Genomic DNA, 55,800 nt, shown 5'->3' with positions numbered 1-55,800 from the left:
ACGAAGAGCAACGGCAGGCCATCGCAATGGCCTGCCGGGTCCTGGCCGGCCGCGGCCTCGCCGACGGAATCCTCGGCCACATCAGTGCGCGAACGGGGGAGAACGAGCTCTTGGTCCGTTGCAGGGGTCCCAAGGAGCGTGGCCTCGCGCACACCGAAGCCAACGACATCCGGCTGGTCGACCTCGACGGCAATCCCGCCGCCGAAGGCGAGCTCGACAGCGGCTACACGGTCCCCAACGAGCTGCCTCTGCACACCGAGCTGCTGCGGCGGCGCCCGGATATCAACTCCGTTGTGCATGCCCACCCCCCGCAGGTCGTGGCCGCCGACTTGGCAGGGCTCGCCATCCGGCCGATCGTCGGGGCGTTCGACATCCCGGGCACCCGCCTGGCGGCAGACGGAATACCCGTCTACCCCAGAGGAGTGCTCGTGCGAAACCGCGAGCTCGCAGCGGAAATGCTCGACGCCATGGGCGATCGGCCCGTGGTGCTGCTGCGCGGACACGGCCTCACCAGCGCGGCGCCGACGATGGAGCAGGCGGTCCTCCAAGCCATCAGCGTAAACACCTTGGCAGGCCTGTCGCTTCAGATCACAGCAGCCGGAGGGCAGCTGCACGACCTTCCCGGTCCCGACATGGCGGAGCTGCCAGATCTCGGAGGGCCGTTCAACATCGCGACCGCCTGGCGACACGAGCTCGCCCGGCTGAGCGTCAGCCCATGAAGCCGGCCAGCGCGGCAGTGCCGACAGTCCCGCCGACGCTGGGTACGATACAAGGCATGCGATCGACAGAGACAGAAGACGGATCCAAATACGGTCCGCCGCCGCAATACCCCATCGAGTCTGTTGATAACGCCCTGCGGCTGCTCCTGCTGTTCGAAACCCAGCCCAGCATCAGGCTGACCGATGCCAGCACTTACTTGGGCGTGGCGTCGTCGACGGCGCACCGGCTTATGGGCATGCTTCTCTACCGTGGCTTCGTTCGGCAGAACCCGGCGACCCGGGCCTACGAACCTGGGCAGGCGCTGAGCTCGATTGCCTTTGCGATCAGACGGCAGGTGGACATCCGGACACTGGCCCGGCCGGTCCTCGAGCGGATCTTCGAACAAACGGGAGAAACCGTCCACTTCGCCAGGCTTGAGAGGACTGACGTCCAATTCATCGACGCCATCGAAAGCAGGCGAGCGGTCCGCGTCGGTTCCCGCCAGGGCCTCACCTTGCCAGCAAACTGCACTGCGACTGGTAAAGCGATGCTGAGCCTCCTCGGTGAGAAGCAGCTGCGGAATCTGTACCCAGGGCAGGAACTCCCCAAGCTGACTACCAACTCAATTACCTCCAGGTCGGACCTTGAAAGGGAGCTCGACGAAATCCGGCACAGGGGTTACGCAAATAGCCGCGAAGAGAGCGAAGACGGGGTGACATCGGTCGCCGCCGCGGTTGCCGGCCCAAGCGGCACTGTCTACGGAATCAACGTATCTGTGCCGGCCCACCGCATGTCGGAGGAGCTTCGCAGCGACCTCGGGGGCATGCTCCGGGCAGCCGCAGAAGAACTCCAGGGGCGCCTGGTCTAGAAGACTTAAAGCGGCTTCGCGTTTAGGCATGGTTGGTCTGTTTGTTCCGGTAGGGGCGGTGGCCGCCGGCGGCCAGTAGGCATCTGAGTCTGTAGTTGGTGAAGTTGCGGAAGCCGCGGGCGATTCGGCGGGTGGTTTCGATGACGCCATTGATCGCTTTGGTGGGTCCGTTGGAAGCGCCGTGGGTGTCGAAGTAGGCTAGGATCGCTGTCTTCCATTGAGTGTCCGCCCGAGTCGGGCGACTTCCGGGATGGGGAGGTCGGGAATGATGTGATTACTTCGTTGGCGAGTTCCCGGCCCCGCTCCGGGCGGGCGTGGTAGATGTTGCGGAGCTTCTGGTAGCACTGCCAGGCCAGGGTGACTTCGTGGCCGTGATCCCCGGCGCTGAGCTTAGCATCGAGCCGGGCGGCTTGTTTGTCGGTGAGGTGTTCGGCGCCGATCTGCAGGGTTCGACGGATTCCGTAGAGCGGGTCGCCCTTGCGGCCGCGGTGTCCCAGGGTGTCCTGCTGGACCCGGCGGCGGACCTCGTCGATCATGGCCGAGCCGAGCTTCACGACATGGAACGCGTTCAGAACGGCGATGGCTTTGGGCAGCTCGTCACGGATCGCGTTCGCGTAGCCGCGGAACGGATCCAGCGCGGCGGTCTTGATCCCGGCAGTGAACCCTGCGCCGCGTTCTTTGAGCCAGTCCGCATAGGCCTTCCCCGACCGGCCCGGAACCAGGTCAAGCAACCTGGCGTGCACCACCCCCGCGGGGTCGCGGGTGTGGTCCACGATCCCGGTGACCATGCCGGTTCCGGGCGGGCCGGTGTGGGACCAGACATGCTCATCGACCCCGAGCGCATCTACCCCGGTCAGCCGGCCGGTCGATGCGATCCGCCGGGTGGCTTCGATCCTGACCGCGTCCCAGACGGTGTGCCAGGAGACGCCGAGCTGATGGGCCAAGGCGGAGACCGAGGTGTCGAAATGCTGGAGCGCATCGGTCGCCCACCCGGCGGCCCTGGCGGTGAGCTTCGCCCGTGGTCCTGCCAGCGGGTGCTCCTCTGTGAACGTCGTTCTCGGGCAGTCCGGGTCCGGGCACCGCCAGACACGTTTGGCCCACAGCAGCCGCACCGGGCGGCCGAAACAGGGAATGTCATGGAGACGGACCTGGCGGCGTCCATGCCCGACCGCGATGACGCCGCAGTCGGCGCAGCCGGTGACGTTCTCCCCGGTTTCGACGCCCAGAAGCAGGCCGGTACCGGTTGCCGTGACGGAGCTGACGCGGACGCCCTCGACACCGAGCAGCGCATCCGCGCGCGTGCACCAGCGGCCACCGGAACACGACATAGAGTTATTCATGTCAGGGTCTCTTTTGGGTATTGGTTGCTTGGTCGCGACCAATTCAAAGAGGCCCTGACCTCTTTCCTGCCGCACCACGCCGCAGCTGCATGCGGCCACGCCCTGCCCCCGGCGTCAGGCGGCCCTCACCCTGCTCATCGTCGAAGGCCCAAGGCGACCGGCTTCCCGGCGAACGCGGCCGCAGGCGCCGGACTCCTCCGGCCGCCAGATTGTGTGCACGCCAACGTCGAGCAACTTCCGCTCACCGACGTCCGTGATGACCCAGACAAATCCGTGTTCCGGAAACGTCATGTCAACCCGCCCGTACCACAATGCCCCGGTTTCATGATCCCTCACAGCGATGCGGTGCCCGCGGGCCAGGGACAGGAAGACTTCGATTTCGCATTCTGTCAGCGACTCTTTCAACCCATTCCTCCCCGGCGCTGCGCCGAGAGCCGCCGTACGCAGGGAACAGCCGGCCTGGCGGGCGGCGGGGCAGACCATGCTAAAAACGCTGCCAGCCGGCGCGCCGGAGAGATCGCTCTGCTGTCCGTTCATCGCAGCCCGCTCCCCCACCTTTCGAGTGTCACACCGCGTGGAACGTCGCTGTCCAGGCGCGCTTCATAGCGGCCCGGGGCGAGGCGGGCCACCGAGATGCCGACGTGTTCAGCCATCGCCGCCGGCTTCAGCAGATCCACCGCTTCATCCAGGGCGGCGTCCAGTTCTTTTCGGGTGTGAACGGCGACGACGAGACAACCGGGTGCTGCGTGCATGGTCAAATCCTTAATCTGAGGGCGGTGATCAGTACTTTGGGACACGCCAAATGTCCCTGGGACGGAACGGAGGAGCGGCAGCCCGCCGGCATGATCAAGCCAGGGCCCAAATCCCGGCGGCCCCGGCGGAACCTAGGGGACCAAGGCTTCCGGCAGAAGAAGGGGCAGGACCGTGGAACGCTGCAGAACGGCGGCGGTTTACCTCCGACAGTCCCATGATGGTGGCTTCAACATCTTCCAGGGATTGCTGAATCCAGGCGAGGGCGGCCAGGTCATCGGAACTGTGGGCCGCGTCGATTGATGACGCCTCTAGGAGCGCAGCCCGGCGGCTGATCCTGCCGGAAAGTTCGAGGATCAACGGCGGAATCATGGCCAGGGATTCACCCCGCGTTAGGTGCGCGAAGGCTTCTTTTCCAGCGCCACGGTGGGTGACGGCGACCGTGAGGGCCAGATCTGAGGAGTTTGTGGTCATGGGTCTGTCCTTCAGGTTGTTCAAAGTCCTGGTCTTTTCGGAGTGCTTCCGGTACGACGGAAGGGGAGTCTCGGGTGGTTCGTCCCGCCGCAGATCGTCCGCGCCGCAGGCACACCGTCCGCCACCGGAATGGGCCTGCGGCACGGACGGTCTGCGGCTCTACAAGCCCGGGCGCACCTCCCGATCGACGCAGCCAAATACGACACGGCAGCTTTCAAGGCCGCGTTCTCCACGGCCCGGTCTTTGGTTTCAACAACACCGACCGTCAGTGCCCCTGCCCGGCCGAGACATCAACCATGCTTAACTGCGAAGGGCCCTTAAAGCGACCCCGTACTGCTCCGGCAGTACTTTCCAAAGGGCACGGACCTGAACGTGTGGAGTTAGACCAGCTCGATGACGTCTGCGACGGACTCAACGACAGGCCCCGAGCATGTCTCAACGACCGCTCGCCACGGGCAGCCATGCAACGATTAGGACACCGGATGCAAACACATCTAATTCGCAACGTTCACTAGAAACCGCCCCGTATATCGGGGGCTGATCCTCGGCGCCAACGCAGCACGGGACCTTCGCAGCAGGGCCTATCGGCACCCCTCCCGGTCCCGCGGAACGTCGATCTGCACCGGGCCTGTCGTCTCCGTCAGCACGGTCTGGGACCGCGTTCCGTTGCGCGAGTTGGCAGTATCCTTCGCCGCCGTGTCGTGCCGTTCATAACCGAGGTGCTCGGTCAGTTCCTCGTCCAGGGCGGTTTCGATGACGGTCTTGGTCAGCTGCTTGAGCAGTCCGTCAGGACCGGCCAGGGACAGCCCCTGCTCCCTCGCCATCCTGACCAGCTCGCGGGCAGCCTCGGCCTCGGATTTCTCTGTCAGTTCGTCAACGGCTTTCGTACTCGGCACAGCCTCAAGTGTTGCGGCCATATCGGGCTCCTTCCCGCCAGGCTTGCCGCCCCGGCGTGTCGAGCCGAATACACCGTTAATTCCCCAGTCCCTGCCCGGGCAGCACGCCGCTGAAGAAGGCGAGGTTCCTGAAGGTCACCGGCGCCGAGAAGATGTCCGCAGCAGCGGTGATCGGCGCGTATCACGACCTGTGGCAGGTTGAGGCGTCCTTCCGCATGACCAAGTCCGATCTGAAGGCCCGGCCAGTGTGAGCCCCGCCCGGCACCGATCTCAGACCCAGAACCGGCCGCAGCCGAGGGCTTCCACGATGGGGACCGCTTCTTCCTCCGCCCCCTCTGGCGGGGCCAGCCAGTGGCCCGTGGAAGGGGGAGCGGAATCAAGGGTAGAATCCACCCCGCGGGAGGACCGCCATGCCCCAATGCGGGCCGCCCTGCGGCTGTCGCCCGCCGAAGGATCCCGCGCTTGTGCGTCATCCGGCGCCTGCGCCGGGCCGGCCCGGCGCGCTGAGCGCAACCGGCACACCAGCCCGGGCAACAATTCCCTCAACCGGGTTCGTCCGGGGAGGACGGAGCCACGGGCGCCGCGATCTCTTTCACGGGCACATCACGCCCAGCCGAAAACCGCCGCTGTCTTCGGCCCCTCTCCCAGAGCCCACCGTGGTCGCCGGAAACCGGACACGAACAGGGGGGCCACTTCAAGAGATACAGGCCAGTTTGTCCGCGATCGCGGTGTTCGACTCGCACGCCGAAGCCAGCAGCACGATCTGGGCGCGCTGCGCCAATCCGGCACGGACTCGAAGACCCCGTCAAGCGGGATAGTTCCCCAGGATCACCATCAACGACGCGTCGCATAGCTGGCGCTGCGACGGCCTGCGTAGTCCGCCAGGATTCGAACGAAGTCCTCGGTTCGCTCCGCGAAGACGTAGTGGCCCGCGGTTCCCAGGATGTGCAGGCTCGTGGTCTCCGAGACGAGGGCGAGCTTCTGGTAGAAGGCGATGCCCAGGTCAACCGGCGCCGAGCGATCGTCGCGGCCCCAGACGACTTCGACGGGAATATTGACCTCGCCGGCGAAGAGGCGAGCGCAGATGTCGTCCTTCGCCGCCTGAAGACTCGGCTCCCAGTATTTCTTCTCAACCATCGGGTAGGTCTTGAGGGCGTTCTGGTGGTTCTCCTTGACGTACTTAGCGGCGGCCGCATTGATTTGTTCCTGCGGCACCGGGGTCACGTACTGCGCACGGAAGAAGGCTCCGCAGATCTCCTCCGGAGACGCGTCCGCCGGAAGCGAACGCGTGATCGCGTCGTAGAACTCAACGTCGCGGAACTTAGGGTCGGTGCCAGCGAGCGTCGCGCTCGACACGATGAAGAGACCTTTGGTCGACTCCGGCATGTCAAGAGCGAGCTTGCTCGCCAGCAGGCCACCGCGCGAGTGCCCGACCAGAATCATGTCCTCGAGTCCCAGAGCGTCGATGAAGCCCCTGGCGTGCTTGACCACCGCATCGAACGTCCACTCGGCATGCGTCGGCGCGAGGTCAGTCTCTCCCTGCCCCAGCTTGTCGAAGGTCACGACGCGGAAGCCCTTGTCGACCAGAGGAGCGATGACGGGAGCCCAACCATCCCCGCCGCCCGGCATGCTCATACCCGAGTGGCCACCGTGGATCAGGAGGATGACCGGACCCTCGCCCTGATCGATATAGCGCGTCCTGATTCCGCCGACGGATATGTAGTTCACGGACAGGTCTGTGTTCAACTCAAGCCTCCTGATCAAAGCAACTGGCTCGCCTATGGGGCGAGTATCTGCCATTTCTGTCACACAGAGAAGCCTTCTGTCAAGAGGGATCCGTGATTCAACGCCGGTGACAAGTTGAACGCCCGCGATCGCCGTCGACATCCCGGTCGTCGGTTGACGCTCGTTGTGCGCCAGCTGCTGATGGGGCCCGCCGAGCCCATCCCGATTGGTACGCCTTGGTTGACGTGAATACACGCCGATACAACAGCAACCACAACCGGCTGGCTGCCAGGCGCCATACCAACATCCGTGCGCCTACTCGACATTGGCTCTCCACGGCTCCACTGGGCCGCCTGGCCAGCGTCAACGCGATCGGGTAGGCGGGCGACCGCCACGAGCTGCGAAGCCCGGATTGAGCGGAACCATTGACGAACGACGAGCGAGTGGATAGCGTACATCAGAATCGCTCTCTACCTACCAGAGGGTAGTGGCCCACAGGCCATCATGCTCCAACTGGAAGGGACTGCTGAAGGTTTGATTGACACTTTGCCTGTGAGGATTTGATCCTTGCGGGTGGAAGGATGTTCCTCATGCCCAAAGCCTTTCCCGAAGAGTTCCGCCGCGATGTCGTGGCGGTTGCCCGCAAGGGCGAAGCGCCCATCACCCAGATCGCCAAGGATTTCGGGGTCTCACCTGCTGCCCTGCACCGCTGGATGAAGATTGCCGACAGAGAAGATGGCGTGCAGTCCGGGGCCGTGTCTGATGACGCCGCGAAGTTGCGGGAGGCCAATAAACGCATCCGGCTCCTGGAGCAGGAAGCTGAAGTCATGCGCCGTGCCGTGGCCTATCTGTCCCGGGACATCAATCCAAAAAAATGATGTACCCGCTGGTCCGCGAGCTGGCTGCCAGGGACGCCCCGATCAGGGTTCCCGTGGCAGTGTCCTGCCGGGTACTGAATTTCTCCAGACAGGCCTACTACCAGTGGGCCGCCAACCCCGTGCCCGCCCGGGACTGGGAAGAAGCCCACCTGATCAACGCCGCCATCGACCACCACCGCGACGATCCTGCCTTCGGCTACCGGTTCATCGCCGATGAGATCAACGCCGGACCCGGCCCTGTGGCCAGTGAACGCCGGATCTGGCGGCTGTGCTCCCAGAACGGCATCCTCTCGGTGATCCACCGCCGGCGCCGCTCAGCGCTCAAGGCCGGCCCTCCGGTCCACGATGACCTCATCGAACGGGACTTCAGCGCCACGGCACCGAACCGGAAATGGCTGACGGACATCACCGAGCACCACACCGGGGAAGGCAAGCTGTACCTGTGCGCGATCAAGGACCTGCATTCGAACCGGATCGTCGGGTACTCCATGGACGGGCGGATGAAAGCGTCTCTGGCCGTTGCCGCGCTGGACCACGCCGTGGCTCTCAGGAAACCGGCCGGCACAGTGGTCCACTCGGACAGAGGGTCCCAGTTCAGATCCAGAAAGTTCGTCCTGGCCCTGAACACCTACGGGCTGAGCGGATCAATGGGACGGGTAGGAGCATGCGGTGACAATGCCGCGATGGAATCGTTCTTCTCCCTGCTGCAAAAGAACGTCCTGAACCGGAAACGATGGGAAACCCGGGCCGAACTCCGGCTCGCCATCACAACCTGGATCGAACGCAGCTACCACCGCAAACGCCGTCAACGCGCCCTCGGCCGGCTGACACCCATCGAGTTTGAGACAATAAAAAACGCGGCCTCAGCCGCGTAAGAAATTATCAACCCCAGCTGTCAACTAAACCTTCAGCAGTCCCCTGTGACTGCTATGAAGTTGCTATCAACTTGATAGCAACTTCATAGATCCAGGTGGCTTACTTACTCGTAACTGTCGCGGACCTGCTCGAGACCGATCCTAAGAGCGCGCAATGCCATCGGATGCTTCTTTCGGCCTTCGAGCTTCGCCACGTCCGCAAGTAAGTCCATGAGTTCACGGTCCTCGTCAAAACGAAGCAACATCGTTCTGGCAGTCCCCTTGTCCCTCGAATCACTAAGTGTGGGCGTGACACTGGGCCTGGCTGGAATTCCGCGCTCAGCGCTGACAGCCGGCGAGGTCAGTAGTGGTTCAGCGGCATTGCCAAACGCCTCGATAGCCTCGTCCCTAGCTTTCTCGGACGCGGACCGCTTCTTGATTGCCACTACCCCATCAACTCCTCTACCAGCCCACGGATTTCCCTCGCCGCCTTAGGGTTCTTCCACTCAACAACTCCGAGCCCCTCCCCCACCACGTCTCGATAAGCCTTGCGCTCATACAGAACGGTTCGCAGTGGTTCGATACTCGGATAGTCGGAAAGGTAATCCCTGGCGTCGCCACTTTCAGATTCGAACGCGTTGGTTGATACCCGTGTAAGAGCCCCTCTGACTCGAAGGGAGGGATTGAAGTCACGGGCAGTTTCAATCAACCTATCGACAGTCGCGAGTGTATCGAGATCAAATTGACTCGATTGCGTCAGGATCAACAACTGGTGGGCCGCAGTCATGGCTGTGCGCATCTCCTTGCTGTCCTTCCCTGCCACATCGACAAGGACAACGTCATAGCTCGTATCCAGTTCACGCAGCGTCTCGTGCAGGCTCCCAAGTTTCTCCACTACAAAGATGCGAGGTTCATGCCCGGCCTCTTCGCGGTCTACTGCCCAACGAGCAGTGGACCGCTGCCGGTCGCCGTCCACGACCGCTATGCGCATCCCCCGCTTCGCCAGCTCAACAGCAAGGTTGGTTACAACCGTGGACTTGCCGACGCCGCCCTTTTCGCTACCCACAACAATGATCATGCCTCCAACCTAATGCCGAGGTTGATAGCAAAAGGCTAGCGACACGCTACCTGTTTGATAGCACTATGAAAGCAGTAGCAAATGGGCCGGATCGAGAGAAGATCCTCGGATAGGGTGATAGCAGTTTCAACTGCTATCACATCACTATCCGATTGATAGCGATGGGCGCTGAGGGACCAGGCCGCCAGCAAGCCCAAGTACTCACCTCCCTGACTGGAGTCATGCGCGTCATATGGAATACTGCTCGCTACTAAATTGCTATTGAATCACTATTGATTTGATAGTGATTGTGAAACTGAGGGGCAGCTGATGACTGCCAAAGGAGCAAGTTTGCTAGCGAAACACTACTTATTCGATAGCACTATGAAAGTAGTATCAGTACGTGGGCGGCGTACCAATGCACAGCCCAAATTATCGGAGCAGTTTCAAAGTGCTATCGAACTACTACACGACCGTGGCTGAGGATCAACCTCAAACTGCTGGACGCGAGCATAAGCTCCACGCAATCGTCACCCACGCTCAGCAGGGATGTGGGACCAACTCGAAACGCTGTGCTAGCGAAACACTACTAAGGCACTACCGATTCACTAGCATTTTGGTAGCTGCCAGCGAAATCAACTGCACCAGAGACCTATGCGGGCTGATCTATTCGCCACACTGCCGCATCATCCGGGGGTAGCCAATACTCATCCCTTTCAGAATCAAACAAATCGACCTCATCGATCGCAAGCTGGAGTGTCTTGAACCTATCGAGGTAGGCATGCCAGATCGCGCGTTCGTGACGATTCCGCCGGATGTGGTCAAGGTAGTCGTCGAGCACTCCGAGCCTGGCGGCGAGCATGCGGAGGTTCACTGAAGTGGTTTTCCACGTTCTACCGTGGCGCTGGATCATGCCGAGTGTCTCCATCTCAGCCAATGCGGCCGAGCAGGCGTTGCGGCTGACACCACTGTTGCGGGCCACTTCCGCGGTGGTGGGGGAGTGGCGCCCACGTTCAATTGCCTCATAGGCAAGGGCAGCCACGTCTCCCAGGGCCCGAAACACGGGGCGGACGGCATGAATTTTTCCTTTCCGCCACGTTAGTTCCCGTGCAAGTTGTTGGTAGTGCTCAGGGAGTTGAATGAGGTAAACATCGGCCGCCTTCTGACGTGCGTCGGCGATCTTAGTGAGGATCCCATCAGAAGCTTGAACCAAGACGGGCAGCAGCCTGGCGATGGTGACGTGGTGTTTCCCCATCGCGACAGCAAGAGTGCGGCAACCGACATCCAGGATGTCTGTTTCTCTAGCCCGCATGTATCCCAACAATCCGCGGATCAGTAGACGGAGGCTGAGGCCTTCTCGACCGCGTTTTTGGAGTCTGTGGTCAAGGACTGCGTACAGAACATTTTCCAAGTCGTTCACGAGTTGGTGTACGGCAGCACTGCTGGGTTTGCTTGCCCCCCCGGTGGTTAAAGTGGCGCTTGTGTTGTTAATAAGTGCACTCCTTTCCCCGCGATTACGGGGGAGCGGTTTTCGGGCGCTCGAAGCTGCACCGGTGAAGGCCTGGGCTTTGGCCCACTCGTACGGAAGGAGCCTTGCCTGGCGTTCTGCAGATCCGTAGAGGGCAGCTAGGCCCGGGAACTGGCCGACGAGTTCGTTTTCTACGTGCTGCAGGGACCAGCCACAGGCACTGAAGTGGTTCAGCACGGCCATTCGGGCCTCGGACGGGCCCTTGTACTTAGCCGTGTCGTACAAACCGGTTCGTGCGACCCGTCGCAGCGGGGTCTCACTACTGGATCTCAGTGAGAGCGCCGGCAGCCCGCCGGTCCGTTGAGCGGCTACGGTCTTCGCTTCGCGGGCCTTGAGTGCGCGTTTGCGGGCCAGTTCCGGCGCCAACGCCGTACGCAGCTGCACTAAGCCCCGTGCTGGGTTGCGGCGGCGCAGGATGTCGTACGCCTGGGACAGGGGAGTGATGAGGGTTTGGTGGCCACCGGACTTGTGGATCGTTCCTGGGACACGGATGCACCCGTCTGTGATGTTCTGGTGGGGGCTCGGGTCAAGACTGGTGGCCATAAGGGCTAGCGCTTCGACCAGCTCCCGGGCCTCGGCTGCGTCCATCCGGTCGTGCAGCGGCACGTACAGGTGTCGTCCACCGCTGGGGGAGAAATCCTCCACGAACCTCATGCCGCACGCCGACAACAATTGGCCCACCCGGACCGCGTCCGAGTCCACCACGCCCTTCAGCGCCTTCGAGGTATCAAAGTCCAAGCACAGCGTGGAGACTCGGCCATCCGTGCCGTGCACCATTACAGCAGCAGGATGTCCCGGCAAAGACGGAGTGATCTTCGGCGCATTTTTCGGCCGAGGATATTGAAACCTCTGCCCAATCCACCGCCCCAACCGGTACGAAGGCGCGCCAGCAATCAGCGGAGCAAGACCCCATGCATCTTCCGGCTTGGGACGTGGAGCGACACTCACAAGGGCATGCGTTGACGTCAATACCGGTTCCGGTACCATAGGGACAGTAGTTCCTTTCGAGGTAACACAAATGGCACCCACAGCGTGGGTGTTGTAACAGCTCGGATCCGGATCTTGGCGGATGAGGGATCTGAGCGAAGGATTAGGAAGGTCCCTCCTTTTAGGAGGGGCCTTCTTCCGTTAGGAAGCCTTATCGATAGGCAGGGCTCCTTGTTCCTGGTGGTCGTCTATGTCAGGCCAAATAGGCAACCCGCGAGCATCCAGCCGGATGCTCATCAGGAGGCGTTCGGCTGCCTGTCCTTTGGAGAGCCCCATGTGGGTGGCAAGACGTTCCACCAGAGCTTTAGCATCGGCAGCAACGTCAACTTTGAGGACGACGTTGCCGGCCCCTGTACCCCGTACGCGTCTGTGGATGGCTGTACTCATAAACCCCAGCCTATAGGTACCGGTACCGTTAACTGCGCGGCCCGTTCGGCGTGTCGTTTCCATTAGACGAGGTCAGAAGCCTTTGGCCACCGCGGCGGCTGCGGCGAGCCACGCGCGTTGGGTGGCGGGTTGGAGGGCGTCGTAGCGGATGGGGCCGTTGACCAGGGCGGGGTCGTAGGGGATTCGGACTACGGCTCGTACATGGGGGGCGAAGCCGTCTGCGATCCGCCGGGCTTCATCCTTGGCGCGCTTGAGCGCATCGCCGCTCATGCTGCGTTTGGCGTCGGTGGACTCGGACACGATGACGACGGCGTTGCGGGCCAGCTCGGCATCGTGTCCGCCGCGGGATTCCAGCGTTTGGAGGGTCAGGCGCGCGGCCTCGGCGCGGTCTTCGATGGCTGTCACGGGGACCACGAGCTGGTTGGTGTGGTGGATCATTCGCCGCCAGTTGGCCGCGCGGGCCGTGTTTCCGGAGTCCATGACGATGAGCCGGTAGTAGCGGGTGAGTACCTGGTGGGCGATATCCACCTCCTCTGCGGTCACTTCATGGTCGCCCTCCTCGTTCTCGTCTGAGCGCAGGACGTCGAACTTGTCGGACGTCTGGTGGTGGACGAACTGGGCGATTTCGGCGGCTTGGGCGCTGGGGGAGAGCAGCGCCTTTGATGAGTCGATGAGATCCAGGACGCTGTTGTTATGGCCGCCCTGTTCGGTGCGCCAGCCGAGAGTGCCTTGGGATTCGTTGTTGTCCCAGGCCACGGTCGCTGCGCCGCTGTAGCGGGCCAGGATCGCACTGAGCATGACGACGGTGGGGGTTTTGTTCGCTCCGCCTTTGCGGTTGACGACAGCGACGGTGCGGGGGCCGGGCCAGTGCTGGCTCACTGTGCGGATGTCTTCGCGTTCGGCCAACTCTTCGGGTGAGGGGTCCATCCGGAAGCCCAGGCGGCTGAGAACGCCGCGCCAGCCGCGCGTGGCCGGCTGGAGCACGGGCGCGCTGATGAGGAATGAGGTGTCTTTGAGGCTGCGCCGGGTGGCAGGCTCCGCAGCGGCTGCTTTGGCGGCCGGTGCGGGCCCCTGGGCGGCCGCGGGCGTGACGGCTGCACCGAAGGTCACCGGCGCAGCGTCGACAGCTTGTGCCGGTACTTCTTCGGCCGGAGAGGCATCGGGGACCGAAGCTGGCGTGGGAGCCGGCGCGGCCTTGGTCGTGGCCTTGGCCGTCTCGGGCGAAGGGGCTGCTGTGTCCGGCAGAGGGTCCTGCTCCCGCCGCGGGGTGGGCTTGATCGGTGCGGCCTCGCTGACGACGCCTTCGGGGGAGACGATGATGAGGCCCTGCCCGTCCGGGTCGGTGGTGCTGACGCGGACGGGTCGGCCGAGCTGAGCCGCGGTTTCGGTGATGATTCGTAATGCATCGCTAAGGACGGCGGCTTCGTCGGCGGCCTCGATAGCGTGGGAGGTTCCGTTGATGGTGACTTCGCCGGTTCCGTTGGTGCGTAGAACGGCGTTGATCTTGGGGAAGTCGAGTGCTTGTGTTTCCATCATCTGTCCTTACTTTGTGCCGTTCGGGGGTGTGAAACGGTTGACCTGCCAGGGTTTGTCGGCTGCGCTGCGGAGCAGCTGCACGTCGTAGTCGCCGGCATCGGTGGGAAAGACGACATGGCAGCCAAAACCGTTGCTCTCTTCGATCCTGAGCTGGCCCGCTCCGGTGATCCTGGTGACCGGGATGTTGGCCGGGTCAACGTATTGGTAATCGGCGGTTGCTTGGGGGGTCAGGAGCTGGCCGAGTTCCTGGATCCAGACCTTGTCGGTGACTGCTGGTCGGGCATAGAGCGTCATGGCCTTGGTCGCGGTGTCCAGCGCGGCTGTTTTGCTTGCCTCGTCCCAGGCGATGCCCAGGGTAGCCGGTGCTGTGCCACCGGGAGCTTGGGGCTTGCCGCCCGCGCTGAGCGTGGCGGAGGTGGCGGCGGAAGCACTGGGCGATGGTTCCGCGGGTGTTGAGGTGGATACCGGCGCGCAGGCCGTGCACACGAGCAGGGCCGCGAGGGCTGTCAGGGCGCGTTTCATGGTTCCTCCAGTGAGTCGCTGCCGGGCAGGTAGAGAAAGGCGCTGGGAGTGCTGTTCTCTACGGTGCGGGTGTAATAGGTGTGGTCATTCGGGGCAGGGTTGCCGTTGTAGCCCTCTTCCACGAAGCTGCCGTCACGATTGACGGCTTTGACGACGGCGACGTGGCCGTAGGTGCCGTCGGCGCCCCCGGTGCCGGGGGAGTACCAAACGACAGCGCCGACACGGGGTGTTCCACCGGTGGGCCAGCCCTTGGCATCCCAGCCGTCTTTCCAGGTAAGGGCAGAGCCGAGCACCGCACCGTCAGGCCGGAAGGTGCCGTTCAGGACCTTGTAGGGGGCCGTGGTGCTGCCGAGTTGCTGGTTGACGCGCCAGAGGGCGAAGTCGACGCATTCGCGGTTGTACATGCCCAGCGGGGAGGGCTCGTAGATCTTGGCCGTGCGCCACGGCAGGTCATCGTCCTTGCCGGATTGCCCAGGGATGCCGCAGGAGCTTTCCCCGCCGGCATCGGTGATCTTTGCGTCGCCCAGGACGGCGACGACCTCGACGGCCGCCGCCCAGTAGGACTGGTAGTGGAACGGGTCGGCGTTGCGCTGGACCCGGTGCGCGGCCGTGGTGGGTTCGAGCTGTTCCCACCCGCTGATCTTCTGCAGGGCGGTAAAGAAGCTCATGGCTGAAGTCGTAGGGTCCATACGTTCCAGGTAGGTTCCCCACGCACCGTTGTCGCGCTGCTGGAACAGTCCCCGGGAGTCAGGGCCCGGACCATCGCCGTAGTCCAGGACACGTAGCCCAGATTCGCCCATGGCCGTCATGACACCGATCGTCTGCCCCCGGGCCGACAGGCCAAGGGCTTTTCCTGCGTTGATGACCAGGGCGGCGTTCTTCAGCTGCTCGCCCTCGTAACCGGCGACAGCGACCTTGGGCAGCTGGCTTGCGTCAACGCTGACGCTGAACCCGGTCGGTGAGCAGACGTCGGCCACGGCCTGAGAGCCCCCACCGAACAGGATGATGGACAGCACCAAGCCGGCGGGTACAAGGACGGCGCCGGCGACCAGCGCAGGCGCGCTCGTTCGTGATTGCATGTGTCCCCCTCACATCTGCTCGTCAGCTGCTTCGCCCTAGGGCTGGTCCTCGTCGTTCACTTCTGGTGTCTGGCCCTTCCTGAGCGTGTTCCGGTTCTCCCAGACCCAGTCCTTGACTTGATCTCTGGCGATCAACCATGTCTTCTCGACTTGGTAAGCAGGAATCACTCCGGTTTGGAGCCAGCGGTAGACGGTGTTTCGAGACAACCCGAAGATCTCCTCGAGGTCCTGGGGCGTAAGACGCTCCGGGTACTTGGCGAAGAGTGCTTCCAGGTACTTGGGGTCCACGCTCAGTCCGTCCCACCGCATAGAGCCAGCATAGACCACAAATTGGTACTGTGATGTACTGGAAGTGACTGAAAGGTACTAAACCTGTTGTTGGGGGTCACTTTTGGCCTTTCGTGTCGGATGGTACCGATACGATCTTTGCGGACATTAGTAGGGGAAGTGAAATGCCGGTCTCAAAGAACCGCTGGGTGACGCTCGGCGCAGAAACTATCGACGAACCCGTTCTTGCCTTCCCGGAAGAGCCGCCTTTCATCCCAACGGGGGCGACGAGGCCGCAACTGAGCGTTCCGCAACCGGACCACGCGGACCGGCTTCCCCGAAGGAACGCTGCGGGGAAGGAACCGGATTTTTGGTGGCTTGGCGTCCACGGCGGCGCGGGCGAAACGTCCCTTGCACGCCTGGACAAGAGCACCAAAGCCGCCGAGCATCACTGGCCCTTGACGGCAGCCGGATCCGTGATCGTCCTCGTTGCACGGTCCAATATCCCAGGCCTTCGCGCAGCACGGCTGGCGGCAACGGAATGGGCTTCGGGCTCACTTCCCGGGATCCACGTCGCCGGCCTCATGGTCATGGCTGACGCTCCCGGACGGCTCCCCAAAGAGATCCGCGACTTCGCCCGCGTCGTCGGTGGGGGAGTGCCCCACCTGTGGCATTTCCCGTGGGTCGACGGATGGCGTTACGGCCATGACGTCGCCACCGAGGAACTTCCCAAAGAAGCCCGCACCGTCCTCGAGCAGATACGCCTCGCCGTCGCTGCCACTGCCGGTCTCCCGGCCAAGTAGAAAGAAGAAAACCCAATGTTGTTCTCCAAGGCCCTCGAATGGTCAAGCTTTGCCATCACCGAGATACCGAACCCGGGCACCGGCGAGGCCCCTCCCGGCGCTGAAGGGTTGCTGACGATCCTCAAGTGGGTCGCCTGGATCGTCTTCGGCCTGGCCGTGGCCGGCATCCTGATCACAGCCGGAACGATGATGATCAACAACCGACGCGGCGAGGGCGGCGAGCACGCCGGCCGGCTGGCATGGGTCCTCGGCGGCTGCATCCTCGCAGCCTCCGCTGGCGGCGTCGTTGGCGCCCTGGTCTAAGGAGCTTTGCCATGACTGAACCGACAGTGAACGAAGACCAGAATCCGCTGACCAAACCTAAGTTCATCATCTCGGCCGTTGTCGTGGCGATCATTGTCGCGCTCGGGATCATCCTCGCCCTGGTTCCCAGAGGTGGGGAAACGGCGTCCCCTGAACCGAGCACCATCAACACAAGCACCAGCAGCGGTCAACCGACCGCGGCGTCGGCGTCCAGCGTGTGCGGCCTGCCATCCGGTGACCAGGCCAAGCCGGCCGCCGCACCCGCCGATACCAAATGGGAATTGGTCGGCAAGATCGCCGCACCAACATCGCCGACGCAATTCGGCCCCGGCAAGACCGAAACCAATGGACTCCGCTCCTGCTTTGCACACTCACCCACCGGGGCGCTCTACGCCGGGGCAAACATGATTGTTCTCGGGAGTTCTGGACGTCCCGACCTGTTGGCCCAGCATCTCGTGGTCGAGGGACCGGAACGAGACAAGATGCTGTCGGAGCCACCGACCAGCGCCCCGACGACGGCACCGTTTCAGATCGCGGGCTACAAGGTCGTGGACTACACCGGCGACCGCGCCGTCATTGAATACGGCCTCACAGCAGCAAACGGCAGCGTCGGGTCAGTGCCCGTGGCAATGCAGTGGCAAGGCGGCGATTGGAAATGGGTTCTGCCCGCCACTGGCATGGCAGAAGCACGACAGCTCTCTGATTTGAACAGCTTCATTAGTTGGGCGGGGGTCTAACTTTGTTTCCGGCCAACGAGAACGGGCAGCCCTGCAAACCGTGGGAAGTTGGATGCGTCGTTTCAGACTGGGCGAATGATCGTGCCAATGACGCGGTCAAGAACATGGCTCAGGCAGTCGCAGACGCTGTGGGAAACGTCGTCAAGACGCTTGGGACGTTTTGGGTGAATGTGGGAACTCCCGCTCTAACCGCAGCCCCGGGTGGGTCGACTGCGAGTGATCCGGTGTTGTTTCTGCAGAACAGTCTCTATTTCTGGACGGCTTCCTTGGCTGTGCTGTCCGTCCTCGTGGGTGCCGCCAAGATGACGATTGAGCGCAGGGGTGCACCGTTGCGGGATCTGGTGCGTTCGCTGGCGACCCTGATCGTCGTCTCCGGCGCTGGTGTCGCAGCAGTGGGACTGCTGACGGTTGCCGCTGATCAGTTCTCGGCTTGGATCATCACTAACTCCACGAACGGCACCTCGTTCAACGAGAACATCACAGCCTTGTTGGCGCTTTCGGCCACCAGCCCGCTCGGGTCGATCATGATCATTCTCCTAGGGCTGGTCGCGATTCTGGCCTCCGTCATGCAGATCGTGCTCATGATCATCCGCGGTGGCCTGCTCGTCATCCTGACGGGGATCTTCCCTACGGCTGCAGCTTTCACCAACACCGAAGCTGGCAAGGGGTGGTTCCAGAAGTGCACGGCATGGCTGATCGCCTTCATTCTCTACAAACCCGCGGCCGCCATTATCTACGCGACGGCCTTCCAGCTCAGCGGCAGCAAGATCTTCGGAAACGTTGGTGACGGCAAGGACTTCGGCTCCGCGCTCCTGACCACAGTCACCGGACTTGCTCTGATGATCATTGCCTTGTTCGCCATGCCAGCCCTCATGCGGTTCGTCACCCCCATGGTTGGCGCTGTCGCTGGCGGCAATGGCGCTCTGGCAGCAGGGACGGTCGGCGCACTGGCTTCCGGCGCCATCAGCATGGGCAGCGCCGGACGCGGCGGAGGGTCATCCACCAGCTCGACGACAACCAGCAGCACCTCGAGTCAAAGCCCCGGATCACAGGGCCCCTCAGGCACTGGCAGCCAAGGAACGGCAGGAACGTCCGGCACAGCAGGGAAGACGGGTACCCGGAGCGCCGGAGTCACTGGCGCGGCAGCATCTACCGGTGCCGGTAGTGCTGCTGCAGGCGGCGGAGCGGCCGTCAGCGGTGGCGCTGTGGCCGCGGGCGCGGGCGGTGTCGCCGTACTGGCCGCACAGAAGGGCGTTGAAGCAGGCCAGGCCGCTTCCGGGGCCATCAAAGACATGAGCGAAGAATCCACGGGGGGTGCCTGAGATGGCAGCTATCGAGAACACATACAGGGAACCGACCTACGGCAACTGGCGGCGTCCGCGCAAAGCGGGCATCGGCACCCTTGGCGGGCTGGCAACAGCCGGTTTGTTTGTTGGCCTCATTATCACGGTGATCTGTCTCTTTGTGGGCGGCTGGTTCGCCGGGCTCGTTGCTCTGTTCATTCTTGGGGTGGCGCTGGCGGTCGTCTCGGTGACCGACAAGCACAACAAGTCCGTGGGGGAGCGGGTCTTCGCCCGGCTGGCGTTCCGCTCCGCGCGGCGCAAGAAGGCCAACATCTACCGCTCCGGTCCGCTGGGACTGACGCCTTGGGGCGAGTTCCAGCTGCCTGGGATCTCTGCCGGTTCCAAGCTGTATGAGTTCACCGACTCCTATGGCCGCCCCTTCGCGCTGATCCACCTTCCCTCAACTGCGCACTACACCGTTGTCTTCGGCACCCAGCCCGACGGGGCATCCTTGGTTGATCCCGAGCAGATTGATGCCTGGGTGGCTAACTGGGGCGGCTGGCTGGCTTCGTTGTCGAATGAACCTGCCGTCGTGGCTGCATCCGTCACGGTCGAAACCGCACCCGATTCCGGGGCGCGGCTGCGCCGGGAAGTTGAATCGAACATCCATGACGATGCCCCTGACATTGCCAAGGCCATGCTCCGGGAGGCCCTGGCGACTTACCCGCAGGGTTCGGCCACGATCCGTGCTTGGGTCGCGCTGACGTTCAGTGCCGCTGCCCGGGCCGGCGGCAAGCGGCGCACGGCAGAAGAGATCGCTCGGGATCTCGCTTCGCGGCTTCCCAGCCTGACCGAGCGGCTGGAATCCACCGGCGCCGGAGCCTGCGCACCGTTGAATGCCCAGGAACTGTGTGAGGTCGTGCGGGTCGCGTACGACCCTGCAGCGGCACGGCTCATTGACGAAGCCCACTACCAGGGCACACCTGTGGACCTGGACTGGGGCGACGTTGGACCGTCCGCCCACCAAGCGGGCTGGGACGGCTACCGCCACGATTCCGGGCACTCGGTGTCCTGGACCATGACGGGCGCACCCCGCGGACACATCCTGGCCTCGGCTCTGGCCCGCTTGGTCGCACCGCACGGGGAGATTGCCCGCAAGCGGGTCACCTTGCTGTACCGGCCGATCGAAGCAGGCCGCGCGGCCGCCATCGTGGAATCTGACCAGACCAGCGCCCTGACCCGGGCCTCCTCGACTAACCGGCCCACCGCCCGCGCCCTGGTCGACGCCCGCGCGGCGCAGGCCACCGCAGCGGAGGAAGCCAAGGGTGCCGGGCTGGTCAACTTCGGCATGGTGGTCACGGCTACGGTGCTGTCCTCCCGTGACCTTGAGGACACTGTGGCCGTCGTGGAAGGCAATCTCGGTCCGTCGGCACGTCTGCTGTTGCGGCGCGCTTACGGCTCACAGGATTCTGCCTTTGCCGCGTCCCTGCCACTGGGTCTGGTCCTGCCCAAGCACTTGAAGGTTCCCGAAGAGATCCGCGAGGCCATGTGATGTTCGGCAGCAAGACCAAGTACCAGCGCACACAGGCCCCGGCCACGAAGCTCGCGGCCGCTGTCGCCCGCCGCCCGGGCCTTCGGGGCTGGCGCGGCCGCGGGCAGGGCGAAGCTGTCTACGTCACTGCAGCCGACGAATGGCGCGGAACCTCGGTCCAGGTCTGCGGTCTCTGGCCGTTCGTGGGCGGCAGTGGGACCCCGATCCTAGGTGTCCCGATCGGCGTTCACACCGACACCGGCGCGCCCTTCGGCGCCGATCCGATCAGCTGGTTCATGCACGGCATGATCAACAACCCCTCCATGTTCGTCCTTGGCCTGCCGCACTACGGCAAGTCCACCCTGGTCCGGCACATTGTCCTAGGCCTGGCAGGCCGGAGCATCAACCCGTTGATCCTCGGTGACCTGAAGCCGGATTACGTTGACCTGATCGAAGCTCTCGGCGGGCAGGTCATCAGTCTGGGCCCTGGACGCGGCCATTTGAATGTCCTGGACCCGGGTGAAGCCACGGGAGCCGCCGTCAGGCTGCTCGCCTCGGCCGAGGAACACCGGGCCAACGCGAACCGGACCCTGAACGATCCAGATGGCGGCCAGGCCGCGGCCGCGCCGCTGCTCGCTGCAGCAGTGAAGGCGGAGAAGCTGGCCGAACAGCTGATGGCCGACTCGCACAACCGGCGCCTGAACATGATCACGGCGCTGATCACCATCGTGCGGAACGCCAAGCCCAGCGCCCACGAGGAATCCCTGCTTGACCGGGCCCTGCACATCCTGGACGAGCGCCTGGACCGGGTGCCCCTGATCGGGGACCTGATCGAGGTCATCAAAGACGCCCCCGACGAGCTGCGGGCGATCGCCCTGGACCGCGGCGACATGAGCCGCTACCTCGACGCGACCGACCAACTGCGCCAGTCGCTGTACTCCCTGAACGGCTCGGGCCGGTTCTCGGACATGTTCTCCCAGCCAACCGACCAGCCGATGGACCTGACCAAACCCGTGGTCTTCGACCTCTCCGGGATCTCCGACACCCAGCGCGACATCCAGGCGGCCTGCCTGCTGGCCTGCTGGTCCACCGGGTTCGCCACCGTCCAGGTCGCCCACACCCTGGCCGACGCCGGCCTGGAACCGCGCCGGAACTACTTCGTCGTCATGGACGAGCTCTGGCGGGCCCTGCGCTCCGGTGAAGGCATGGTCGACCGGGTCGACTCCCTCACCCGTCTCAACCGCACCGAAGGTGTCGGGCAGGCCATGATCACGCACACCATGAGCGACCTCGAAGCCCTGCCCACCGAATCCGAACGGATGAAAGCGCGCGGTTTCGTCGAACGCTCCGGCATGGTCGTCTGCGGCGCCCTGCCCGGGGCCGAAATGGAAAAACTCAACAAAGCCGTCACCCTCTCCAGGGCCGAACAGGCCCGCCTCATCTCCTGGGCCGACCCGGGATCATGGACCGACGTCGGCGGCTCCCGCAAACGCGTCCGCCCGGGCCTGGGCAAATTCCTCTTCAAAGTCGGCGGCCGCCCCGGAATCCCGGTCGCACTCAAACTCACCAGCGTCGAAGAACGGCTGCACGACACCAACAAACGCTGGACGATCAACAACACCGGCGAGGGGGCGAACTGATGGGCGCACCAAGCAGCGGCAAACGCTCGCAGCTCGACACCGAAACCATCCTGCTCTGGGTCTTCATCACCATCGTGGTGCTCGGTGTCGGCTCGGTCGCCGGCGCCGTGCACCTGGGCTCGATCCTGTCCGGTGACGGCCAGACACTGCCGGCGAACCCGTTTGAACTGGTCTTCAGCCTGATCTCCCAGAAGGTCACCTGGCCCCCGGCCGCAACCTGGGTCCTGATCGGCTTCGCTGTCATCATCATCGTCGTCTCCGTCCTGGTGGTCCGGTCGGTGCTGCGCAAACGGTCCAAACGTTCCCGGGTGGACGCCGCCGCGCAGCACATGGCCAAAGGCCGCGACCTGCGCGCCCTCAGCCTGCGCGGTGCCACCGCCACCGCCGAACGCCTCGGCGTGACAGGATCACCCGGCGTCCCGGTCGGTAAGACCGTCCTCGGCGGACAGATGGTCTACGGGTCCTGGGAAGACATGCACATCGACATCTGGGGACCCCGCACAGGCAAGACGACATCCCGGGCGATCCCGGCGATCCTCGCCGCCCCGGGAGCGGCGCTGGTGACCTCGAACAAGCGGGACATCGTCGACGGAACCCGCGACGTCCGCGCCGCCGACGGCCCCGTATGGGTGTTCGACCCGCAGTCCGTCGCCCTCGAGGAACCCACGTGGTGGTGGAACCCCCTGTCCTACGTCACCGACGAGGTGAAAGCAGCACGCCTGGCCGACCACTTCGCCGCCGGTTCCCGTGGCCCCGACGCCAAAACCGACGCCTACTTCGACCCCGCCGGCCAGGACCTCCTCGCCGGGCTCCTCCTCGCCGCCGCCCTCGACAGCCGGCCGATCACGCAGGTCCACACCTGGCTGACCCGACCGGCTGACGATGAAGCGGTGGACATCCTCAAATCCCACGGCTTCACCCAGACCGCCAACGCCGTCGGCGGCGTCATCAACGCCCCCGAAAAACAGCGCGGCGGCGTGTACGGCACGGCACTGCAGATGGCCTCCTGCCTCACCAACCGCCAAGTCGCCCGCTGGGTCACCCCGCAGGGCGACAACGACACCCGGCCGCAGTTCGACCCTGCAGCATTCGTCCGCTCCAAAGGCACCCTGTACAGCCTGTCCAAGGAAGGCAAAGGCACCGCCGGCCCGCTCGTGACCGCGCTGACCGTGGCCACTGTCGAGGCCGCCGAAGAACTCGCCGTCCACTCGCCCGGCGGCCGGCTCGCCACACCCATGGTCGGTGTCCTGGACGAAGCAGCCAACGTCTGCCGCTGGCGGGAGCTCCCGAACCTTTACAGCCACTACGGATCCCGCGGCATCGTCCTGATGACCATCCTCCAATCCTGGTCCCAAGGCGTTGAAGTTTGGGGACGCGACGGGATGCGCAAACTCTGGAGCGCCTCCAACATCAAGGTCTACGGCGGCGGCGTCGCCGAAGCCGAATTCCTCAACGAGCTTGCCCAGCTCGTGGGGGAGTACAGGTACTCCAACATGACCAGAAGCCGCTCCAAACAAGGCACCTCCTACAGCCGCGACGACGACCGCAAGGAACGCACCCTGGACGTCTCGGACCTGGCCGCCTTTCCTCGCGGCCGGGCCATCATGTTCGCCTCCGGCACCCCCGCGGCGCTGCTGGAAACGGTGCCCTGGATGAGCGGACCGCAAGCTGACGCGGTCCGGGCCTCCATCGCCGCACACGACCCCGCGAACAAGCCGGCGGTCGCGGCCGGGAACCGGTGGATCGCCGCGGGCGCCTCACATGAGTGAGGGCCTGGGGGAGTGGGACGAAGAGCCGGACGACAATTCGGCCGGCGCGACGGAGTCGACCGAGGAGGACGCGCAAGCTCCTGAGTTGTTCTACCCGAATGTCGCCGAATTCGTCAGCAACAAGCTGGCCACGAGCTACCGCCGGCAACTGAACGTCCAAGGCGGGGTGACCTGGTGCCCGCAATGGTGGAAGCACGCCGAAGCCATTAGCCGCCTCGAAGCGCTCTGGCGCGCCTGGGAATTCCTGCGCCTGGACGGCACCACGGGGATGAGCGTCTGGTGGCGCGACCACGCAGACCACCACATGTCCGTCCTGCTCTCAACAGACGGCCCATTTAAAGGCTGCACCCCGGACGAAGGCCACCGCTCCAAACTCGCCCCGCTGCCCTGCGAGGAACCACCCGCAGGGCTGTTCTAAACCGGCTGTTTCCAACGCTCAAGGTGACCTCGCGAGCTGTCCACAGTTGGGGTCAATCCGGGTTATCCACGGCTGAAAACCGGGAGCCACCAGGAAAGCTCCCTCAGCAGAAGTAGCGGTGGATAACCCACCAGGATTGTCCCCCGCCTGCGGGCAGCGGAAAAGCAGTCCAGACGGGTTCTGAACCGGAGCGCCGATTTACCGGACGTGGATGCTTACCCCGGCCATTCGCTGGTCCAAGTCCGCCGGTAGCGAAAGGCTTCGTCAGGCGTGGCTTTCCTCGTCTAACTGTCGGAGCCTGCCGGTACGGTAGGTGCTACGCCCGGAGTCACGTCCGATGACCTGGAGAAGAAAGGCGCCGCATGAGTGAGTTCGAGGGGCTTCCTGCCCGCGGAGTGGTGTTCTGGCCGGTTGGTACCGGAGACAGCACCACGGTGGTAGTTGACGATCTGGTCGTGATGCAGGTTGACATTCACGATATGGCGAAGGCGGACGATGATGACACACCCGAGGTTGCGGTGGTGGACCGTCTTGTCGAGGCGCTCCCAGCGGTCGGGGGCAAGCCTTATCTCGCGACGTTTGTACTAACCCATGCCGACAAGGACCACTGCCTGGGTTTCGCTGACCTCCTGCAGCAGGTGACGATTGGGGAGTTGTGGGCGACACCGCGCCTCTGGCGCGAGTACAACGACCCTGACGCTCCGGAGCTGTGCAGCGACGCTGTTGCGTTCCGTGAGGAGTCGGAGCGGCGAATCGAGGCCACGATGAAGGCCGTGAGCGCTGGTGGCGTCCCGGCGAGTGGCGATCGAATTCGTGTTGTCGGCTATGACGATGAGCAAAGCTCGCATGCCTACAGCGAGTTGCCCGAAGAATATCTGGCCTGGCCCGGCCAGTCGTTGACGATGCTTGATGGAAACGAGTGCGCCGGCGTGTTCGAGGCGTTTATCCACGCCCCCTTTAGGGACGACGCAGCCGCCGCTCGAAACGAGACCTCTCTGTCGATGCAGGTTACGTTGACGGACGAAACGGGTGTTGATGGGAAAGTGCTGCTGTTCGGCGACCTTGCCCATGACACGATCATGAAGGTCTTCGATTACAGCGAGTACTACAACCGTGAGCAGTACCTCGCGTGGGATTTGCTGCTGGCACCGCATCATTGCTCCAAGCGGGTGATGTACAAGAGGGATGCCGAGGGCACGGAGCAGCTCCAGATGGATGTGCTCAATGCATTCGAGCGCAACGCACGTCCTGGCGGGACCGTTGTGTGTAGCAGCGCGGTGTTCCCGGATGTAGACGTCGACGGGAACAATCCTCCGCACAAGATGGCGGCTGACCGATACGCGGAGATCTCCGATGAGGTCATCTGCACAATGTCATGGGTGGATGAGGGAGCGCCCTCCCCGGTTGTGTTTGGTGTCGATGCGGCTGGTGCCCGCATCATCCGCGGCGACCTCGTCAAGTCGGCAGCATCCGAGGCCGCGGCAGAACTCGCAGCATCGGCAGTCGGCCGGCGGTTCGCTGCCGTCACCGCGGCCGCCGTAGCGGTGGCGAACAAGATTCCGCGGTCGGCTGCGGCCACCACGGTCGTTGCTGGCCCCGAGCGGGTAGACGCGGCCGTGACCTCTGACCGGGGCGGCCGGCATGCACCGGAGACGCCGGTCGGGTTCGGTCGTTGAGCGAACTCGCGCAACGGCAGCTTACCGAACTTGCGGAAATCAGCGACGGTGCTATCCAGCTGCTGGGAACTGTAACCGAGAGCGGCCTGACCACTCTCACGGTCTCGCTCGACACGTCAGGGATCGAGACCGCCAATGGCGGAATCCGGTTGCGCGCACGGGAACGGTTCGAAATCATCGTCGGCCCGTCCTTCCCCGACTTGCACCCGGACGTCAACGTCGCGCATCGACGGTGGGCAGGAACACCCCACGTCCAATGGGGACGCCACCTCTGCCTGTACGCGGCACCTTCCGTGGAATGGAACCCGGCCGACGGAATGCGCGGGTTGATCGCAAGACTAAATCTGTGGCTTCAACGCGCTGCAGCCGGCGAGCTGGACCCGGCTGGACGGCCACTGCACCCACCAGTCGCATACCACTCATACAAGCACGGCTGGGTCGTTGTCCGCCCGGACTTGGGAGATCTTGTGCCCTGGACAAACGCCGGACCAGAACGAGTGAAACTCCTCTACGCATGGTGCGCGAAACGCGGTAAGCGGATTGACGTCCTCGAATGGCTTACCAGGCAACAGATCATTGACCGGCTCGTTGCAGACGACCTGCGCGCGCAGGGCGAGAACGGCGTAGCGTACTTCGCTGCGCCGCTCGTGCTGATCAGCGACACCCTCGAAATGGAGTACCCAACCACGGCTGCACTCCTCGCAGGCGCCCTCGACACCTACGGCCTCAACCGCGACGAACTCCTACGGGTCCTCGTCAACGCCCGGATAATCAACAAAGCCATCGGCGTGACACTTGAGGGCGATGACGCCGTACCGGCGATGATGCTGCTGGGGACACCCGCGCGCCGCCTCGAACCGGGAGTACTCCTCGCGCATATCACAGCCTGGCATCTTGATGACCTCGGCGCGGACATCACCGACCTACTCCAAGAGGTCAGTCCAGAGCACGTTGAGCTCGCCGCACGGGTGCGAAAATTGGCCCATGACTGGCTCGGCTTCGCCAGGCTGCAGTGGATGGTCATCCACGAAGCCCGCCCAGAAGTGACGCGGCGTCGAGATGCCGGCTCACCTCTCCAGTGGCTGGCCGGCAAAAGGGTACTGGTGCTGGGTTGCGGAGCCCTCGGAGCACCGATCGCTGAACAATGCATCCGGGCAGGAGTCGCGCAGCTCCATGTGATTGACAAGGGAGCAGTCACACCCGGAATCCTCCTCCGGCAGCCATACGAAGACGCGGACATCGGCTACAACAAGGCCGAACGCCTCGCGACCCGGTTGTCTCGAATCCGGCACGACCTGACAGTGACAAGCTCAAGCGCGAACATCGTGACAGGGACACTTACCGACCCTGCAGACCTGCTCCAGTACGATCTCATCGTCGACGCAACAGCTGACATCGGTGTTCGCGTCGGTATTGAACGAGCCCGTGGAGCCATCCGCGCCGAGTGGCCGGCGACCATCAGTGCGCTGTTCGGGCACACAGCACAACGTGGTGTGGCCACAATCTCCCTGCCGGGAGCGACCGGAAGCGGCCACGACATCCTCCGCCGCCTTTCCATCGATACCGCTATCACGGCACCTGCCGGATGGAAGGACCTCGCCGACGATCTCTTCCCAAATCCGCCACGAACCGAGCGGTTCTTCCCCGAACCGGGCTGCTCCGCCCCCACGTTCACTGGTTCCGCCGCAGAGACAGCAGCACTTGCCTCAGCGCTACTCGTCTCCGCGGTCTCAGTCCTTGCCAGCACGGACGCTGAACCCATGACCGCAATTGGCTGCGACCTCTCCCCTGAAGTGAGGGGCCCGCGACCCGTACGCCTCGGGTGGAGAAATGACGTGATCCTCCCAGACAAGACCGGAAATTATGAGGTCCGCATTAACGCTCGCGCCCTAGCGGAGTTGCGCACAGAAACCCGTCGTGGGCGCAGAGTCCGCGGCGGACGGATCGAAACTGGCGGGATGCTGCTGGGGAGTTTTGACGAAGCGACGCAGACGGTCCTCATCGACACGGTCGCAGGTCCTTCACCGGACAGCCACCTTTCGGCTGCATACTTCGATCACGGTACAGAAGGAACACAAGAAATCGTTACCTCCCTTAGCACCGCCACTGCGAATCGGGTCGGGTTTGTGGGCATGTGGCACACGCATCCTTACGGAGTCGCCTCCCCCAGCGACAGGGACGAGGAAGGCATGGCCGACATCGTCGCGATGGACGGTGGCAGCCGCCGTGCGCTAATGCTCATCCTCGGGGGTAATGCTCCTATTTGGGAGGGTTGGCTCGATAGCGGGACCCTGCCCAACATTTACGCCCGGGTGATCAATCGGAACCCCGCCAGCCGACAGGAGGGAATGGTCGCGCCGTTCCTCACCTCTTCGGGTGCCTGGTTCCCTGGGGGATATACCTATCCAACAGGGCAATTCCCTACGGGTGCCGGAGAACGCGCAGGGATCGGCAGGGACCAATGAGCCCGAGGATTGGACTCGCGTTGTCTGGGGGCGGCTTTCGCGCAACAGCGTTCGGCCTCGGCAGCCTACGAGCCCTTCACGATCGCAATCTTCTTCCCCAGGTGACTGTCGTTTCGGGCATCAGTGGGGGGAGCCTCCTCGCTGCGATGTGGGCTTACGGACCGGAACGATTCGATGAGTTTGACGACTCCGTCACTACGCTCCTGCGTGGGGGACTCCAAACTGAGCTTGCTCGACGTGCCTTCACGCCACGGGCAGCGGGGCGTGCAATCGCCAGCGCTGTCCGGGCACTTGCCTCGAAGGAGGGGCGCTCCTATTCCCGCACTGATGCACTCGTCGATGCCCTGTCGTCGCGTAATTTCGGAGCCAAGCTCATCACTGATGTGACCCATGCAGGCATCGAGACCGTGATTTCGTCCACAGACATGAGAACCGGTAACGCAGTGCGATTCGGCAGCGCTCTCAGCGCATCTTCGCCGTTCGGGACAATCCTCGATGAGGTAACTGTTGCGGAAGCAGTCGCAGCCTCAGCGGCGTTCCCAGTTTTACTTCCCGCTTTGTGCCGAAGTTACGAATTCCTTGGTAGAGACGGTGATCGACGTAGCGAGCGATTGTCTTTGACCGACGGTGGTGTATACGACAACCTTGGCCTTGCTCCCTTACTCCCTGGCCGCTCAACCAAGTACAGTTCCCACGTATTCGATCTCGATTACATTGTCGCCGTCGACGCCGGACGCGGACGTACTGAGCGTTCCGCGGCTCGATTCATGGCCGGCAGGCTCGCCCAAAGTTTTGACATCACACACACAAAATCTCAGGACTCTGCCCGAAGCCGGATTCACTTGGCCCGCGAGCACGCGGAGGTAAAGGGCATTGTTCACGTCTACCTCGGCATGCGAGATGAGCGGCTGCCAATGCCCTTGGCGGACCTCGTCCCACGCGCAAGAGTCCAAAATTATCCGACGAACTTCGCTCCAATGAGGGATGTTGATTTGGACGCCATTGCGATCCGCGGGGAACAGCTCACTCGGACGCTGCTCAACAACTACACCCCCGACCTTGGAGGATAGTTTGCTACCCCTAGCTGCTTGTTCCCGTTCCTTGTTCCCGCGGCCGTAGACCTGCCCGGGGCTGCTGGGTGTCGGACCAGCGGAGTTTGTGCCAACAGTTTCTGCACAAAACAGAGAGATCGGGCATCCCTTGGGCAGGAGGGTTCGCCAGCGTAACCGTCCGGTTGGAATCTAGACCCTTCCGTCGAAGTGTGCCAATTGGCTGGTCGGGGCCCTATTCTGACGCTTTTGTCCTTGCTGCCTGACGTCAGGTTGGGGTGTAGTTCAGTCTGATCGGAGTTCTGAAGGACCGCGTAGCGCAAGAACTGCAGTAGGAGATGTAACTAGCCGTTGTTGACAACAGCGTGGCCAAAACAGGCATAATGGATAGGCCCTCTGTTTAAACCGATGAGTCGGAACTGGCCGATAAGAACCATATGTCGTCTAGTACTCTGCGAATACCACCAGATGAATCAATCTGAAACATGCGGTTTTCCGGTTTGCCACATGAAATGGATCTCTGCCCGCAACCTGAAGTACATGACGGCGATCGTGCGCGCCTGGGAATCATTGCGACAACGTAGCAAGTGCCACAGCTTGTGGCACATTTGCGGTCGGAGCCACATCCGCACCGTTCTCGACTAGGGCGTGTCTCCTAAATTCAAGTTGGTTTAGCCGGGATGCTTGATGGGTGTCGCGTACTTCTGTTTTGACCGATGGGCAGTGGGCCCGCATCCAGCCGTTGTTGCCGTCCTCTGATGGTCGTCGGGGTCGTCCTTTCCGGGATGACCGGCGCGTGGTCGAGGGCATCATTTACCGGTATCGGTGCGGGATCGCGTGGCGGGATGTGCCTGCCGAGTTCGGTCCGTGGCAGACCATTTGGAAGCGTCACCGTCGCTATAGCGGTGACGGAACGTGGGACAGCATCCTGGCTGCATTGCTGACGGTCGCGGACTCTCAGGGTGAAGTGGATTGGTCGGTCTCGGTCGATTCGACGGTGAACCGTGCCCACCAGCACGGCACCAACCTGCCGCGCACCACAGGGGGCCGGTTCGAATTACATGAATCTGTTTGCTGAGCCGGACGATCATGCGGTTGGACGGTCCCGGGGCGGATTGAGCACCAAGATTCACGCCTTGGTTGATGGCAAAGGCAGGCCCTTGGTTCTGCTAGTCGCTCCGGGCCAGGGCGGGGACGCGCCGATGTTCGCCCACCTCATGAACCAGCTGAAGATCAACCGGGCGGGTCAGGGCAGACCCAGAACCCGCCCGGACCGCGTCCGCGGTGACAAGGCCTACTCCTCGAGAGCGATCCGAACCCACCTCCGCGACCGCGGTATTACCGCAGTCATCCCGCAACCGTCCGACCAGATTGGCCACCGAAAGCGACGAGGTTCCACCGGTGGCAGGCCGCCTGCCTTCGACAAAGAGGACTACAAGGGCCGAAATGTCGTCGAACGAAACTTCAACATCTTCAAGCAATGGCGGGCCCTGGCGACCCGCTATGACAAGCTCGCCCTGACTTACCGCGGCGGAGCAGTTCTCCGGGCAATCATCATCTGGCTGACAGCTTTAGGAGACACGCCCTAGCGAACGAGGAAGAATTCCTGCGCAGCGTTCGATCGTGTGAATCACGGGGCCGGGTAAGGATGAAAGCGGTGGCGGCGTCCTGGTTGGGCGTTCACCGGCCCAGCTCTTGATGTTGCAATAGCTCGAGGGCGCCGCAACTATCCGTCAGGGACAGTTCAAGCCGTTCCGATTCGGGGTAGCGCACCACAGGGTTCTCGCCGCCCCATATCTGTACCGACTGGTCTGGGCCCCACTGCGGCCATCCCGGGTTTCCGGTTGCGGCGAAGCGGGTCCATGCGCTGCGCATCCGGATGCCGGATTCGATCACTGAGTCAGTTGGCTCCGGGATCAGCGCTCCCATTCCGGTGTCCAGGGTGTTGAAGGTCAAGGGCAAGTCAATGGCGTGCGGGGAGCCCATGCCCCCTACCGGGTCGATGCACAGCTCGTAGACGAACACGTGTCCCCCGGCGTCGGCGCCGGCCATGGCAGCCTGCAGTGTAGGGGCGAGGAACAGGTAGTCGGTATTGACCTTTTCGTAGAGCTCCCCGGGTTCTGCTTGCGGCATAATGGCGCGGTAGCCGTCGGCGTCTCCGTTGGGTGCGAAGATGTGCAGGGCGGTGTCCGCTTCTTCCGTGGTGATGCTAAACCGCTTTTGTTGGGCGGTGAAAAGACGGTATTCGTCGCGGGTATGGCCGGTGATTATGGGTATTTCGCGGGCGGCGCCATTTCGAAGCGCCGTCCATGGGTCCTCCGGCATCGTGTCTCCGTCCACGATCGGCCCAAAGATCGGCCCAAACGACGAGGAAGTGTAGGCGAGGGTACCCCATTCGTCGGCGCGGTTTCCCATGGTGCTGATGACCAGCCGCGTTGCGTCGGCCAGCGTCTGAGGAGTCAACGTCGCAAGGGTGCGTGCATCTGCTGTTCCTTCGATGCCGGCTGCGGCGGCGACGGCCTGGGTGACCGAGTGCGCGAGTGGTGGGGAGACGAACATCCGAGGAATACTCTGGGCGATGGCCCGATGGAACAGATTGCGGGCGCGTGGCATGGTTAGCAGGGCCAGGACACATCCGGCGCCTGCGGATTCTCCGAAGATTGTGACCTTTTGCGGGTCACCTCCGAAGCCGGCAATGTTGTCCCGCACCCATTCCAGTGCCGCGATCTGGTCGAGGATCCCGCGGTTGGAAACGGCGCCGTCGATCTGTCCGAAGCCGTCCACACCCATCCGGTAGTTCACGGTGACAACCAGGACGCCCTCGCGGACCAGTGCGGTCCCGTTGTACGCCCGTTCTGAACCTGCCCCGGCGAGGTAGGCTCCGCCGTGGAACCACACCATGACCGGCAATGCCTCTGGAGCTGCACTCGGGGCCCAGATGTTGAGGGTCAGACAGTCAGGTGCCGGATCGGTTGACGGCGGGATCTCCGAGCCAGGCAGTTGCAGGCCCTGGGGCGCCGGGGGCCCGTACGAGGAGGCATCGCGAACAGAGCTCCATGGAGTAGGGGCCTGGGGCGGTGCGAATCGGTGCCGGCCCCAGGGCGGCGCGGCGTAGGGGATCCCGAGCCAACTGCGCACCCCGTCATCTTCACGGCCTTGGACTGGACCTGTTTGAGTTAGCACCGGGTTGAGCATGGAACCGACCTTTCATAATTTGCAGAGAATATTTCTGCATTCAAGAGAATGACTGAAAATGTGACGTTCGTCAACCCCTCTGACATGAAAATTAGGTGAGTGCGGTGGGGTGCGTGGGGTGAGCGGTGTTATCCGGTCTGTTGCAGGGGTTCGAGAATAACTTGATAGCCGAGGGATTCTAGTTGTCTGACGGCCCGGGCCATGGTTTTAACGGGTGTCTGCCGGGTGAAGTAGTCGGCGCCGGGGTCGTTGTAGAGTTCGCCGGTGGTGAGCATGTGCCACGCTGCGGTGAGGATGGAGTGTTCGACGGCGACGAGGGCTTTGGCGGGTCCGCGCCGGGAGGCAATGCGCCGGTATCTGGCACCGAGGTAGGTGTTCTTCGATTTCGCGCAGGACAGAGCAGCGATGCCCAGGGCACCTTTGAGGTACCGGTTGCCGGGCCGTGTTTTGGTGGATTTGACCCGTCCGGCGGATTCGTTGGATCCCGGGGAAGTACCGGCCCAGGATGCCAGCTGCCCTGCGGTGGCGAATGCGCTCATGTCGGCGCCGGTTTCGGCGATGAAGATTTCCGCGATGGTGGTGCTGAACCCCGGGATGCTCACGAGGAGCTCCCGGGCGAAACGAAAGGGCTCCATCGCCGCCTCGATCCTGGCGCTGAGGTCGTTGATATCGGCGGTGTGGGCATCAATCCGGTGCAGATAGAGTCCGGTCATGTAGCGGTGGTGTTCGGTGAACCGGCCGTTGAGGGCTTGGGTGAGTTCAGGGATTTTGGACCGCAGCCGGCGTTGGGCCATCTCTGCCAGGGCCGCGGGGTCGGTCTGCCCGTCGATGAGTGCTTGGAGGATCAGTCGTCCGGAGACCCCGGTGATGTTCGAAGCTACCGAGGATAGTTTGATGCAGGCGTCCTCGAGGAGTTTCTCCAGGCGCTGGATTTCCCGGGTCCGTTCCTGAGTGATGATGGTCCGGGCCCGGGTCAGGTCCCGCAGTTCACGGATCGGAGGCGGGGGCACGAAGGAGGCCCGGACCAGCCCGTGGGCGCCCAGGTCGGCAAGCCAGGCAGCGTCGGAAACGTCGGTTTTGCGGCCCGGGACGTTCCTGGCGTCATGGGCATTGACCAGGATGATGTTCAGTCCGTCGTCTTCAAGCAGGTAGTAGAAGGGGCGCCAGTAATCACCGGTGGCCTCCATGACCACCAGATCCACGTGCTCGTCCAGGAGGTGTTCCTTTAGCCCCAGGATCTGCCCCGTCATCGAACCCCAGGTCGTGATGGTGGATGTGGTGGACCGGCCGCCGCGGCCCTGGATGCGGACACAGACCTTCGCGTCCTTCTTTGAAATATCGACACCCGCGCAGCGCGGGTGAATGACCTCCATGAGAGCTCACCCTTCCTCGAACAGTCCAACAGATGGCGTCTGTGTCCCGGGGAAGGCGGATAAACAACAAATCTGACATTCGTGCTCAACGGCAACATTCCACGGTCCCGCGGACAAAAGCTGCGCCCTCCACCACCAAACTCACTTACAGGCTCACCGGCACTAAAGAGAGACCGGGGTCGACCGGAACACACTCTTCAGTCTGCTCCGGCAGCCCCGACACCGCAAAGGTTCCCCACAGCAGTACATTTTCGGCCCCCACGGCGGAGCGAAAGCGCCCCTGAGAAACTCACTTCAGAGAGAGGAGCATAGGCCGAGTCAATGGCCATTTTCGGGTGAGTCAGAATCACGGGCGGCCTCTTCGCCCCTGTCCAACTTCCGAATCGAGGCCATCTCTCCCGCGGTGAGCGAGAAGTCGAAAACGGATAAGTTTTCTTTGAGCCACAGAGGGTCGGATGCTTGCGGGATGGGGACGATGTCCTGTTGGACATGCCACCGCAGCAGGACTTGGGCTGGAGATTTGTCCAGGCGCTGAGCGATCTCGATGATCAGCGGATTCGCCCGCAGACCGGAGGACCGACCGATAGGACTCCAGGCTTCGGTGACTATTCCCAATAACCTGTGGACAGCGCGCGGCTCAGTCCGGGCAAGGTCGGGGCTCAGTTGGATCTGGTTTACGTCCGGAACTACTCCCGTTGCATCGATAATGTCCTTCAGGTGGGCTGGTTTGAAATTTGAAACTCCAATGGCTTTTACACGGCCCTCCTCCAGCAACTTCACAAGGCCCTTCCAGGCGTCCACGTACTTGCCCAAGGCCGGAACCGGCCAGTGACACATGAACATGTCCAGATGGTCAAGGCCGAGTTTGCGCAGGCTCTCGTCGTAGGCGCGCTGCACTCCATCGATGCTGTGGGACTCTTTGTTGAACTTGCTGGAAATAAATAATTCGGATCGGGGGACGCCGGCGGTGCGGATGCCCCGGCCGACTGCTTCTTCGTTTCTGTACTGGAACGCGGTGTCGACCAGGCGGTAACCGCTCTGCAGTGCGAAACGCACCGCAGTTTCGCACTCGTCTTCCAGCATCGGCCAGGTTCCGAGGCCAAGCCGGGGAATGGTGTGTCCGTGCGGCAATTTCAGCCGGGGAATGTCCGAAGCAGTGGTGTCAGTCGTTTCAGTTGTCATCGGGCACCTTTTTCTCGGGAGCTTCAAGCTGAGTTTGTTGGAGCGGCCTGCCTGGACCTGATTCTGTTGGCGCGATCTGCGCTGGAAGGTCTTTTCTGCGGATACTTCCAGCTGCTGGAAGGGTCATGAGGACGCCGGCCGTGACCAGCGCTGCGGCAACAGGGACCACGCTGACCAGCAGTGCCATCACAAACGGTGTTAGGAAGAGCGCTGAAGCCCGTACCGTGCCAGTCAGGGAGAGAGCATCCCCGCGTTCTTCCGGGTGCACTTCATCTGCAGCTATGGCCGGTCCGACAGTCTGGAGGATCCCGGCACCAACGCCGGAAACAGCGAGGGCGGCGGCGGCGGCAACTGCGGCGCCGGCCAGTGGCCCCGCCGCGGCCAAGCCCGTCCCCGTGGCCAGGAGGCCCGTGAGAAGGGACGTCCTGTTTCCCCGCCTGCGCAGCCAGCTCGCAGATGCACTTCCGGCCAGGACGGCAGCGTTGGGTATGGCTACCAGGATTCCGATGACGGCGACGGGTTGGCCGGCAAGGGAGAGCACGATGGGAACGTAGGAGTCCAAGAGGCTCTTCCAGGCGCCCGCTCCAGCGTTCATCCAGCAGGCGGCATCGACGCCAGGGCGCCGCCAGAGGCCTCGCGCCATTATTCCGCCTGTGGCATGCTCCGGAGCGAACACAGGAAGCCTAGTCAGAAGGGCAGCAGGGATGACGGCCGCCGATCCTGCCGCTGCCGCCACGATCAGCGGCAGCGGTGTCGAAAGTTCCCAGAGATAACCGGCAAGTGCAGGTCCCAGCAGTGCTCCGACCCCTGCGGCGAGATTCACGTCAGTCAGTCCCTTGACAGACGAGGTCGACATGCGGACGGCGTGCGTCTGGCTGCTGGTCCAGAACAAGGCTCGAGCCGAGCCCTGGACCAGCTGGGATACTACGAAAATTGCCAATGCATCTGAGACTGCGATCAGAGCGCACGAGACGGCAATCATGAGCGCTGCTCCCACGAGGAGGGCTTTGTCTGGGACCCTGCGCATCAGTGCTCCCAGGAAGATCCGGGTCACTAACTGCGAGACTGCTGCAAGTGCAACCATCATTCCGACTTCGACCGTGCTGTACCCCACGGCAATGGCCAATATCGGCACCACCACTGCCAGGGTTCCAAGGGCGAACGAGAACAATACCGTCGCGGCAATGCTCAGGATTCTGTCAGCGCCGGACAGGCCCACGGTCTGGCCTTTGCAGGATGATGGCACGCCGCCCTTGGGTCGGAGTCCGGTTAGAGAGCCGGCACGGCGATTTCTGCGCCGTGCCGGGCTTACCCGCGGACATGTTCGAGATAGGTGTTTGCTTCTTCCAGACCGACAACATCGCCGTATTTGTTGTCAATGTCGAAAAGGCTGGCGAGGTGCGGCAGTTCGGCCCGGTCTCCGACGCCCTCCTCAACAACGATGGTGTGGAATCCGTAGGAACATGAATCCACGGCGGTAGCCCGGATGCATCCGCTGGTGGTGCCGCCGATGAGGATCAGCGTATCGATGCCTTTGGACACCAGACGGGCCGCGAGATCGGTGCCGAAAAAGCAGGATGCATACTTTTTCACGAGCAGCATTTCATTGTTTTGGCGCTCGAGCCTGTCGTCGAGTTCCACCCATTCGCTTCCCTCAACCAACCAGCTGTTGGACGGGATTTTCCGGATCCATTTACCGGCCTCCTGCAGGTCGGTGTCGTACGCGACAGTTGAAAAGATGATCGGAACGCCAGCGCCCCGAGCTCTTCCAAGAAGTTCCTGGGCTGCCTTTAGCTGTTCGTCAAGGTCTCCGGCCAAGGGCGATCTTGAATCCGTGAATCCGCGGATCATGTCAACCACCAGAAGCGCCGGGCGGCTCCCGAAACCGATCCTTCCGCCCAGTCCCTTTTCCTTGAATTGGGACCTTAACCTCTGGTATTCCTCTCGGGCAGCAGTCGCAGACATGCTTTCCCCTTTCTTAGAGCGTTTCAGTACTCAGACACGTAGGCAAGCGGGCGTGCAGGCCCCCTGGGGCTAGACCTTGTTGCCCAGCCGCCGTTCGACTGCCCACAGGGCGAGGTTCCCGGCCAGTGCGATCGCAGCGAGGAGCACGATGATGCCGTACATGGTTGGCAGGTCCAGCATGCCGTAGGCCCGCAGCGCCAAAAGCCCGAGACCGGCACGCGCAGCGAAGAATTCGGCGATGATCACGTTGATGAACGCGATGCTGAAACCGATACGGATGCCAACCATGAGCGAGGGTGCCATGGCCGGAATGTATATCTTGGTCACCGTCTGCAGCGGGGATAGGCTCAGCGAGCGTGCCAGCTTGGGCAGGAGCGGGTTGATGGCGCGGACGCCTGCGGTTGTTGAGACCATGATGGGGAATACCGCTGCCAGCGCGGCCATCGCCGATTGCGCTCCCACACCCACTCCGAAAATCTGGAGAAGGATGGGAAAAAAGATTACGCGCGGGATGGCGAAGGCGCCTGCGACGATGGGATCGAAGACGGCACCGAGAAACTTGCTCCGGCCAATGGCATAGCCCAGTGGAAAGCCTATGGCAGCAGCGATGAGGAAACCGATAGCCACCGCCTGCAAGGTCGCGTTGAGGTGCCGGTAAATGGAGCCATCGGCGAAGCGCTTCGCCAGCGCGTTGAGCGAGTCAGTGGGCGAAGCGACGAGGTCACTTATGGAAGACAGCAGTGCCCACAGGAGCACCAAGGCCACCAACACGGCAGCACGCCACACGTTGTCCCGGATGACCCTGGATCTGTTCGCACTCTGTTGAGTGGTGACTGTCGGCAACGAAGGAATCGTTACATCGGTACTCACAGCATGTCCCTTCTGATGCGTTTCTCCAGCCAGGTAAGCACGCTGTTGACCAGTACGCTGAGGACGATGACAACAGCGATATAGGCCCACATGTCTGCTGTGTTCAGTTCCCGGTAGTAGAAGCCGGCGCGGAAGCCGACTCCTTGGGACGCGAGGATGAACTCCATGGCAACGGTGCCGATGACGGCGTAGATAAATCCGAGCTTCACGCCCGGGAAAATAAGCGGCGTCGCCGCCGGAAAGAGAACTTTTAAGTAGTACTGCCGCGGGGAGGCGCTGACCGAATTGGCGAGCTTGTGAAGAATAGGCTTGATGGCGTTCAGGGCAACCATCGTGGTCAGCGCAATTGGAATCAGGGACATCGATGCGGCTATAACGATGATCGGTCCCGCGTTGAGTCCCATCACGGCCAAAAGAACCGGATAAAACAACAAAGTGGGCATTGCATAGCCGGTGACGATGAAGGGCTCAAGGATGCGCCCTGCAGCCGGTACCCGCCACAAGAAAACCCCGAGCGGGACTCCCAGCACAAGTCCGATGGTGAACGCCACCAGAATGGTAGTAAGGGTTCGGGCTGCGTCCTGGCCAAACTGTTCCGTCGGGACGATCGAGGCCAGCCGGGTCAGAATCTCCGATGGTGGCACCATGAGGGACCGGCTGATCATGCCGGTTCTGGTAGTGAGCTCAAGGACAACGACAAGCGTCACAATGATTGCCCAACGGACCAGCGATGAACGCGGTACCATAGCGGCCTTTTGCTTGGCCGGCACGGCCGGGGTCTTCTCCAGAACGCTCACGCCAGCCGCGCCCCTGGTCCCAACGTTTTCTCCGCCTCAACCTTTACCAGCGCCCAGAGGTGGTCTTCCAACTCACGGAACCTTGGCAGCGCGTGGGTTCCCTCCGGCCGGGGCCGTGGCAGATCGATGGTTACCACCTCTTTGACAACGGAGGGCCTGGCTGACATGACCCAAACCTCGTCGGAAAGGTACACGGCTTCCTGGATATCGTGGGTGATGAACAGGACTCTATTGCGTGTCTTTTCCCAGATACGGAGCAGTTCCCGGCCGATGAACTGCCGGGTCTGCTGGTCCAAGGCGCCAAAAGGCTCATCCATGAGCAGGACGCGCGGCTCCATGGCCAAGGCCCGTGCGATCGCAACACGTTGCTTCATTCCTCCGGAAAGCTGGCCGGGGCGGTGGTCCTCGAAACCGGTGAGCCCGACAAGTTCGATCATGCGGCGGGCGCGCTCATGGCGCTCCGCTTTCGGGACGCCTTTGACCTCGAGGCCGAAAGCGACATTGTCCAGGACCGTGCGCCAGTGCAGGGTGGAGTCTTCTTGGAACACCATGGCAGTGTCCCGCCGGGGGCCGGTCACGCTTTCACCGTTTATGCTGACCGAACCCTGCGTGGGCTTCAGCAGGCCGCCGACCATGTCAAGCAAGGTGCTTTTTCCGCAGCCGCTGGGACCGATAACGGAAACGAATTTGCCTTCCGGTATGGCGCCCGAAACGTTAGCGACTGCGTGGGTGACTCCTGTCGCGGTGCCGAAAGTCATTCCGATATTGTCGAAAACGACGTCACTGTCGTGTCCTACTGAATCGATCGGGGATATCTGGCTCATGAAAGGAAGTTCCTCATAACGATGGCGTTCATGTCCGGTTCTTTGGTGATCTGGCCTTGTTCTTTACCGGCGGCGACGACGGCGGCCAGCTGGGCATCGGTGAAGTCCAGGCTGTAGAAGTTCTGCGAGTTCTTCAGCGCCTCAAGAGCCACCTTGGGCTCGTATTTGATTGCCTTCCCGTAGGCGTCGGCGGCCTTTTCGAGGTCGTTGGTAATCAGGTCCATCGCCTTCTTGAGCGCACGGCCCCAGCCCTTCAACGCCTCGGTATTTTCGTCGATGAAGGATCCTGTCGCGACGAGGCAGGTGTCCGACCAGTCCGTTACGTAGTCGCGGGAACGCCAGATCACCTTCGCTCCGCTTTCGGAGGCGATTTTCTCGGAAAGCGGCGAAGCCGTCCACGCTACGTCAACAACTTTCTGGGAGACGGCGGTCCACGAATCGCTCGCTGAGCCGACGCTGATAAGTTCAACGTCCTTGCCTGGGACTAAGCCAGCGGCCCGCAGCGTGCGGTCTGCGAAATACGAGGAGTTTGATCCTGGCGTGCTGACTGCCACTTTCTTGCCCCTGACATCCTCAATGGAGGTGACGGGAGAGTCGGGCAGCGCAATGAAGTCGACAGAAGCCGCCGTATAAACATTGCCGAAGATTTTTACGTCCATGCCCTTCTCGGCCGCGATAAAGACGGGAATAGTGGACGACGTACCGAAACCTATGCCGGATTCGATTCCTCGAACAGTGTCAAGCCCCCCTGGGAACTGAATATGCTCAAGGGTCAGCCCCTCTTCCTCGTAGTAGCCTTCCGTCTGGGCGATAAAGAAGGGGGCGGAATGAATAAGACTGGCCAGACCAGTAATAGCAACGTCGCCGGAATATCCCTTCTTACCCCCGCCGCTGCCGCCGCTGTCCTGGCCGCACGCCGTGAGGCCTCCCAGAAATAACGTCCCGCCCGCTGCCGCTGTGATCTTGATAAATCCGCGGCGTCCCATTGGTTCAAAACTCATTCGGCTCTCCCTCATCTTCGTGTCAGATCCGTGGTTGTACAAGTGAAACACATCACTTTACTGCTGTCCAGATAAAAGTTCTGTACAGCAGAGGCAGTGGTAGGCCTTTGTTCTTGACCACCCTGATGTCGTTCTAATGGCTTCGATGCCCGCTCTGCCGTTGCAACAACGGGGACGGTGGGTGTTCGAGCGCCGACAATCAAAGGCGGTGATGTGTCTGTAGAGGAATGGTCAGGGTCCAGCAAACGGTTGTGGTTCGAAAGCCCGCAGGGCTCACCGTCCAGGCCCGATAGTCTCTCGTCCAGGTATCGGAATGGACCGCGGTCGTCCTAGAAGACCGGCTCGCCAACGATCGGGGACGCTTCACACGCCTTGGTTGGCCCCTTCCCCAGCGAACGGGTCGGAAAACTTGGACATGACGCGGACATGACGAGACCCTGGATCGGGAGAGCCGAGGATCCGGTGGTGTGTCGACCGGTCATTGAGATTGTCACTGACTTCCGCCGCCCGTTCGTCCCGAACCAGGCCCCTATGATGGAAGCATGCGTCCGTGCTGGGAGCTTCATGTGGAGCCGGAGCCGCGAGCTCCCCTCGATGGCGTCGCCCGTGACCTCGGCCTCGTTTCGGACGTCTCTGCGGGACGACGGGGGGCGGTGATGCGTCTCTGGCAGCCGGACCGGACCGTCGTGCTGGTCGCGGAGGAAGCGTCTCGCACAGCGCCGCGGGAGGACGTGCCCGTTGTTGCGCGCCCCACGCCCGGTGGGCAGTGGCTTGCTGCCGGACCTGCGGCCATCCTGTGGTCGACGATCGCCACCAGGGAAACGCTCGGGATCAGCGGAACGGAGGACCCGCTCGAAGCCGCGTCTGAATGGGTGCTCGCCTCGTTGCGCCAGCTGGGAATGCAGGTGAGCCTGCAGGCAGGCGGAACGATTTGGACACCGATGGGCGTGGTCGGCGCTTGCGCGGTCGTCAAGCAGGACGGCGTCATCCTCGCGCAGGGCATCGTTGATTATGCAATGGATGCGGGTGATTGCGTGGGGACGGATCCGGTGCCGGCGGAGAACGTCCGTAGCCAATCGGGCTTGCCCTTGCCGCTCGTTATCGATCGTTTCGCGCGCATGGCGCGCACGCTCTTCCGGGCAAAGGTCATCTCGCCGGCATCCGGGTCGGCCTTACCTCGGTCCTGAGGCAAAGACGGGGTGTGTCCCAGGAGGGTTTCTGGGACACCCCCTGTTGAACGTCGGTGATCAGCCCGTGTAGGCCTTCGTGATGAGGTCGACGTACTCCTGTGGTGAGCCCATCACGTCGTTGACGAGCTTCTGCACGTCGTCGCCGCTCGTATAGTGGACCGGCCGCTTGGTGTCGGCGGCAGCCTTGATGAAGGCCTTGTCGGTCATGACCTTCTCGAAGGCGTCGCGGATTGTCTGCAGCGTGCCCGGGTCCATTCCTGGGGGGGCCGCGAGGAGGCGGCCGCTGGAGATGAGCTTCGTGTGCAGCGTTGCGAGTTCCTTCTGGTCGCCCTTCACCACGTCGAGGAGGTTGTCGACGTCCTTGATCTCCTTCTCACCGGTGTTCTCGCCGATGACGAGGATCGGTTTAAGATCGCCGGCGTTGATACCTGGCTGCTGGCTGCCGAACGAGCGCGAATGCAGCTCGACGTTGCCCTGGATAACGTTGAGGCTGGCCTCGTTGCTGGACTTGAAACCGGTCACGACCTGGTTGTCCATGCCAAGGAGCTGGTTCAGAACTACGGCGTCGATGTACTCGTTTGAGCCGGGGCCGGTGGCCGCGAAGCGTTTGCCAGCGATGTCGTCCACTGACGCGATGCTGGAGGACTTGCTGGTGGCGAGCACGTCGGGTTCGGAGCTGATTTGGCCGATGTAACTCATTGTCTTCGCGTCGTACCGGACGCCGTTGGTCTTCGCGATCGCAGCACCGAGGTGGCCGGGGCCGTTGAGCAGCACGAGGGTTTTCCCGTCCGGCTTGGCGTGCACGGACTCGTTCGTGGCGAGGATGCCGCCCGCGCCGGGCTTGTTCTCGACAATTACTGTAGCGCCGAGCTCGTCGGCAAGCTTCGGGGCCAACATGCGGGCGTAGGCGTCGTAGCCCCCGCCCGGGTCGAACGGGACGACCAGCGTGATCGTCTGGTTTTTCAGTTTGGCCGCTGCGTCCTCCGGGGAGGTTGACGCGCCGGTGGCACCTGCCGACGAGCAGCCTGTGAGTGCGCCGCCGGCGAGGGCGAGGGCGGCGAGGCCGAGTGCGAGCTTACGCATTGGGACGGGTCCTTTCGATTTTGGTGCGCCCGGACCATAGGCGGCCGGGCGGTGACGCGGGAAGGGAGAGCAGGGAAACGGGCGCTCAGGCGAGGCCGAGCAGCCCGCCCGGCAGCGGCAGTTTGAGGGCGATCGCGAAGACCACGTAGATGACGCCGCCGAGCAGGGCCGCGTAGATGGCGGCGAACCACCACGACTTGGCGGTTTGGAAGCGCAGGTAACCTACGGTGAAGGCGACCATGGCGAGGTAGATACCGAAGACCGACAGTGCGACAAAGAAGCCGCCGAGCCAGCCGAGCGAGGTGATCCAGTCCCGCGTCGAGAGGTTCTTGAAGAACTCGTACTCCTGCTCGGCCACCGACTTGGCGGCCTCGGGCACGTTGGTCTTCGGGGCGGCCGGCTTGGGCGGGAAGAACAGCACCCGTACGAGTAAGGAGGCGCTGGCAATCACACCCACGCCGCTGACGCCGAGAGGGAAGTAGGCGGCGAGGTCCCTCCAGCCCGTGGCCATCAGGAACGCCACGACGAACACGACGAGCAGCACGGATGTGATGATCAGATCGGGCTTGTGCACGTGGCGCCCCCGCGAGCCGCCCTCGCCGTCGCCTTCGATGGAGTGGATCATTTCGGTGCTCATACGAGACCTCCGGTGGCCAGGAGCTCGCGCTTATCGGCGCGCTTTTTGCGAGCGGTGCGGACCGCGGTGAACATGATCATGCCGGCGATGATGACCTCGATGACGATCACGCCGGGCCGGCTGAGCCAGTTGAACTGGAACAGCGCGTAGCTGACGGTGAAGTACCGCTCGAGGATCTCGCCGAGCACCAGACCAAGCAGCAGCGGGATGCGGGGCCACTTGAAGCGGCTGCACATCACGCCGATGGCGAGGAAGACGAGCATGATCCAGACGTCGTCGAGCGAGCTGGTGTTCGAGAATGCGCCGATGGTGAGCATCGTGATGAGAAACGGTACGAGCAGCCTTCCGGTCACCGAGGTGAGCTTGGCAAGGGGACGGATCAGCAGGTAGCCGAGGATGACAGCCGCGATCGTGCTCAGCACGATGATCCACACGAGCGAGAGCGTCACGTTGAGGTGCTCGCCCAGCATCTCGGGGCCAGGATTCAGGCCGAGGATCAGGAACGCGCCGAGTAGCACCGCCATGCTCGCGCCCGACGGCACGCCGAAGGCGATCGTCGGTACGAGGTGGCCCCCGTCCTTCGCTGTCGTGGTCGCACCTGCGGCGATCACGCCCTCGATCGAACCGTTGCCGAACTCCTCGGGATGCTTCGAGGTTTGCTTGGCGTGGCCGTAGGCGATGAACTGGGACACCGATCCTCCGAGACCGGGCATCATTCCCAGGACGGCACCGATGGCACTGGTGCGCAGCATCAACGACCAGTGGCGAAAGGAATCCTTGACGCCGACGAGGATGCCGCCAAGGTGTGGCGGCACGGCCGTCTTGGTGTCACCGTCTTTGTCGAGCATGGACTGCAGCACTTCGGCACCGCCGAGGAGACCGACGACGACGGGGACAATGCCGATGCCCTCCCAGAGGTGCAGGCTTCCGAAGGTGTACCGGGCCGCACGCGACTCTGATCTGCCTGAAAACGGCCATTGATTCCGACGATGCTTCTTCACGGAATCGAGAGGGGTTGACGAACCTCACATTTTGCGTCATCCTCTTGATTACAGAAACCTTCTCTGCAACACAGAGAAGACATGCGGGCCCAACGAAGGAGACCTCTCATGACAGACCAGACCAGCGTTATCCAGGACGTGCAGCGCGGCATGATTCCTGCACACATTTACAACGATAAGGAGATCTTCGAGCTCGAAAAGGAGCGCCTATTCGGACGGAGTTGGCTCTTCGTTGCCCACGAGTCCGAAGTGCCCGAAGCCGGCGACTACGTAGTGCGCCGTGTACTCGAAGATTCATTCATCATTTCCCGAGACGAAAAGGGCGAGATCCGTGCTCTCTTTAACATGTGCCTCCACCGGGGAATGCAGGTCTGCCGGGCCGAGATGGGAAACGCCTCGCATTTCCGCTGCCCCTACCACGGCTGGTCCTACCGCAACGATGGTCGCATCGTGGGTCTGCCGTTCCACAAAGAGGCCTACGGTGGGGAAGAAGGCTTCAAGAAAAAAGGTCAGACTCTGCTCCCCGCTCCTTCTCTGGGGGTATACAACGGTCTGATTTTCATCAGCCTTGACCCTGACGCGGAACCCCTTGAGGACTTCCTGGGCGACTTCAAGTTCTACATGGATTACTACACCAAGCAAAGCGCTGACGGCATCGAACTCCGGGGCCCCCAGCGCTGGCGTGTCAAAGCGAACTGGAAGATCGGCGCCGAAAACTTCGCCGGCGACATGTACCACACTCCCCAAACGCACACGTCAGTTGTTGAAATCGGTCTCTTCCGCGAACCCAAGGCTGAGAAGCGCAAGGACGGAACAACCTACTGGGCCGGCAACGGCGGCGGTACCACCTACAAGCTCCCCGAGGGCACCTTGGAGGAACGGCTTCGCTATGTCGGCTACCCCGACGACATGATCGCGCGGATGAAGGAGCAATGGAGCCAGGAGCAGCTTGATGTAGTCGGCAAGGACGGATTCATGGTCTCGGCCGCATCGGTCTTCCCAAACATGAGCTTCGTCCACAACTGGCCCCGCGTAGAAGAGGACTCCGACGAAGTCCTGCCGTTTATCTCCATCCGCCAATGGCAGCCCATCAGCGAGGACGAGACCGAAATCGTTTCGTGGTTTGCCGTGGACAAGAACGCGTCAGAGGAGTTCAAAGCCCTTTCGTACAAGGCATATCTCATGTGCTTTGGCAGCGGCGGCATGTTTGAACAAGACGACGTTGAAAACTGGGTCTCGCTGACGAGCACGGCGGGCGGCCCTATGGCCCGCCGCCTCCTGCTCAACAGCCGGATGGGCATGCTGGAAAACGGGCAGAACGTCGTAGAACCCCTGACCTCAGATGAGTATTCAGGACCAGGTTCCACACGAATCGGCTACAGCGAATACAACCAGCGTGAACTCCTGCTGCGGTGGGCTGATCACCTCGAACGACCGATGGAGAAAGCGGCCCAGCTGCACGTCGGAACCGATCCTATTCAGGCACCCGCGGCCACCGAGGCGGATCCTTCACGGGCCGCCGTCGGGAGCACTGCCATCCCAGCCGACCCGATCCTCACAAAGGAGGCCTAGGCCATGAGCGTTGAAACCGATCGCAACGGCAAGACCCTTTCGGAGCAGTCTGTTCTCGGTGGCCATGCCCCACGCACCCAGAGGATAGGGGAATCCCTCCCGTTCGATGATGCGCTCCACCTTCAGGCGCACCGTTGGCTGGTTGACGAAGCCTACCTCCTGGACGCCCAGGACTATGACGCATGGATGGCACGGATTGCTGAGGACGTGCATTATCTGATGCCCGTGCGGGTGACGACCGCCCTGGGTGCCGGCTACAGCACGTCCCCCGGTATGGCCCATCTTGATGAAAACAGGTACTCGCTCAGCCGACGGGTAGCCCGGTTTGCCACAGAGCATGCCTGGACCGAAGACCCTCCCTCACGGTTGCGCCACTACATCACGAACGTTCGGACGTTCCGCACAGACAACCCGAACGAAATCATCGTTGATTCGGCGGTGCTGCTCTTCCGCAGCAGGGGCGATGTACGGGAGGCCGCTACGGTGTCCGCCGGACGTGAGGACCTTCTGCGCCGCACCGGTACCGGATGGGAACTGGCGCGTCGGACCATCATGGTGGATGAGTCGGTTATCCGCATGCAGAATCTGGCCATATTCCTATGAAAATTGGTTGGGAAGGCGAGGAAGAAGACCGCCTTGCCGCCATTCGCGCGGCAGAGGAACGCGTCCGGCTGGAAGCGCATGCCACTGGCGCTCCGATCGTGATTGCCAATGAGTTTTCCGAGGTGCACATCACAAGGGTGGAGACCCGCAATGGCTCCCGGCTGATGATCAAATCCCCGCGCTCCGCGCAGTGGGTTTCATTGTGCCCGCTGGAACTCGAGGCGCTGACATGGCAGGCGCCGGCAACGTTTTCGGCCATGATCGGAAATCCATTCGGTCCGCTCATCGCCGAGGATGAACGACCGCCCCAATTCAAGAAGAACAGCAACACTTAGGCCAAGGAGTTTGAGCATGCCAGTCGTAAAAGCAGACCTAGCAGCCTGCCAGGGGTACGCCAACTGCGTTGTCGGGGCGACCGATTATTTTGATCTGGATGACGACGGGATCGTAGTCCTCCTCAAGACTGAAGTACCCGAGGCTGACCGGGCCCGGGTCGTGGAGGCAGCCCGCAGCTGCCCCGTTTCCGCCCTGATAGTGGAGGACTAATTGAATACAGTAACTGTCATCGTGGGCTCCTCCATCGGGGGTGTACGGACCGCACAGTCCCTACGCCTGGAGGGATACGAAGGACGTATCGTTCTCGTCGGTGAAGAAACGGAACTGCCCTACGACAAGCCGCCGTTGTCCAAAACTGTCCTGGCAGGTACAGCAACTGAAGCCTCCATCTGCCTACTGGACCGCGACCAAGCCCAGGAATTAGGAATAGAGCTGCAACTTGGACGTGCAGCAACCGGGATCGACATCGCAGGAAACCTGCTGAATCTGCAAGGTCAGGAAGCTCTGCACTTCGACAACCTGGTCATAGCCACAGGCGCCTCCGCCCGCCCATCGCCGTGGGGGCAGCGGCCTGGCATCCATGTTCTTCGCACCCTCGACGACGGCCGCAGCCTCCGTGCGGACCTCGCGAAGGGTGGACATCTGGCTGTTGTCGGCGCAGGTTTCATCGGCGCCGAAGCCGCGGCGACAGCGCGGGCGCTTGGTCTGGAAGTGACAGTTATCGACCCACTCCCGATCCCTATGAGCCGCATCTTCAACGCGGAAGTCGGACAGTGGTTCGGAGACCTTCACAGTAGCAATGGCGTGAAGACAATCTTTGGTACCGGAGTCGAGTCCATCGACGGCGAACAGGGCTCTTTCGCCCTGCGGCTTACCAACGGTCAGAACCTGGAGGCCGCCACAATTCTGGTCGGCATTGGCGCCGTTCCCAACGACGCCTGGCTCGCATCTTCCGGTCTGCTCGTGGACAACGGCCTGGTGCTCGACGAATACTGCCGCACCGTGGATGCCCCACACATATATGGCGTCGGCGACGTTGCACGATGGCGGCACCAAAAACATGGCGAAGATATCCGGATCGAGCACTGGACCAACGCCGTCGAGCAGGCCGCGTGCGTGGCTTACAACATCACGCATCCGGAGACTCCCCGCGCCTACACTCCCGTCGAGTACGTCTGGAGCGACCAACACGATTGGAAGATCCAGGTGGTAGGCCGGGTGGGCGGAAAGGCTGAACACGTCGTTATCGGACATCCGGAAGTTCACGGGCGCTTCGCCGCGCTATATACGGTTGACGGCACCAGCCTGAGTGGTGCCGCCATCGTGAACTGGCCTAAGGCGCTCCTGGCCTGCCGCCGCGGCATGGGTACGGGAATAACAGTTCAAGAACTGCGGGAGAAACTCGAACCAATGCTAGACCCCCAACCCTTGGCGGCATCCTGATGGGACAGACTTGGTCACCCCTGACACATGCAGGGGCGAGGGAAGCGATTGCTTTGGCCTGCCGTGTGCTGGCACACCGTGGCCTGGCAGACGGCATCCTCGGCCATATCAGCCTTCGAATCGGCGAGAACAGCCTGCTGGTCCGATGTAGGGGTCCCCAGGAGCGCGGGCTGGCATTCACCGAAGCCAGCGACATCCGTTTGGTCGACCTTGACGGCAACCCCGCTGCTGAAGGCGAGTTGGAGGGGGGATACTCCGCCCCTAACGAACTCCCCCTGCACACGGAACTGTTACGCCAACGCCCCGACATCAACGCGGTCGTCCACGCGCACCCGCCTCGGGTCGTCGCAGCTGACCTCGCCGGGCTTGGCATCCGCCCGATCGTCGGAGCCTTCGATATTCCAGGCACCCGCCTGGCAGCAGGCGGGGTACCCGTGTATCCGCGGGGAGTACTGGTCAGGAACCGCCAGTTGGCTGCGGAAATGCTCCACGCCATGGGTGATCGTCCTGTCGTGCTGCTCCGCGGACACGGGCTGACCAGCGCCGCAGGGAGCGTGGAGCAAGCAGTACTCCAGGCAATCAGCGTAGATACCCTTGCAGGGTTGTCGCTTCAGGTGACTTCAGCTGGGGGAGCGCTCAAAGACCTCCCAGACTCGGACATGGCTGAACTGCCAGACCTCGGTGGGTCGTTCAACACGCAAACGGCTTGGAGACACGAACTCGCTCGGATTAACGCTGCATGGTGAAGCTAGCCGACAGGAGCGTACAGACTCTCATCCCGGGGACGGAGGGGACATCTGACATGTCTTCTGACCCTATGAACGGCACATCCAAACACGGCCCGCCACCGCAGTACCCCATCGAATCTGTTGACAATGCATTGCGACTGCTCCTGCTATTCGAAACCCAGCCCAGCATCCGGTTAACAGATGCGAGCAACTATCTTGGTGTTGCATCGTCGACAGCGCACAGGCTTATGGGGATGTTGCTCTACCGAGGCTTCGTGCGACAAAACCCGGCTACTCGCGCATATGAACCAGGCCAGGCGCTCAGTTCCATCGCCTTCGCCATCAGACGCCAGGTAGACATCAGGGCCCTCGCTCGTCCCGTACTTGAACAGCTGTTCCAACAAACCGGGGAAACAGTCCACTTCGCCACGCTCGAGAGGACAGACGCCCGATTCCTTGATGCCATTGAAAGCTCAAGGGCAGTGCGGGTGGGCTCCCGCCAAGGCATCACGCTGCCAGCCAACTGCACTGCGACAGGAAAAGCGATGCTGAGCCGGCTCACTCAGGAGCAGCTACGGGCCCTGTACCCGAATAAGGAACTCCCCGTGCTGACGGAAAACTCAATCAAGACAAGAACAAACCTCGAAGCCGAGCTTGATGAGATCCGCCGAGCGGGATACGCCACGAGCAGAGAGGAAAGTGAAGACGGAGTTACGTCGGTCGCCGTGGCTATTACGGGCCCGTCCGGGGCGCTTTTCGGGATTAACGTTTCGGTGCCGGCTCACCGGATGTCGGACAAGTTGCGCGCGGAACTTGGGGGAATGATCCGCGTCGCCGCTGAAAATTTGCAAGGCCTGCTGCTTTAGCCGGCTGCAACCCACAATGCGGTCGGTCCCGCTTGTTACTCCAGTAGCCCGTTGATCTTTGATCCTCTGCCAAGGTGACCCTGATGCCTTGCCCTTGAGATGCTACAGATGTCGCAGGGCGGTCGTAGTTGGTTGCTGTAAACGTAAGCCAATCAGCGGCGCACCGCGAAGGGATCCCTTTCTCGTTGTCGGCCCCCGGCATCAGTGGCCCCAGCCACGGCCGGAGTGAACTGAGCGCGACACTTCACTCCAAAAAAACCAATATCATCACTCGCACTGACATTTCTGATTACAGTCAGTCAGCTTGGAGAAACGGATGCAGGAACTGCGGCAGGCTTCAGTCGCTATACCTTTCTACAGGGACGAGAAGGGGAATCTTCGCTTGGTACTGATCAAACGATCAAACTATGGACAACATGGAAGCCAGATTTCGCTGCCTGGAGGCAATCGGGAACCACAGGACGAAGGTGCTTGGGACACTGCCCTTCGTGAAACTATCGAAGAGCTGGGATTGAGCACCAAGCAAATTGTTTTACTCTCTCAACTCGAACCAATTGATACCCACGTAACCCGCTATCGAGTTTCACCTTTCGTAGTCCAACTGCAGGGGATCACACCAAGCTTTGTATGGAAGCCTCAAATGGCGGAGGTCGAGGAGGTGGTCGATGTACCAGTGAATGTGCTGGCCTCCGAAACTGCAGCAGGAGAAGAAGAACTATGTTTTCCGGGCTGGAACACTCGGAGGAAAGTCCCCGTGCGGAGGTTTCAGGGGCATACAGTTTGGGGCCTAACCCTCCGAATCCTCGAGCCCGTATTGCCTCAGGCGCTGGCAGGAAAATGGCCCATATCGTGACGCACATCAGAACCTCTTCGCAAACGATTGCACTCACCAACGCAATCCGGACGTGCGGAAACTGTCCTGAATCATGTGAGTTGACCAACGAATACCCCCGAATCTAGAGGGTTGGGTCGACTGCAGCGAAACGGATTGCGGAGGGAGCCGGTCCCGACGACATGACCAGCCTTGCCGCCTTCCTCCTCTCCGACGAGAGCAGCTACATCACCGGACAAACAATCTCTGTCAATGGAGGGCTGCTTCACAGATAGGAAGTCCTGCTGACAACCCAAAAAAAATCCGCCGCGGTTTCCATGGCCGCTCAGATCCATCGTCAACCGTGGCGCCAGACTGGAAGGCCGGGCGCCAAGGCTGTCTAACAGGACCTGACAAAGTCCCGGCTCGCTCCGTTGCCGCCCGAGCCTGGTTGATCTTCTTTTGGTATGGGATACACCCCCTTCCTCGGGCACTCCCCCGCTCATTTTCGACTGGTAGCGGGACGTGTTGAAGTGGGACGAGTAGAAGTTCTTTTTGACCGGGGCATGTCTGGAGCGGATGTTCAAAATGCGAGTCATTTTTAAAGCCCTGAATGGACCCGGCTTATCGGCCGCATCAGTCGCCTTGAAGTGGCTCTCGGCCCACCAGGTCCGCCGCGCGGTCGTAGTTCATCACAAGTGTCGGGGTGCCGAGAGTTAATCGTCTTTGAGCAACATGGATAACTGAGACACTCGTGTGCCTGTATATGGTGACCTCCGGGAAGCTTTCGTTGATGACTTTCCAGTGCGCACCAGGGATGGTGTGGGTCAATACATCGCCCAGGAACATTCCTATGGGCCTGACCAGCGCTTCCAGGGATGCCTTGTCTTCTGCGCTCCCTATCAAAGAATCGACTGCTACCAGTCCTTGTCGTGAGCGGGGAATCGACATACCCTTCTTCCGGCATAACTCGAGTAATTCGTCGTAGCCTCCAACATTGGTCGGGGGAGGCTTAATTTCTCCGGGAATAGCAGGTCTGTACTCGGCATATTTCCTGGCCATCCCAGGGGGCAGCGACTGCAGAGGCTCGTCGATTCCGTCCGGGTGACACATGCGGCCATGCTACTTCACCGTCCGAAGCGGTTCCTCGAGTCCGCCTCTTGTGTGGAAAGTGGACATGTATTCCATGTAGTTTGCCGACGACGCCAGGGCATGGCGATCGATCGTGGCCGGGGAGTAGCCAAGGGCTTCAGCGATGATGGCCACGGGTGCGAGTTTGGTGAGTTCGTGAAGTGTTCCGAGCCTGGCCGCCCGACTGCTGAAAGCCGTGCTTAGCCGCTGGGTGAGGGTTGAGGCCTGGAGGTGCCGGCCTGGCGAGCCGCCTCTGAATACCCAGTTGCTGTTGGGGTGCGCGGCCGTTTGATGGTGGGTTGGCGTGACTGCTAGTTCTCGCCAGGGCTCATCGAGCGGAGGTGTGAGAGCGATTTCGACGGTTCCGAGGGTGATGGTGACGATTTCCTCGGTCACGGTGACGTTGTCCCAAGTGAGTTTGACGATGCCGGAGACTTGCTGGCCGAAGACCAGGACGAGGATAGCCGCTGCCCGGTCTCTGGGGTTCATGTCGGTCGTGTGGCTCAGGTTCTGGACGAGGCCGTTCTGGGCGGCTGCGTCGAGTCGTGGGCTGGTGCCGCGGCGGTGGGGCTGCAGTTGCAGGGAAGGGTCGATGAGGTTGGTTTTGGTTGCCCAGTCGAGGAAACGTGAGGCGATGCCTCGTGTCGTCGGGCCTTCCGCCTGCCATCGGTCCAGGTGCGCTTGATTCACTTCGGCGAGTTCGGCACCTTGATCGCTGAGCCAGTTCAGAAGTTCTACGGCGACGGTGACTGCCTGTTTGGCCCGCAGGAACGTTCCTCGGGTGACTTCGTCCATCTGGTTCATGCGGCGCTGGTGGTGCCAGCGGATGTAGAGGCGCATGATGTCGCGGTGGCTCGGGCTGGTGATCCTGTCGAGGGCTTGCTCGGCCCAGTCGCTGAACCTAATGCTAAGTTCATCGCGACGGGGCAGCGCATGGTGTTCGACGAGTAGGCCGCGGACGTATTCGCGGGTCCGGGACGCCGGTAGTTCGTCGAGGCGGGCGTGGGTGATCACAGGCTCGGCTGCCAGTTGTTGAAGGAATGCCGTGACGTGCGACTGCTGGATCCACGTGAGTCCGCTATTGGCGCGTTTCATGGACTTCAGAGCGGTGCCAATTACCTGAAGAGCGGCGGAGGGCGGCTCGTTGTCTGGGCTGAGGAGTCGGTCAATGGTCAGTGTAAGGATGCATGACCAGCAGCGGTTGCCGGAGTGGAGTTCGCCTTCCGTCCCGCATCCGATGCAGTCAACGTTGAGCTGAACTCCGGAGCATTTCCGGCAGGCCGGCAGGGTGTCGACGCGTCCGGGCAGCACGCCGTTGTGGCCGCAGGCGCAGGTGCCTCGGGTTCTTTTGGCCTGCTGGTAGCAGTAGCCGCAGATTCCGGCGTCGGGCCACCGGACGGCGATTTTGTGGTGTTCGCCGCATCGCCCGCAGGCTTCCGGCCATTTGGTAGGGTCGCCGGCTTTGCGTGGCCTAGTCATCTTCTTCCGGAGGCAGGACGCGGATCCGGCGGGCGATCGGCGCTCCAGGTGTGATGCCCAGGTCTTCTGGCCGCTTGGGTGCGTTGGCGGTTTTGGCGGCGCGCATCTGGACGTAGGGTTCGAACAGGTCGTTGGGCGTGCATTCGAGGATGTCACAGAGGGCCGCGAAGGTCTGGGCAGGAATGCGTTCGGGTGTACCGGTGACCAGTCGGTGGACCTGCGCGTTGGAGAGGTTGATGCCCCGGGCTTTGAGTAGGGGGAGCAGTTCGGTGGTCTTCCAGAGGTTCCGTCGAGCCATCAGTTGCCGGAGGTTCCAGCGGTAGCCGATCCGTCGCTGTTCAGCCATGATCGTTCCCCTCGCCGTCGCCGCTGCGTAGCCGCTGGGCGATCATTTTCTGGATGGTCTTCTGTTTGAAGTCCGCCGACACGGAAGTATAGAGGGCTGTGGTCGAGGAGTAGCTGTGCCCGACCTGTTGTTGCATTATCTTGAGCCCGTCGGGCTCCTGTGCCTCTGGCCTGCGGTTTTGGGTTGGTGGGTGTGTCCGGGACGTGCATGACGGTGGCATTGGGTGTCCTTTCATTCTCGTGGATCTGTTATGGATTCGGGATGGTCGCTGGGTCTGGTGATGGACTTTGGCGGCGTTGTCCGAGGGCGTGTGCGAGTTGCTGTCGCAGTCGTTGGTTCTCGTCGTTGAGTCGTCGGATTCTGTCGTTGGCCGCTTCGAGTCGTTGCCGTAGCGAGGCCTCGCTTGCCCGCTGTGGCTGTGATGCCGGTGTGGGCTCCGCTGAGGCGTGGTTTTGGCGGAGGCGTTCGATTTCGGCGCGGAGGTCGGGCTGGGTGTAGAGCCAGGACCGGGAGACTCGGGCGTATTTGGCGACGGCGTCGAAGGTGACCGGTCGGCCTTCCGCGTGCAGCGTGCGCAGCGCTTGGACGGCTTTGGACCGGGTGAGAGCGGCGCGCTGCTGTGCAGCTTTGATCAGGTGCCGGCTGTTGTCGGGGCGGTTCATCCGGCGGCCTCGGCTGGTGCGGTGTCGTCGAGGGAGTCGATGATGCGGTCCAGGTTGTGCAGCACGGCCTGGTTCATCTCGATGAGCCGGGTCTGTCCGCGGGCCTCGGCCGCGGAGAGGATCTGGACGGTCTGGCGGCGCTGCTCTTGGTGCTGGGGGAGGAATTCGGCGGTGGTGACAAACATGGGACAGGTCAGGCAGGCGTTGGCGTGCGGGCAGGTTTTCTGAACCGGCAGCCCGCAGAATCCGTTCGGCAGGCTCTGCGTCGCGCGGCCGAGGCGTTGTTTGGCCCAGCTGGCTTCGGCGAGTGGTCCCTGCGGGTCAATGGTGATGGTGTCGCCGTTGATGTTGACCTTGCGGGCTTTCTCCCAGTGGCGACGCACGGTCGTGTCATGCAGCCGGGCGTAATGGGCGGTCATCTCCGCCGAGGTGTGATCGAGGAGGACCCGGACAACTTCCTGAGGAACGTCGCGGTTGATCAGTGTTGTCCCGAAGGTGTGGCGCCACTGATGCGGAGTCAGGCGCACCTCTTGCCCGTGTTCGTCGCGAATGTCGCAGCGTTCCAGCCAGTCTTCAAGCTGTCCGCGGTAGGAGTGTGTGGTGAGCGGTTTTGCTCCGTCGGGGTTCATCTTCGGGGCCGGGAACAGCCAGTTGCTGCCTTCGGGGAATCGTTCGCGGACGCGTCGTTGCTGATCGAGGATGGCGGTATGGACTTCCTCGTCGAGGGGTACGAGGGCTTCGCGTTTCATCTTCCGGTTCATATAGCGAAGGTATGGGGCGCCGTCACCGTCACGGACCACGCCGTCTGATACCAGGTTGCAGGCGTCCCCGACGCGCAGTCCGCAGCGCATCAGTATCAGTGTGAGTAGCCGACTGTCGGGGCTGGTCCATTTGCCGAGGTTTTCGGGTTGGTCGAGTTGCGCCATGATGTGATCGGCCAGGGCTCTGGGCAGTCGTTTGGCTGGTCGTGGGAAGTCTTCGGGGTAGAAGTTCGCCGATGCCGGCAGGTCCTTGGCCCGGTCGTGGCGGCGGATCGCGGCGAAGAAGGCGTTCAGGGAGCTGATGTCGCGGCCACGGGAAGTCACGGCCCGTTTATCCCGGGCGAGTTCGGCGAGGAAGCGTTCCAGGATGCCGCGGTCGATGCAGTCCGGGCCGTCGGAGTGGGGGATGGTGCGGGCGAGGAA

55 protein-coding genes and 2 pseudogenes (1 of these 57 only partly in view) are annotated in these 55,800 nt (G+C 62.4%); 25 read left to right on the top strand and 32 right to left on the bottom strand.

The window, feature by feature from the left end; genetic code table 11:
- On the top strand, positions 1-719 hold the 3' portion of the coding sequence (locus ACKAE7_RS05365; protein WP_408978644.1) for a class II aldolase/adducin family protein. Its footprint begins 7 nt before the window's first position; only the last 719 of its 726 coding nucleotides appear in the window; the start codon falls outside the window, past its left edge; it ends in the stop codon at positions 717-719.
- A 56-nt stretch (positions 720-775) separates the two neighbouring features.
- Positions 776-1,567, top strand: a complete 792-nt coding sequence (locus ACKAE7_RS05360) for an IclR family transcriptional regulator (protein WP_047040750.1) — start codon at positions 776-778, stop codon at positions 1,565-1,567.
- Between the two features lie 22 nt (positions 1,568-1,589).
- On the opposite strand, the gene ACKAE7_RS05355 is transcribed toward ACKAE7_RS05360, so the two are convergent.
- The 7 genes and pseudogenes from ACKAE7_RS05355 to ACKAE7_RS05325 all read right to left on the bottom strand — a co-directional run bounded on the left by ACKAE7_RS05355 (position 1,590) and on the right by ACKAE7_RS05325 (position 6,773).
- Positions 1,590-1,772 carry a transposase gene (locus ACKAE7_RS05355; protein WP_319951670.1) on the bottom strand — a complete coding sequence of 61 codons (183 nt, stop codon included), beginning with the start codon at positions 1,770-1,772 and terminating at the stop codon, positions 1,590-1,592.
- Between the two features lie 109 nt (positions 1,773-1,881).
- Positions 1,882-2,895 (bottom strand): annotated as a pseudogene (locus tag ACKAE7_RS05350) (ISL3 family transposase); the annotation flags it as partial.
- A gap of 126 nt (positions 2,896-3,021) precedes the next feature.
- A complete protein-coding gene (locus ACKAE7_RS05345; RefSeq protein WP_408978643.1) occupies positions 3,022-3,444 on the bottom strand; it encodes a hypothetical protein in 423 nt (140 codons plus the stop codon).
- A complete protein-coding gene (locus ACKAE7_RS05340; RefSeq protein ID WP_047040755.1) occupies positions 3,441-3,659 on the bottom strand; it encodes a hypothetical protein in 219 nt (72 codons plus the stop codon). Before ACKAE7_RS05340 ends, ACKAE7_RS05345 begins: the two co-directional genes overlap by 4 nt.
- Before the next feature lie 94 nt (positions 3,660-3,753).
- Complete coding sequence (locus ACKAE7_RS05335) at positions 3,754-4,131, bottom strand: hypothetical protein (protein WP_047040757.1); 378 nt, start codon at positions 4,129-4,131, stop codon at positions 3,754-3,756.
- 590 nt (positions 4,132-4,721) lie between these two features.
- Positions 4,722-5,048: pseudogene (locus tag ACKAE7_RS05330) on the bottom strand (transposase); the annotation flags it as partial.
- Between the two features lie 813 nt (positions 5,049-5,861).
- On the bottom strand, positions 5,862-6,773 hold the full coding sequence (locus ACKAE7_RS05325; protein ID WP_286404958.1) for an alpha/beta fold hydrolase: 912 nt from the start codon (positions 6,771-6,773) through the stop codon (positions 5,862-5,864).
- A 569-nt stretch (positions 6,774-7,342) separates the two neighbouring features.
- Between ACKAE7_RS05325 and ACKAE7_RS05320 the strand changes: the two genes are divergently transcribed.
- A protein-coding gene (locus ACKAE7_RS05320; RefSeq protein WP_286404762.1) for an IS3 family transposase occupies positions 7,343-8,505 on the top strand; the annotation gives its coding sequence in 2 pieces (ribosomal slippage) (positions 7,343-7,621 and positions 7,624-8,505; 1,161 coding nt in all).
- A gap of 104 nt (positions 8,506-8,609) precedes the next feature.
- On the opposite strand, the gene ACKAE7_RS05315 is transcribed toward ACKAE7_RS05320, so the two are convergent.
- From ACKAE7_RS05315 to ACKAE7_RS05280, 8 genes are all read right to left on the bottom strand, one after another.
- A complete protein-coding gene (locus tag ACKAE7_RS05315; protein ID WP_015062076.1) occupies positions 8,610-8,930 on the bottom strand; it encodes a hypothetical protein in 321 nt (106 codons plus the stop codon).
- The gene (locus ACKAE7_RS05310; RefSeq protein ID WP_015062035.1) at positions 8,930-9,562 is read right to left on the bottom strand and encodes an AAA family ATPase; all 633 of its coding nucleotides are present in this window, start codon (positions 9,560-9,562) and stop codon (positions 8,930-8,932) included. The genes ACKAE7_RS05315 and ACKAE7_RS05310 overlap by 1 nt, the downstream gene beginning before the upstream one ends.
- A 631-nt stretch (positions 9,563-10,193) precedes the next feature.
- The gene (locus ACKAE7_RS05305) at positions 10,194-11,807 is read right to left on the bottom strand and encodes a hypothetical protein (protein ID WP_286404961.1); all 1,614 of its coding nucleotides are present in this window, start codon (positions 11,805-11,807) and stop codon (positions 10,194-10,196) included.
- A 390-nt stretch (positions 11,808-12,197) separates the two neighbouring features.
- Positions 12,198-12,443, bottom strand: coding sequence for a hypothetical protein (locus ACKAE7_RS05300; protein ID WP_264963381.1), 246 nt, complete (start codon positions 12,441-12,443; stop codon positions 12,198-12,200).
- Between the two features lie 72 nt (positions 12,444-12,515).
- The gene (locus ACKAE7_RS05295; RefSeq protein WP_264963380.1) at positions 12,516-13,979 is read right to left on the bottom strand and encodes a chromosome partitioning protein ParA; all 1,464 of its coding nucleotides are present in this window, start codon (positions 13,977-13,979) and stop codon (positions 12,516-12,518) included.
- A gap of 6 nt (positions 13,980-13,985) precedes the next feature.
- Positions 13,986-14,501 carry a hypothetical protein gene (locus ACKAE7_RS05290; RefSeq protein WP_264963379.1) on the bottom strand — a complete coding sequence of 172 codons (516 nt, stop codon included), beginning with the start codon at positions 14,499-14,501 and terminating at the stop codon, positions 13,986-13,988.
- A complete protein-coding gene (locus ACKAE7_RS05285) occupies positions 14,498-15,580 on the bottom strand; it encodes a CHAP domain-containing protein (protein ID WP_264963378.1) in 1,083 nt (360 codons plus the stop codon). The genes ACKAE7_RS05290 and ACKAE7_RS05285 overlap by 4 nt, the downstream gene beginning before the upstream one ends.
- Before the next feature lie 36 nt (positions 15,581-15,616).
- Positions 15,617-15,889, bottom strand: a complete 273-nt coding sequence (locus tag ACKAE7_RS05280) for a helix-turn-helix domain-containing protein (protein ID WP_011689726.1) — start codon at positions 15,887-15,889, stop codon at positions 15,617-15,619.
- Positions 15,890-16,032: 143 nt separating this feature from the next.
- On the opposite strand from ACKAE7_RS05280, the gene ACKAE7_RS05275 reads away from it, so the two are divergent.
- The 12 genes from ACKAE7_RS05275 (at position 16,033) to ACKAE7_RS05220 (ending at position 31,110) form a co-directional block, all read left to right on the top strand.
- Positions 16,033-16,650, top strand: coding sequence for a DUF6668 family protein (locus ACKAE7_RS05275; protein ID WP_264963377.1), 618 nt, complete (start codon positions 16,033-16,035; stop codon positions 16,648-16,650).
- 15 nt (positions 16,651-16,665) lie between these two features.
- Complete coding sequence (locus ACKAE7_RS05270; RefSeq protein ID WP_264963376.1) at positions 16,666-16,953, top strand: hypothetical protein; 288 nt, start codon at positions 16,666-16,668, stop codon at positions 16,951-16,953.
- Positions 16,954-16,964: 11 nt separating this feature from the next.
- Positions 16,965-17,690: a hypothetical protein gene (locus ACKAE7_RS05265; RefSeq protein ID WP_264963375.1), complete on the top strand. Its 726-nt coding sequence runs from the start codon at positions 16,965-16,967 to the stop codon at positions 17,688-17,690.
- A 224-nt stretch (positions 17,691-17,914) separates the two neighbouring features.
- Complete coding sequence (locus tag ACKAE7_RS05260; RefSeq protein ID WP_408978642.1) at positions 17,915-19,012, top strand: hypothetical protein; 1,098 nt, start codon at positions 17,915-17,917, stop codon at positions 19,010-19,012.
- A 1-nt stretch (position 19,013) separates the two neighbouring features.
- Entirely contained in the window at positions 19,014-20,525 is a 1,512-nt protein-coding gene (locus ACKAE7_RS05255) for an SCO6880 family protein (RefSeq protein ID WP_286404984.1), read from the top strand.
- Positions 20,525-22,144, top strand: a complete 1,620-nt coding sequence (locus tag ACKAE7_RS05250; RefSeq protein WP_264963372.1) for an ATP/GTP-binding protein — start codon at positions 20,525-20,527, stop codon at positions 22,142-22,144. Before ACKAE7_RS05255 ends, ACKAE7_RS05250 begins: the two co-directional genes overlap by 1 nt.
- A complete protein-coding gene (locus ACKAE7_RS05245; protein WP_264963371.1) occupies positions 22,144-23,913 on the top strand; it encodes a type IV secretory system conjugative DNA transfer family protein in 1,770 nt (589 codons plus the stop codon). The genes ACKAE7_RS05250 and ACKAE7_RS05245 overlap by 1 nt, the downstream gene beginning before the upstream one ends.
- Positions 23,906-24,331 (top strand): DUF4913 domain-containing protein, encoded by a 426-nt coding sequence (locus ACKAE7_RS05240; RefSeq protein WP_264963370.1) that lies wholly within the window; start codon positions 23,906-23,908, stop codon positions 24,329-24,331. Before ACKAE7_RS05245 ends, ACKAE7_RS05240 begins: the two co-directional genes overlap by 8 nt.
- A gap of 362 nt (positions 24,332-24,693) precedes the next feature.
- Positions 24,694-26,007, top strand: coding sequence for a hypothetical protein (locus ACKAE7_RS05235; protein ID WP_264963369.1), 1,314 nt, complete (start codon positions 24,694-24,696; stop codon positions 26,005-26,007).
- Complete coding sequence (locus tag ACKAE7_RS05230) at positions 26,004-28,472, top strand: ThiF family adenylyltransferase (RefSeq protein WP_264963368.1); 2,469 nt, start codon at positions 26,004-26,006, stop codon at positions 28,470-28,472. The genes ACKAE7_RS05235 and ACKAE7_RS05230 overlap by 4 nt, the downstream gene beginning before the upstream one ends.
- Positions 28,469-29,542: a patatin-like phospholipase family protein gene (locus tag ACKAE7_RS05225; protein WP_286404973.1), complete on the top strand. Its 1,074-nt coding sequence runs from the start codon at positions 28,469-28,471 to the stop codon at positions 29,540-29,542. Before ACKAE7_RS05230 ends, ACKAE7_RS05225 begins: the two co-directional genes overlap by 4 nt.
- Positions 29,543-30,212: 670 nt before the next feature.
- A protein-coding gene (locus ACKAE7_RS05220) for an IS5 family transposase (RefSeq protein ID WP_152683474.1) occupies positions 30,213-31,110 on the top strand; the annotation gives its coding sequence in 2 pieces (ribosomal slippage) (positions 30,213-30,563 and positions 30,565-31,110; 897 coding nt in all).
- A 91-nt stretch (positions 31,111-31,201) separates the two neighbouring features.
- Here ACKAE7_RS05220 and ACKAE7_RS05215 read toward each other — a convergent pair.
- The 9 genes from ACKAE7_RS05215 to ACKAE7_RS05175 form a co-directional block, all read right to left on the bottom strand.
- Entirely contained in the window at positions 31,202-32,716 is a 1,515-nt protein-coding gene (locus ACKAE7_RS05215; RefSeq protein WP_286404975.1) for a carboxylesterase/lipase family protein, read from the bottom strand.
- A gap of 128 nt (positions 32,717-32,844) precedes the next feature.
- Positions 32,845-34,089 carry an IS110-like element ISArsp3 family transposase gene (locus tag ACKAE7_RS05210; RefSeq protein ID WP_011689782.1) on the bottom strand — a complete coding sequence of 415 codons (1,245 nt, stop codon included), beginning with the start codon at positions 34,087-34,089 and terminating at the stop codon, positions 32,845-32,847.
- A gap of 318 nt (positions 34,090-34,407) precedes the next feature.
- A complete protein-coding gene (locus ACKAE7_RS05205) occupies positions 34,408-35,271 on the bottom strand; it encodes an aldo/keto reductase (protein ID WP_011689781.1) in 864 nt (287 codons plus the stop codon).
- Positions 35,261-36,490: an MFS transporter gene (locus ACKAE7_RS05200; protein ID WP_013603158.1), complete on the bottom strand. Its 1,230-nt coding sequence runs from the start codon at positions 36,488-36,490 to the stop codon at positions 35,261-35,263. The genes ACKAE7_RS05205 and ACKAE7_RS05200 overlap by 11 nt, the downstream gene beginning before the upstream one ends.
- 89 nt (positions 36,491-36,579) lie before the next feature.
- Positions 36,580-37,131, bottom strand: a complete 552-nt coding sequence (locus ACKAE7_RS05195) for an N-carbamoylsarcosine amidohydrolase (protein ID WP_408978641.1) — start codon at positions 37,129-37,131, stop codon at positions 36,580-36,582.
- A gap of 174 nt (positions 37,132-37,305) precedes the next feature.
- A complete protein-coding gene (locus ACKAE7_RS05190; RefSeq protein ID WP_011689778.1) occupies positions 37,306-38,106 on the bottom strand; it encodes an ABC transporter permease in 801 nt (266 codons plus the stop codon).
- Positions 38,103-38,903 carry an ABC transporter permease gene (locus ACKAE7_RS05185; RefSeq protein WP_011689777.1) on the bottom strand — a complete coding sequence of 267 codons (801 nt, stop codon included), beginning with the start codon at positions 38,901-38,903 and terminating at the stop codon, positions 38,103-38,105. The genes ACKAE7_RS05190 and ACKAE7_RS05185 overlap by 4 nt, the downstream gene beginning before the upstream one ends.
- Positions 38,900-39,727: an ABC transporter ATP-binding protein gene (locus ACKAE7_RS05180; protein WP_011689776.1), complete on the bottom strand. Its 828-nt coding sequence runs from the start codon at positions 39,725-39,727 to the stop codon at positions 38,900-38,902. Before ACKAE7_RS05180 ends, ACKAE7_RS05185 begins: the two co-directional genes overlap by 4 nt.
- A complete protein-coding gene (locus tag ACKAE7_RS05175; protein ID WP_011689775.1) occupies positions 39,724-40,728 on the bottom strand; it encodes an ABC transporter substrate-binding protein in 1,005 nt (334 codons plus the stop codon). The genes ACKAE7_RS05180 and ACKAE7_RS05175 overlap by 4 nt, the downstream gene beginning before the upstream one ends.
- Before the next feature lie 656 nt (positions 40,729-41,384).
- Here ACKAE7_RS05175 and ACKAE7_RS05170 point away from each other — a divergent pair.
- On the top strand, positions 41,385-41,915 hold the full coding sequence (locus ACKAE7_RS05170) for a hypothetical protein (RefSeq protein ID WP_232223687.1): 531 nt from the start codon (positions 41,385-41,387) through the stop codon (positions 41,913-41,915).
- A gap of 60 nt (positions 41,916-41,975) precedes the next feature.
- Here the strand turns inward: ACKAE7_RS05170 and ACKAE7_RS05165 are convergent, their stop codons facing one another.
- The 3 genes from ACKAE7_RS05165 to ACKAE7_RS05155 form a co-directional block, all read right to left on the bottom strand.
- Positions 41,976-43,001 carry a tripartite tricarboxylate transporter substrate binding protein gene (locus ACKAE7_RS05165; RefSeq protein ID WP_011689773.1) on the bottom strand — a complete coding sequence of 342 codons (1,026 nt, stop codon included), beginning with the start codon at positions 42,999-43,001 and terminating at the stop codon, positions 41,976-41,978.
- 85 nt (positions 43,002-43,086) lie between these two features.
- Positions 43,087-43,638, bottom strand: a complete 552-nt coding sequence (locus ACKAE7_RS05160) for a tripartite tricarboxylate transporter TctB family protein (RefSeq protein ID WP_011689772.1) — start codon at positions 43,636-43,638, stop codon at positions 43,087-43,089.
- Positions 43,635-44,639 (bottom strand): tripartite tricarboxylate transporter permease, encoded by a 1,005-nt coding sequence (locus ACKAE7_RS05155; protein ID WP_264963365.1) that lies wholly within the window; start codon positions 44,637-44,639, stop codon positions 43,635-43,637. The genes ACKAE7_RS05160 and ACKAE7_RS05155 overlap by 4 nt, the downstream gene beginning before the upstream one ends.
- Positions 44,640-44,747: 108 nt before the next feature.
- Here ACKAE7_RS05155 and ACKAE7_RS05150 point away from each other — a divergent pair, with 108 nt between their 5' ends.
- The 9 genes from ACKAE7_RS05150 to ACKAE7_RS05110 all read left to right on the top strand — a co-directional run bounded on the left by ACKAE7_RS05150 (position 44,748) and on the right by ACKAE7_RS05110 (position 51,294).
- Positions 44,748-46,211, top strand: a complete 1,464-nt coding sequence (locus ACKAE7_RS05150) for a Rieske 2Fe-2S domain-containing protein (RefSeq protein ID WP_286404977.1) — start codon at positions 44,748-44,750, stop codon at positions 46,209-46,211.
- Between the two features lie 3 nt (positions 46,212-46,214).
- Positions 46,215-46,814, top strand: a complete 600-nt coding sequence (locus tag ACKAE7_RS05145) for a 3-phenylpropionate/cinnamic acid dioxygenase subunit beta (protein WP_013603012.1) — start codon at positions 46,215-46,217, stop codon at positions 46,812-46,814.
- Positions 46,811-47,149, top strand: a complete 339-nt coding sequence (locus tag ACKAE7_RS05140) for a hypothetical protein (protein ID WP_169094770.1) — start codon at positions 46,811-46,813, stop codon at positions 47,147-47,149. The genes ACKAE7_RS05145 and ACKAE7_RS05140 overlap by 4 nt, the downstream gene beginning before the upstream one ends.
- Before the next feature lie 16 nt (positions 47,150-47,165).
- Complete coding sequence (locus ACKAE7_RS05135; RefSeq protein WP_013603014.1) at positions 47,166-47,360, top strand: ferredoxin; 195 nt, start codon at positions 47,166-47,168, stop codon at positions 47,358-47,360.
- A 21-nt stretch (positions 47,361-47,381) separates the two neighbouring features.
- The gene (locus ACKAE7_RS05130; protein ID WP_032489994.1) at positions 47,382-48,593 is read left to right on the top strand and encodes an NAD(P)/FAD-dependent oxidoreductase; all 1,212 of its coding nucleotides are present in this window, start codon (positions 47,382-47,384) and stop codon (positions 48,591-48,593) included.
- A complete protein-coding gene (locus tag ACKAE7_RS05125; protein WP_264963784.1) occupies positions 48,593-49,339 on the top strand; it encodes a class II aldolase/adducin family protein in 747 nt (248 codons plus the stop codon). Before ACKAE7_RS05130 ends, ACKAE7_RS05125 begins: the two co-directional genes overlap by 1 nt.
- A 71-nt stretch (positions 49,340-49,410) precedes the next feature.
- Complete coding sequence (locus ACKAE7_RS05120) at positions 49,411-50,187, top strand: IclR family transcriptional regulator (RefSeq protein WP_193562614.1); 777 nt, start codon at positions 49,411-49,413, stop codon at positions 50,185-50,187.
- 316 nt (positions 50,188-50,503) lie between these two features.
- The gene (locus ACKAE7_RS05115; RefSeq protein WP_169094772.1) at positions 50,504-51,040 is read left to right on the top strand and encodes a CoA pyrophosphatase; all 537 of its coding nucleotides are present in this window, start codon (positions 50,504-50,506) and stop codon (positions 51,038-51,040) included.
- A gap of 134 nt (positions 51,041-51,174) precedes the next feature.
- Entirely contained in the window at positions 51,175-51,294 is a 120-nt protein-coding gene (locus ACKAE7_RS05110; RefSeq protein ID WP_319951673.1) for an SDR family oxidoreductase, read from the top strand.
- A 340-nt stretch (positions 51,295-51,634) separates the two neighbouring features.
- Here the strand turns inward: ACKAE7_RS05110 and ACKAE7_RS05105 are convergent, their stop codons facing one another.
- The 5 genes from ACKAE7_RS05105 to ACKAE7_RS05085 form a co-directional block, all read right to left on the bottom strand.
- The gene (locus tag ACKAE7_RS05105; RefSeq protein ID WP_264963785.1) at positions 51,635-52,111 is read right to left on the bottom strand and encodes a DUF6278 family protein; all 477 of its coding nucleotides are present in this window, start codon (positions 52,109-52,111) and stop codon (positions 51,635-51,637) included.
- A 9-nt stretch (positions 52,112-52,120) separates the two neighbouring features.
- Entirely contained in the window at positions 52,121-53,608 is a 1,488-nt protein-coding gene (locus tag ACKAE7_RS05100; RefSeq protein WP_286404978.1) for a Fis family transcriptional regulator, read from the bottom strand.
- Positions 53,601-53,954 carry a helix-turn-helix transcriptional regulator gene (locus ACKAE7_RS05095; RefSeq protein ID WP_286404979.1) on the bottom strand — a complete coding sequence of 118 codons (354 nt, stop codon included), beginning with the start codon at positions 53,952-53,954 and terminating at the stop codon, positions 53,601-53,603. The genes ACKAE7_RS05100 and ACKAE7_RS05095 overlap by 8 nt, the downstream gene beginning before the upstream one ends.
- 248 nt (positions 53,955-54,202) lie before the next feature.
- Positions 54,203-54,616, bottom strand: coding sequence for a DUF6262 family protein (locus ACKAE7_RS05090; protein ID WP_021474754.1), 414 nt, complete (start codon positions 54,614-54,616; stop codon positions 54,203-54,205).
- A partial coding sequence (locus ACKAE7_RS05085) for a tyrosine-type recombinase/integrase (protein WP_408978640.1) occupies positions 54,613-55,800 on the bottom strand: 1,188 nt, incomplete at its 5' end. The genes ACKAE7_RS05090 and ACKAE7_RS05085, both read right to left, overlap by 4 nt.

The sequence above is a fragment of the Pseudarthrobacter sp. NKDBFgelt genome (assembly GCF_046097905.1).
Classification (GTDB): Bacteria; Actinomycetota; Actinomycetes; order Actinomycetales; family Micrococcaceae; genus Arthrobacter; species Arthrobacter polychromogenes.
The sequence above is the reverse complement of the archived record's forward strand: the minus strand, read 5'-3'. Positions and strand labels throughout refer to the sequence as shown.

What these genes read in the sequence shown, in the direction of transcription:
- ACKAE7_RS05360 (WP_047040750.1), top strand. Translation starts at nt 776, where the DNA reads ATGCGATCGACAGAGACAGAAGACGGATCCAAATACGGTCCGCCGCCG.
- ACKAE7_RS05345 (WP_408978643.1), bottom strand. Translation starts at nt 3,444, where the DNA reads ATGAACGGACAGCAGAGCGATCTCTCCGGCGCGCCGGCTGGCAGCGTT.
- ACKAE7_RS05340 (WP_047040755.1), bottom strand. Translation starts at nt 3,659, where the DNA reads ATGCACGCAGCACCCGGTTGTCTCGTCGTCGCCGTTCACACCCGAAAA.
- ACKAE7_RS05335 (WP_047040757.1), bottom strand. Translation starts at nt 4,131, where the DNA reads ATGACCACAAACTCCTCAGATCTGGCCCTCACGGTCGCCGTCACCCAC.
- ACKAE7_RS05310 (WP_015062035.1), bottom strand. Translation starts at nt 9,562, where the DNA reads ATGATCATTGTTGTGGGTAGCGAAAAGGGCGGCGTCGGCAAGTCCACG.
- ACKAE7_RS05300 (WP_264963381.1), bottom strand. Translation starts at nt 12,443, where the DNA reads ATGAGTACAGCCATCCACAGACGCGTACGGGGTACAGGGGCCGGCAAC.
- ACKAE7_RS05295 (WP_264963380.1), bottom strand. Translation starts at nt 13,979, where the DNA reads ATGATGGAAACACAAGCACTCGACTTCCCCAAGATCAACGCCGTTCTA.
- ACKAE7_RS05290 (WP_264963379.1), bottom strand. Translation starts at nt 14,501, where the DNA reads ATGAAACGCGCCCTGACAGCCCTCGCGGCCCTGCTCGTGTGCACGGCC.
- ACKAE7_RS05285 (WP_264963378.1), bottom strand. Translation starts at nt 15,580, where the DNA reads ATGCAATCACGAACGAGCGCGCCTGCGCTGGTCGCCGGCGCCGTCCTT.
- ACKAE7_RS05280 (WP_011689726.1), bottom strand. Translation starts at nt 15,889, where the DNA reads ATGCGGTGGGACGGACTGAGCGTGGACCCCAAGTACCTGGAAGCACTC.
- ACKAE7_RS05275 (WP_264963377.1), top strand. Translation starts at nt 16,033, where the DNA reads ATGCCGGTCTCAAAGAACCGCTGGGTGACGCTCGGCGCAGAAACTATC.
- ACKAE7_RS05270 (WP_264963376.1), top strand. Translation starts at nt 16,666, where the DNA reads ATGTTGTTCTCCAAGGCCCTCGAATGGTCAAGCTTTGCCATCACCGAG.
- ACKAE7_RS05265 (WP_264963375.1), top strand. Translation starts at nt 16,965, where the DNA reads ATGACTGAACCGACAGTGAACGAAGACCAGAATCCGCTGACCAAACCT.
- ACKAE7_RS05255 (WP_286404984.1), top strand. Translation starts at nt 19,014, where the DNA reads ATGGCAGCTATCGAGAACACATACAGGGAACCGACCTACGGCAACTGG.
- ACKAE7_RS05250 (WP_264963372.1), top strand. Translation starts at nt 20,525, where the DNA reads ATGTTCGGCAGCAAGACCAAGTACCAGCGCACACAGGCCCCGGCCACG.
- ACKAE7_RS05245 (WP_264963371.1), top strand. Translation starts at nt 22,144, where the DNA reads ATGGGCGCACCAAGCAGCGGCAAACGCTCGCAGCTCGACACCGAAACC.
- ACKAE7_RS05240 (WP_264963370.1), top strand. Translation starts at nt 23,906, where the DNA reads ATGAGTGAGGGCCTGGGGGAGTGGGACGAAGAGCCGGACGACAATTCG.
- ACKAE7_RS05235 (WP_264963369.1), top strand. Translation starts at nt 24,694, where the DNA reads ATGAGTGAGTTCGAGGGGCTTCCTGCCCGCGGAGTGGTGTTCTGGCCG.
- ACKAE7_RS05225 (WP_286404973.1), top strand. Translation starts at nt 28,469, where the DNA reads ATGAGCCCGAGGATTGGACTCGCGTTGTCTGGGGGCGGCTTTCGCGCA.
- ACKAE7_RS05215 (WP_286404975.1), bottom strand. Translation starts at nt 32,716, where the DNA reads ATGCTCAACCCGGTGCTAACTCAAACAGGTCCAGTCCAAGGCCGTGAA.
- ACKAE7_RS05210 (WP_011689782.1), bottom strand. Translation starts at nt 34,089, where the DNA reads ATGGAGGTCATTCACCCGCGCTGCGCGGGTGTCGATATTTCAAAGAAG.
- ACKAE7_RS05205 (WP_011689781.1), bottom strand. Translation starts at nt 35,271, where the DNA reads ATGACAACTGAAACGACTGACACCACTGCTTCGGACATTCCCCGGCTG.
- ACKAE7_RS05180 (WP_011689776.1), bottom strand. Translation starts at nt 39,727, where the DNA reads ATGAGCCAGATATCCCCGATCGATTCAGTAGGACACGACAGTGACGTC.
- ACKAE7_RS05175 (WP_011689775.1), bottom strand. Translation starts at nt 40,728, where the DNA reads ATGAGTTTTGAACCAATGGGACGCCGCGGATTTATCAAGATCACAGCG.
- ACKAE7_RS05170 (WP_232223687.1), top strand. Translation starts at nt 41,385, where the DNA reads ATGCGTCTCTGGCAGCCGGACCGGACCGTCGTGCTGGTCGCGGAGGAA.
- ACKAE7_RS05165 (WP_011689773.1), bottom strand. Translation starts at nt 43,001, where the DNA reads ATGCGTAAGCTCGCACTCGGCCTCGCCGCCCTCGCCCTCGCCGGCGGC.
- ACKAE7_RS05160 (WP_011689772.1), bottom strand. Translation starts at nt 43,638, where the DNA reads ATGAGCACCGAAATGATCCACTCCATCGAAGGCGACGGCGAGGGCGGC.
- ACKAE7_RS05150 (WP_286404977.1), top strand. Translation starts at nt 44,748, where the DNA reads ATGACAGACCAGACCAGCGTTATCCAGGACGTGCAGCGCGGCATGATT.
- ACKAE7_RS05145 (WP_013603012.1), top strand. Translation starts at nt 46,215, where the DNA reads ATGAGCGTTGAAACCGATCGCAACGGCAAGACCCTTTCGGAGCAGTCT.
- ACKAE7_RS05140 (WP_169094770.1), top strand. Translation starts at nt 46,811, where the DNA reads ATGAAAATTGGTTGGGAAGGCGAGGAAGAAGACCGCCTTGCCGCCATT.
- ACKAE7_RS05135 (WP_013603014.1), top strand. Translation starts at nt 47,166, where the DNA reads ATGCCAGTCGTAAAAGCAGACCTAGCAGCCTGCCAGGGGTACGCCAAC.
- ACKAE7_RS05125 (WP_264963784.1), top strand. Translation starts at nt 48,593, where the DNA reads ATGGGACAGACTTGGTCACCCCTGACACATGCAGGGGCGAGGGAAGCG.
- ACKAE7_RS05120 (WP_193562614.1), top strand. Translation starts at nt 49,411, where the DNA reads ATGAACGGCACATCCAAACACGGCCCGCCACCGCAGTACCCCATCGAA.
- ACKAE7_RS05115 (WP_169094772.1), top strand. Translation starts at nt 50,504, where the DNA reads ATGCAGGAACTGCGGCAGGCTTCAGTCGCTATACCTTTCTACAGGGAC.
- ACKAE7_RS05105 (WP_264963785.1), bottom strand. Translation starts at nt 52,111, where the DNA reads ATGTGTCACCCGGACGGAATCGACGAGCCTCTGCAGTCGCTGCCCCCT.
- ACKAE7_RS05100 (WP_286404978.1), bottom strand. Translation starts at nt 53,608, where the DNA reads ATGACTAGGCCACGCAAAGCCGGCGACCCTACCAAATGGCCGGAAGCC.
- ACKAE7_RS05095 (WP_286404979.1), bottom strand. Translation starts at nt 53,954, where the DNA reads ATGGCTGAACAGCGACGGATCGGCTACCGCTGGAACCTCCGGCAACTG.
- ACKAE7_RS05090 (WP_021474754.1), bottom strand. Translation starts at nt 54,616, where the DNA reads ATGAACCGCCCCGACAACAGCCGGCACCTGATCAAAGCTGCACAGCAG.